General features: G+C 43.4%; 60 protein-coding genes, 5 tRNA genes and 2 pseudogenes (2 of these 67 running past the window's edge). 31 read left to right on the top strand and 36 right to left on the bottom strand.

Annotation, left to right across the window (positions count from 1 at the left end; genetic code table 11):
* Positions 1-135, top strand: the end of a protein-coding gene (locus C0J08_RS15435; RefSeq protein WP_212652814.1) for a LysE family translocator. Its footprint begins 486 nt before the window's first position; the window shows 135 of its 621 coding nt (coding positions 487-621); the start codon falls outside the window, past its left edge; the stop codon is at positions 133-135.
* A gap of 18 nt (positions 136-153) precedes the next feature.
* Here the strand turns inward: C0J08_RS15435 and C0J08_RS15430 are convergent, their stop codons facing one another.
* The 3 genes from C0J08_RS15430 to C0J08_RS15420 form a co-directional block, all read right to left on the bottom strand.
* Positions 154-2,142 (bottom strand): DNA topoisomerase III, encoded by a 1,989-nt coding sequence (locus tag C0J08_RS15430; protein ID WP_212652813.1) that lies wholly within the window; start codon positions 2,140-2,142, stop codon positions 154-156.
* A gap of 68 nt (positions 2,143-2,210) precedes the next feature.
* Positions 2,211-2,693: a universal stress protein gene (locus C0J08_RS15425; RefSeq protein WP_212652812.1), complete on the bottom strand. Its 483-nt coding sequence runs from the start codon at positions 2,691-2,693 to the stop codon at positions 2,211-2,213.
* A gap of 39 nt (positions 2,694-2,732) precedes the next feature.
* Positions 2,733-2,951 (bottom strand): hypothetical protein, encoded by a 219-nt coding sequence (locus C0J08_RS15420; protein WP_212652811.1) that lies wholly within the window; start codon positions 2,949-2,951, stop codon positions 2,733-2,735.
* 190 nt (positions 2,952-3,141) lie between these two features.
* Between C0J08_RS15420 and bamJ the strand changes: the two genes are divergently transcribed.
* Positions 3,142-3,762: a BamJ family beta-barrel-assembly machinery protein gene (bamJ, locus tag C0J08_RS15415; protein WP_212652810.1), complete on the top strand. Its 621-nt coding sequence runs from the start codon at positions 3,142-3,144 to the stop codon at positions 3,760-3,762.
* Positions 3,763-3,844: 82 nt separating this feature from the next.
* Here the strand turns inward: bamJ and C0J08_RS15410 are convergent, their stop codons facing one another.
* Positions 3,845-5,263, bottom strand: a complete 1,419-nt coding sequence (locus tag C0J08_RS15410) for a coniferyl aldehyde dehydrogenase (RefSeq protein ID WP_212652809.1) — start codon at positions 5,261-5,263, stop codon at positions 3,845-3,847.
* Positions 5,264-5,420: 157 nt separating this feature from the next.
* On the opposite strand from C0J08_RS15410, the gene C0J08_RS15405 reads away from it, so the two are divergent.
* Positions 5,421-6,320: a LysR family transcriptional regulator gene (locus tag C0J08_RS15405; RefSeq protein ID WP_212652808.1), complete on the top strand. Its 900-nt coding sequence runs from the start codon at positions 5,421-5,423 to the stop codon at positions 6,318-6,320.
* A 26-nt stretch (positions 6,321-6,346) separates the two neighbouring features.
* On the opposite strand, the gene C0J08_RS15400 is transcribed toward C0J08_RS15405, so the two are convergent.
* The 3 genes from C0J08_RS15400 to purB all read right to left on the bottom strand — a co-directional run bounded on the left by C0J08_RS15400 (position 6,347) and on the right by purB (position 9,462).
* Complete coding sequence (locus tag C0J08_RS15400) at positions 6,347-6,763, bottom strand: GNAT family N-acetyltransferase (protein ID WP_212652807.1); 417 nt, start codon at positions 6,761-6,763, stop codon at positions 6,347-6,349.
* A gap of 11 nt (positions 6,764-6,774) precedes the next feature.
* Positions 6,775-7,977, bottom strand: coding sequence for a cupin domain-containing protein (locus tag C0J08_RS15395; RefSeq protein WP_212652806.1), 1,203 nt, complete (start codon positions 7,975-7,977; stop codon positions 6,775-6,777).
* 111 nt (positions 7,978-8,088) lie between these two features.
* Complete coding sequence (gene purB / locus C0J08_RS15390) at positions 8,089-9,462, bottom strand: adenylosuccinate lyase (protein ID WP_212652805.1); 1,374 nt, start codon at positions 9,460-9,462, stop codon at positions 8,089-8,091.
* A 256-nt stretch (positions 9,463-9,718) separates the two neighbouring features.
* Here purB and C0J08_RS15385 point away from each other — a divergent pair, with 256 nt between their 5' ends.
* Positions 9,719-11,320 carry a methyl-accepting chemotaxis protein gene (locus C0J08_RS15385; protein WP_212652804.1) on the top strand — a complete coding sequence of 534 codons (1,602 nt, stop codon included), beginning with the start codon at positions 9,719-9,721 and terminating at the stop codon, positions 11,318-11,320.
* Positions 11,321-11,465: 145 nt separating this feature from the next.
* Here C0J08_RS15385 and C0J08_RS15380 read toward each other — a convergent pair whose 3' ends face one another.
* The 6 genes from C0J08_RS15380 to C0J08_RS15355 all read right to left on the bottom strand — a co-directional run bounded on the left by C0J08_RS15380 (position 11,466) and on the right by C0J08_RS15355 (position 17,237).
* Positions 11,466-13,688, bottom strand: coding sequence for an NADP-dependent isocitrate dehydrogenase (locus C0J08_RS15380; protein ID WP_212652803.1), 2,223 nt, complete (start codon positions 13,686-13,688; stop codon positions 11,466-11,468).
* Positions 13,689-13,940: 252 nt separating this feature from the next.
* Positions 13,941-14,570, bottom strand: coding sequence for a high frequency lysogenization protein HflD (gene hflD, locus C0J08_RS15375; protein WP_212652802.1), 630 nt, complete (start codon positions 14,568-14,570; stop codon positions 13,941-13,943).
* Between the two features lie 17 nt (positions 14,571-14,587).
* Positions 14,588-15,709 (bottom strand): tRNA 2-thiouridine(34) synthase MnmA, encoded by a 1,122-nt coding sequence (gene mnmA / locus C0J08_RS15370; protein ID WP_212652801.1) that lies wholly within the window; start codon positions 15,707-15,709, stop codon positions 14,588-14,590.
* Between the two features lie 69 nt (positions 15,710-15,778).
* Positions 15,779-16,180 carry an NUDIX domain-containing protein gene (locus C0J08_RS15365; RefSeq protein WP_212652800.1) on the bottom strand — a complete coding sequence of 134 codons (402 nt, stop codon included), beginning with the start codon at positions 16,178-16,180 and terminating at the stop codon, positions 15,779-15,781.
* Positions 16,116-16,844 (bottom strand): pseudouridine synthase, encoded by a 729-nt coding sequence (locus C0J08_RS15360; protein ID WP_212652799.1) that lies wholly within the window; start codon positions 16,842-16,844, stop codon positions 16,116-16,118. Before C0J08_RS15360 ends, C0J08_RS15365 begins: the two co-directional genes overlap by 65 nt.
* Before the next feature lie 126 nt (positions 16,845-16,970).
* On the bottom strand, positions 16,971-17,237 hold the full coding sequence (locus C0J08_RS15355) for a cold shock domain-containing protein (protein WP_212652798.1): 267 nt from the start codon (positions 17,235-17,237) through the stop codon (positions 16,971-16,973).
* Between the two features lie 306 nt (positions 17,238-17,543).
* Between C0J08_RS15355 and clpS the strand changes: the two genes are divergently transcribed.
* Positions 17,544-17,894, top strand: a complete 351-nt coding sequence (gene clpS / locus C0J08_RS15350) for an ATP-dependent Clp protease adapter ClpS (protein WP_212652797.1) — start codon at positions 17,544-17,546, stop codon at positions 17,892-17,894.
* A 20-nt stretch (positions 17,895-17,914) separates the two neighbouring features.
* A complete protein-coding gene (gene clpA, locus C0J08_RS15345; protein WP_212652796.1) occupies positions 17,915-20,170 on the top strand; it encodes an ATP-dependent Clp protease ATP-binding subunit ClpA in 2,256 nt (751 codons plus the stop codon).
* A 126-nt stretch (positions 20,171-20,296) separates the two neighbouring features.
* Here clpA and infA read toward each other — a convergent pair whose 3' ends face one another.
* Positions 20,297-20,515 carry a translation initiation factor IF-1 gene (infA, locus tag C0J08_RS15340; RefSeq protein WP_110571526.1) on the bottom strand — a complete coding sequence of 73 codons (219 nt, stop codon included), beginning with the start codon at positions 20,513-20,515 and terminating at the stop codon, positions 20,297-20,299.
* A 228-nt stretch (positions 20,516-20,743) separates the two neighbouring features.
* A complete protein-coding gene (gene aat, locus C0J08_RS15335) occupies positions 20,744-21,490 on the bottom strand; it encodes a leucyl/phenylalanyl-tRNA--protein transferase (protein ID WP_212652795.1) in 747 nt (248 codons plus the stop codon).
* 537 nt (positions 21,491-22,027) lie between these two features.
* Between aat and C0J08_RS15330 the strand changes: the two genes are divergently transcribed.
* The 7 genes from C0J08_RS15330 to cobA all read left to right on the top strand — a co-directional run bounded on the left by C0J08_RS15330 (position 22,028) and on the right by cobA (position 30,511).
* Entirely contained in the window at positions 22,028-22,951 is a 924-nt protein-coding gene (locus C0J08_RS15330; RefSeq protein ID WP_212652794.1) for a hypothetical protein, read from the top strand.
* Positions 22,952-23,114: 163 nt separating this feature from the next.
* Positions 23,115-25,856, top strand: a complete 2,742-nt coding sequence (locus tag C0J08_RS15325; RefSeq protein WP_502711618.1) for a DNA translocase FtsK — start codon at positions 23,115-23,117, stop codon at positions 25,854-25,856.
* Positions 25,857-25,924: 68 nt separating this feature from the next.
* The gene (lolA, locus tag C0J08_RS15320) at positions 25,925-26,551 is read left to right on the top strand and encodes an outer membrane lipoprotein periplasmic chaperone LolA (RefSeq protein WP_249344325.1); all 627 of its coding nucleotides are present in this window, start codon (positions 25,925-25,927) and stop codon (positions 26,549-26,551) included.
* Positions 26,551-27,915: a replication-associated recombination protein A gene (locus tag C0J08_RS15315; RefSeq protein ID WP_212652793.1), complete on the top strand. Its 1,365-nt coding sequence runs from the start codon at positions 26,551-26,553 to the stop codon at positions 27,913-27,915. The genes lolA and C0J08_RS15315 overlap by 1 nt, the downstream gene beginning before the upstream one ends.
* Positions 27,915-28,286: a fluoride efflux transporter CrcB gene (gene crcB / locus C0J08_RS15310; RefSeq protein ID WP_212652792.1), complete on the top strand. Its 372-nt coding sequence runs from the start codon at positions 27,915-27,917 to the stop codon at positions 28,284-28,286. The genes C0J08_RS15315 and crcB overlap by 1 nt, the downstream gene beginning before the upstream one ends.
* Before the next feature lie 64 nt (positions 28,287-28,350).
* On the top strand, positions 28,351-29,652 hold the full coding sequence (serS, locus tag C0J08_RS15305; protein ID WP_212652791.1) for a serine--tRNA ligase: 1,302 nt from the start codon (positions 28,351-28,353) through the stop codon (positions 29,650-29,652).
* Positions 29,653-29,770: 118 nt separating this feature from the next.
* Complete coding sequence (cobA, locus tag C0J08_RS15300) at positions 29,771-30,511, top strand: uroporphyrinogen-III C-methyltransferase (protein WP_212652790.1); 741 nt, start codon at positions 29,771-29,773, stop codon at positions 30,509-30,511.
* Positions 30,512-30,584: 73 nt separating this feature from the next.
* On the opposite strand, the gene C0J08_RS15295 is transcribed toward cobA, so the two are convergent.
* The 6 genes from C0J08_RS15295 to hpf all read right to left on the bottom strand — a co-directional run bounded on the left by C0J08_RS15295 (position 30,585) and on the right by hpf (position 33,163).
* Positions 30,585-30,905: a TusE/DsrC/DsvC family sulfur relay protein gene (locus tag C0J08_RS15295; protein WP_212652789.1), complete on the bottom strand. Its 321-nt coding sequence runs from the start codon at positions 30,903-30,905 to the stop codon at positions 30,585-30,587.
* A 5-nt stretch (positions 30,906-30,910) separates the two neighbouring features.
* Positions 30,911-31,198, bottom strand: coding sequence for a DsrH/TusB family sulfur metabolism protein (locus tag C0J08_RS15290; RefSeq protein WP_212652788.1), 288 nt, complete (start codon positions 31,196-31,198; stop codon positions 30,911-30,913).
* A gap of 2 nt (positions 31,199-31,200) precedes the next feature.
* Positions 31,201-31,548 (bottom strand): DsrE family protein, encoded by a 348-nt coding sequence (locus C0J08_RS15285; protein ID WP_212652787.1) that lies wholly within the window; start codon positions 31,546-31,548, stop codon positions 31,201-31,203.
* A gap of 4 nt (positions 31,549-31,552) precedes the next feature.
* On the bottom strand, positions 31,553-31,945 hold the full coding sequence (gene tusD / locus C0J08_RS15280) for a sulfurtransferase complex subunit TusD (RefSeq protein WP_212652786.1): 393 nt from the start codon (positions 31,943-31,945) through the stop codon (positions 31,553-31,555).
* 89 nt (positions 31,946-32,034) lie between these two features.
* Entirely contained in the window at positions 32,035-32,688 is a 654-nt protein-coding gene (locus C0J08_RS15275; protein WP_212652785.1) for a Bax inhibitor-1/YccA family protein, read from the bottom strand.
* A gap of 157 nt (positions 32,689-32,845) precedes the next feature.
* Entirely contained in the window at positions 32,846-33,163 is a 318-nt protein-coding gene (gene hpf, locus C0J08_RS15270; RefSeq protein WP_212652784.1) for a ribosome hibernation-promoting factor, HPF/YfiA family, read from the bottom strand.
* Between the two features lie 292 nt (positions 33,164-33,455).
* Between hpf and C0J08_RS15265 the strand changes: the two genes are divergently transcribed.
* From C0J08_RS15265 to C0J08_RS15225, 9 genes are all read left to right on the top strand, one after another.
* Positions 33,456-34,259: a DnaT-like ssDNA-binding domain-containing protein gene (locus tag C0J08_RS15265; protein WP_212652783.1), complete on the top strand. Its 804-nt coding sequence runs from the start codon at positions 33,456-33,458 to the stop codon at positions 34,257-34,259.
* Positions 34,168-34,995, top strand: a complete 828-nt coding sequence (locus C0J08_RS15260) for a replication protein P (RefSeq protein ID WP_249344324.1) — start codon at positions 34,168-34,170, stop codon at positions 34,993-34,995. The genes C0J08_RS15265 and C0J08_RS15260 overlap by 92 nt, the downstream gene beginning before the upstream one ends.
* 122 nt (positions 34,996-35,117) lie before the next feature.
* Positions 35,118-35,759, top strand: coding sequence for a response regulator (locus C0J08_RS15255; protein ID WP_212652782.1), 642 nt, complete (start codon positions 35,118-35,120; stop codon positions 35,757-35,759).
* An 18-nt stretch (positions 35,760-35,777) separates the two neighbouring features.
* Positions 35,778-37,601 (top strand): excinuclease ABC subunit UvrC, encoded by a 1,824-nt coding sequence (gene uvrC / locus C0J08_RS15250; RefSeq protein ID WP_212652781.1) that lies wholly within the window; start codon positions 35,778-35,780, stop codon positions 37,599-37,601.
* A 45-nt stretch (positions 37,602-37,646) separates the two neighbouring features.
* Positions 37,647-38,207 carry a CDP-diacylglycerol--glycerol-3-phosphate 3-phosphatidyltransferase gene (gene pgsA, locus C0J08_RS15245; RefSeq protein WP_212652780.1) on the top strand — a complete coding sequence of 187 codons (561 nt, stop codon included), beginning with the start codon at positions 37,647-37,649 and terminating at the stop codon, positions 38,205-38,207.
* 96 nt (positions 38,208-38,303) lie between these two features.
* Positions 38,304-38,378 (top strand) — tRNA-Gly (locus C0J08_RS15240).
* A gap of 20 nt (positions 38,379-38,398) precedes the next feature.
* Positions 38,399-38,472: transfer RNA gene (locus tag C0J08_RS15235), tRNA-Cys, on the top strand.
* Positions 38,473-38,483: 11 nt separating this feature from the next.
* A tRNA-Leu gene (locus C0J08_RS15230) sits at positions 38,484-38,570 on the top strand.
* 174 nt (positions 38,571-38,744) lie between these two features.
* Complete coding sequence (locus C0J08_RS15225; RefSeq protein WP_212652779.1) at positions 38,745-39,764, top strand: site-specific integrase; 1,020 nt, start codon at positions 38,745-38,747, stop codon at positions 39,762-39,764.
* A gap of 339 nt (positions 39,765-40,103) precedes the next feature.
* On the opposite strand, the gene C0J08_RS15220 is transcribed toward C0J08_RS15225, so the two are convergent.
* Positions 40,104-40,280: a hypothetical protein gene (locus C0J08_RS15220; RefSeq protein WP_198432074.1), complete on the bottom strand. Its 177-nt coding sequence runs from the start codon at positions 40,278-40,280 to the stop codon at positions 40,104-40,106.
* A gap of 227 nt (positions 40,281-40,507) precedes the next feature.
* Here C0J08_RS15220 and C0J08_RS15215 point away from each other — a divergent pair, with 227 nt between their 5' ends.
* From C0J08_RS15215 to C0J08_RS15205, 3 genes are all read left to right on the top strand, one after another.
* Positions 40,508-40,849, top strand: coding sequence for a helix-turn-helix domain-containing protein (locus C0J08_RS15215; RefSeq protein ID WP_100187049.1), 342 nt, complete (start codon positions 40,508-40,510; stop codon positions 40,847-40,849).
* An 8-nt stretch (positions 40,850-40,857) separates the two neighbouring features.
* Positions 40,858-41,703 carry an ImmA/IrrE family metallo-endopeptidase gene (locus C0J08_RS15210; protein ID WP_212652778.1) on the top strand — a complete coding sequence of 282 codons (846 nt, stop codon included), beginning with the start codon at positions 40,858-40,860 and terminating at the stop codon, positions 41,701-41,703.
* A 98-nt stretch (positions 41,704-41,801) separates the two neighbouring features.
* A complete protein-coding gene (locus tag C0J08_RS15205) occupies positions 41,802-42,338 on the top strand; it encodes a hypothetical protein (protein WP_212652777.1) in 537 nt (178 codons plus the stop codon).
* Positions 42,339-42,801: 463 nt separating this feature from the next.
* Here C0J08_RS15205 and C0J08_RS15200 read toward each other — a convergent pair whose 3' ends face one another.
* Positions 42,802-43,353 (bottom strand): YjaZ family protein, encoded by a 552-nt coding sequence (locus C0J08_RS15200; protein WP_212652776.1) that lies wholly within the window; start codon positions 43,351-43,353, stop codon positions 42,802-42,804.
* 278 nt (positions 43,354-43,631) lie between these two features.
* On the opposite strand from C0J08_RS15200, the gene C0J08_RS15195 reads away from it, so the two are divergent.
* Positions 43,632-43,868 carry a hypothetical protein gene (locus C0J08_RS15195; RefSeq protein ID WP_212652775.1) on the top strand — a complete coding sequence of 79 codons (237 nt, stop codon included), beginning with the start codon at positions 43,632-43,634 and terminating at the stop codon, positions 43,866-43,868.
* Between the two features lie 375 nt (positions 43,869-44,243).
* Complete coding sequence (locus C0J08_RS15190; protein ID WP_212652774.1) at positions 44,244-44,537, top strand: phage holin family protein; 294 nt, start codon at positions 44,244-44,246, stop codon at positions 44,535-44,537.
* Between the two features lie 167 nt (positions 44,538-44,704).
* Here the strand turns inward: C0J08_RS15190 and C0J08_RS15185 are convergent, their stop codons facing one another.
* Positions 44,705-44,902 (bottom strand): CPXCG motif-containing cysteine-rich protein, encoded by a 198-nt coding sequence (locus tag C0J08_RS15185; protein WP_212652773.1) that lies wholly within the window; start codon positions 44,900-44,902, stop codon positions 44,705-44,707.
* A 190-nt stretch (positions 44,903-45,092) separates the two neighbouring features.
* On the opposite strand from C0J08_RS15185, the gene C0J08_RS15180 reads away from it, so the two are divergent.
* A complete protein-coding gene (locus C0J08_RS15180) occupies positions 45,093-45,518 on the top strand; it encodes a YbjQ family protein (protein WP_212652772.1) in 426 nt (141 codons plus the stop codon).
* Positions 45,519-45,662: 144 nt separating this feature from the next.
* The gene (locus C0J08_RS15175; protein ID WP_212652771.1) at positions 45,663-46,097 is read left to right on the top strand and encodes an acyl-CoA thioesterase; all 435 of its coding nucleotides are present in this window, start codon (positions 45,663-45,665) and stop codon (positions 46,095-46,097) included.
* A gap of 80 nt (positions 46,098-46,177) precedes the next feature.
* On the opposite strand, the gene C0J08_RS15170 is transcribed toward C0J08_RS15175, so the two are convergent.
* Both C0J08_RS15170 and C0J08_RS15165 read right to left on the bottom strand, forming a co-directional pair.
* Positions 46,178-46,262 (bottom strand) — tRNA-Leu (locus tag C0J08_RS15170).
* A gap of 120 nt (positions 46,263-46,382) precedes the next feature.
* The gene (locus tag C0J08_RS15165) at positions 46,383-47,609 is read right to left on the bottom strand and encodes an EAL and HDOD domain-containing protein (RefSeq protein ID WP_212652770.1); all 1,227 of its coding nucleotides are present in this window, start codon (positions 47,607-47,609) and stop codon (positions 46,383-46,385) included.
* A 189-nt stretch (positions 47,610-47,798) separates the two neighbouring features.
* Here C0J08_RS15165 and C0J08_RS15160 point away from each other — a divergent pair.
* Together C0J08_RS15160 and C0J08_RS15155 are read left to right on the top strand one after the other, a co-directional pair.
* Positions 47,799-47,874: transfer RNA gene (locus C0J08_RS15160), tRNA-Ala, on the top strand.
* A 196-nt stretch (positions 47,875-48,070) separates the two neighbouring features.
* Complete coding sequence (locus C0J08_RS15155; RefSeq protein ID WP_212652769.1) at positions 48,071-49,291, top strand: tyrosine-type recombinase/integrase; 1,221 nt, start codon at positions 48,071-48,073, stop codon at positions 49,289-49,291.
* A 49-nt stretch (positions 49,292-49,340) separates the two neighbouring features.
* On the opposite strand, the gene C0J08_RS15150 is transcribed toward C0J08_RS15155, so the two are convergent.
* From C0J08_RS15150 to C0J08_RS15110, 10 genes and pseudogenes are all read right to left on the bottom strand, one after another.
* Positions 49,341-49,583, bottom strand: a complete 243-nt coding sequence (locus C0J08_RS15150) for a hypothetical protein (protein WP_212652768.1) — start codon at positions 49,581-49,583, stop codon at positions 49,341-49,343.
* A gap of 12 nt (positions 49,584-49,595) precedes the next feature.
* Positions 49,596-49,820, bottom strand: coding sequence for a hypothetical protein (locus tag C0J08_RS15145; protein ID WP_212652767.1), 225 nt, complete (start codon positions 49,818-49,820; stop codon positions 49,596-49,598).
* 278 nt (positions 49,821-50,098) lie between these two features.
* Positions 50,099-50,341 carry a hypothetical protein gene (locus C0J08_RS15140; protein WP_212652766.1) on the bottom strand — a complete coding sequence of 81 codons (243 nt, stop codon included), beginning with the start codon at positions 50,339-50,341 and terminating at the stop codon, positions 50,099-50,101.
* Between the two features lie 9 nt (positions 50,342-50,350).
* The gene (locus C0J08_RS15135) at positions 50,351-51,841 is read right to left on the bottom strand and encodes a DNA cytosine methyltransferase (RefSeq protein WP_212652765.1); all 1,491 of its coding nucleotides are present in this window, start codon (positions 51,839-51,841) and stop codon (positions 50,351-50,353) included.
* Between the two features lie 14 nt (positions 51,842-51,855).
* Entirely contained in the window at positions 51,856-52,560 is a 705-nt protein-coding gene (locus C0J08_RS15130) for an ASCH domain-containing protein (protein ID WP_212652764.1), read from the bottom strand.
* Positions 52,557-52,805 (bottom strand): hypothetical protein, encoded by a 249-nt coding sequence (locus C0J08_RS15125; RefSeq protein WP_212652763.1) that lies wholly within the window; start codon positions 52,803-52,805, stop codon positions 52,557-52,559. The genes C0J08_RS15130 and C0J08_RS15125 overlap by 4 nt, the downstream gene beginning before the upstream one ends.
* Before the next feature lie 104 nt (positions 52,806-52,909).
* A pseudogene (locus C0J08_RS22645) lies at positions 52,910-53,083 on the bottom strand (DNA translocase FtsK); the annotation flags it as partial.
* Between the two features lie 21 nt (positions 53,084-53,104).
* Positions 53,105-53,296, bottom strand: a pseudogene (gene csrA / locus C0J08_RS22640) (carbon storage regulator CsrA); the annotation flags it as partial.
* Positions 53,297-53,342: 46 nt separating this feature from the next.
* Positions 53,343-54,527: a DUF1351 domain-containing protein gene (locus tag C0J08_RS15115; protein ID WP_212652761.1), complete on the bottom strand. Its 1,185-nt coding sequence runs from the start codon at positions 54,525-54,527 to the stop codon at positions 53,343-53,345.
* A 21-nt stretch (positions 54,528-54,548) separates the two neighbouring features.
* Positions 54,549-55,015: the 3' portion of a hypothetical protein gene (locus tag C0J08_RS15110; RefSeq protein WP_212652760.1), read on the bottom strand. It continues 400 nt past the right edge of the window; only the last 467 of its 867 coding nucleotides appear in the window; its start codon lies beyond the right edge, outside the window; its stop codon occupies positions 54,549-54,551.

The raw sequence follows: 55,015 nt of genomic DNA, 5'->3' as shown, positions 1-55,015 counted from the left end.
AGCTGCTTACTTATTTATGCCGCTGGTGGAAGGACGTTGAAATCCCTTTTAATGCAAAGCGGAAATGTCCGTATTATGAATCGCATCGCAGGTACATTAATGGTTGGTGTTGGTGTATGGCTTGCTGTTGGGTGATGTGAAAAGACTCTCTTTTTAAGAAGACGCTTTCGAGCGTCTTTTTTTGTTTGAGCTGGCTGCTTTTGAGGTGGAGGTTCCTGCTGGTTTTCTGCGATTGCTTCCTTTTCTTTTGGCGAAGGGATTTTTTGAAGGTGGCGGAAGGTTTTGTAGTGCGGATGTTGGCATACTTCGAGAAGCGCTAAGCAGTTGAGATAAATTCTCTTCAAGGTTTGTCATAAACTCTTGGTAACTGGTTTCGCCGCGGCTAATATTGTTAAGGGCGGACTCCCATTTCGCTGTCATATCAGGGGTAACAAGCTGTGTAGGCAAACAATCTATAAATGCTCGACCTGTCTGGCTTGCGTGAATTTGCTTGCCTTGTCTTATTAAAAAACCACGTTTAAAAAGCAGTTCTAAAATACTGGCTCGAGTGGCTTCTGTGCCTAATCCGTCGGTTTCTTTTAATATTGCGCGAATGTCTTTATCAGACACAAAACGGCTGATGCCTGTCATAGCCGCCAATAAGGTTGCGTCGGTGAAAGCAGCGGGAGGCGTGGTTATTTTTTCTTGTACTTTTCCTTCTGTACACCACAGAGCATCGCTTTTACTTAGTTTTGGCAGCTCGTTTTGGTTTTCGTCTTCGGGGTCTTGGCTTTTATTTTTGCTTGATAAGAGTGCCTTCCAGCCCAGTGCAATCGGTGTATTGCCTTTCGCTTCAAAGACACCACCTTCAATGTCTAATTTAATATAAGAAGCCAGATAATCGTATTCTGGGTAAAATTGCATGAGGTACTGGCGAGCGATTAAATGAAAAACTAACGCTTCTGTTTTAGACAGAGAGGCGGCTTTATGGGCTTGTGTTGTTGGAATAATTGCATGGTGGGCGGTGACCTGTTTGTCATTCCATGCTTTGCTCTTTCGCGATGTGTCGGCATTCTCTGCTCCCTTCTGAATTTCCCCGCCAGAGTGAGTTAAAGCCGCAATAATGGCCGGTGCGTCTTTATGCTGTTGGTTGGGTAAATATCGACAATCGGATCGCGGGTAGGTAATCATTTGATGTCGTTCGTAAAGAGCTTGGCATGTATCTAGGACTTGTTGAGCAGACAAGGAGAAGGCTTTCGCAGCATCAATTTGAAGTGCCGATAAACTATAGGGTAAAGGTGCTGCTTGCTTCTTTTGCTTATAATTTGCTTCTAATACGGTCGCAGGTTTGTTGGTGATTCTGTTCGCAACGTTTTGCGCAAGAGGCAAGCTGAGCACTCTATTTTCATCATCCATATAAGGCTGGCAGGCTTCACTAGGTAACCACTTTGCTTGGAATAGCGCACCTTGCGGTGTTTGTATATTTGCCCAAACTTGATAAAAGTTTTTTGGCACAAAGGCGTCTCTTTCCTTATCTCTTGCGACAACAAGTCCTAACACTGGCGTCTGCACTCGACCGATGGATAAAACACCTTGGTAGCCGGCTTGACGGCCTCTGATAGTATAGGCGCGCGTTAGGTTTAAGCCGAATAGCCAGTCGGCGCGAGCTCGCCCTAGTGCGGAACGCGACAGTGCCGCGAACTCATTATTCGAGCGTAAGTTATTCAGCGCTTTTTTAATGGCAGAAGGGGTTAAATCATTGACGAGTAACCGTTGGGTGTTTTTCAGCTTTTGTGATGGAACCTTGGTGTAATGGAGCACCTCATCAACAAGCAGTTGACCCTCGCGGTCGGGATCTCCAGCATGAACCAAGACAGAGGCTTTTTTGATGAGTTTTTTTAAAATGCTTAGCTGTTTCTTGGTGTTGGTTTTTTCTTGCCATTGCCAGTCTGTTGGGATGATGGGTAAATGGTCTAAATTCCAAGATTTATAGGCGGGGTTGTATTGATGAGGTTCAGCTTGCTCGAGTAAGTGGCCGATACACCAGCTGATACAATCTCCATTGGGTAGCCAGATGCAGCCTTCTTCTTTCTTTTGTGGAGTAGGAAGCGCAGAAGCAATGGCTCGGGCAAGGCTGGGTTTTTCGGCGATATAAAGAATCATAAATACACTTACTGTTTATATATACAGTAAGTGTATCGAAGACAAAGAAATGTGGCTAGAGCCGCTTACTATTTAATTGGGACAACAAGCACTGGAATAGAGCTGGTATGGATCACTTTGTTGGCCGTTGAGCCAATGATCATTTGGCTTAATCGTCCATGTGTTCGGCTATTCATTACAATTAAGTCGGCATTCTTTTCTGCCGCGACACGTTGAATGGATTCAGATGGAACGCCATTGACAATAAGTGTTTCCGGAGTGTGTTCTAAGTCAGCCAGTTCTTCTGAATATTTTTCAATAAATTCAGAGAGTAATTTTTTCATGCGAGCATCAATTTCACTGATGGCCTCTTTGCGCATCGCCTCTCTAATGTCTTCGTTAACGTAATTGTTAATCATGTTTGATGCTTGTGTATTTAATGGCTCTATTGCATGCATCAATATAATTTTTGCGTCATGGGTTTTGGCTAAATTTAAAACCAGTTCCATAGCAGCTTGTGTTTTACCGTCTAGATCACAAGCGTAAACAATCGTCTTTATTTTAGGTAACATGGCAAGATCCTCTTTCAATGTACCTACAGCTTAATCCTTTTAGCGTTTACTGTTGTGATCTAGATCAATAGCTGTGGCGCTTATTTGATGAGAAGTAAGGGGGAGGCTATTGGGAGATCGTTCACTATGATTCGCAAATAGAAAACAGCTTATTGAGGATAAAAAGATAAAGCTAACAAACAGCATTCCCCAGTAGTCGGTTGGCTTTTTATCATTCGTATATCGCTGGGAAGGTTGGATAAAGCTTTTAGTTTTCATAACGCACTCCAAGATGAATCACTATTATTTAGATGATAATGAATATCATTTTAATAATCTATGGCGCTAATTAATTTATTTTTTGTGAAGACTTTAGCAGAGGTTGGTGCTTGAAAAAGAAGCTCATAAGATTTGCCTATGTTATGATACGCACTCAAATTTTTAGTTAACGAAAAAAGAGAGTGTAAACATGTCAGAACTGTCGTTCGACTCTAACGAAGCAAAAATCGCATACGGCATTGGTCGTCAAATTGGTGATCAGCTACGTGGTAGTGATCTTGGTGAACTGTCTCTAACGCACCTTTTTGCTGCAATCGAAGACGCACTAAACGGTGCAGAAATGCGTGTTCCTGGTGCAGAGTTAGAAGCTGCTTTTGCTGAACTACAGCAAAAAATGGAAGAGAAGAGCCGTGCAGCATCTGAAGAAACAGTGAAAGCGGGTGAAGCATTTCTAGCTGAGAATAAAGCTAAAGAAGGCGTTCAAACGACAGAAAGTGGTTTGCAATTTGAAGTACTTGAAGAAGGTACAGGCGCAACGCCAAGCCGTGAAGCGACGGTTCGTGTACATTACGAAGGTCGTTTGACCGATGGACAAGTGTTTGATAGCTCGATTGCTCGTGGCGAGCCAATTGAATTTCCTCTAACTGGTGTTATTGCTGGCTGGACTGAAGGTCTTCAGTTGATGAAAGAAGGCGCGAAATACCGTCTAACTATCCCAGCTGAATTGGCTTACGGCGCGCAAGGTGCTGGTGCCATGATTCAACCTTTCTCTGTATTACAGTTTGACGTTGAACTGATTGCGGTTGTTTAATTAAGCAACGCGATAGTATTTATAAAAAGCGAGTCATTCGTAATGACTCGCTTTTTTGTTGCCTGAAGTTCAGGCCTTACGCTTAACTATCTAGCATTTCTTCTAGCGCTGCCTGCTTATCTTTATAAGGTGCACGCAGACGCTTACCTGATGCTCCATCTTTACTTTGTAGTACAACTGCTTTTTCGTGAGTAAATCGTTTAAAGCCATGTATGCCATGGTAGGCTCCCATTCCTGAGGGTCCAACCCCACCAAAAGGAAGCGTTTCCACAGAAACATGTGTCATGGCGTCATTGATGACTAAACCACCTGAAATAGTGTTACGAGCAAAGGCTTGCTGGCGCTCTGTATTGTCACCAAAATAATAAGCGGCTAATGGGCGCGGATTATTGTTGATGTAAGCAACCGCTTCCTCTGGTTTAGCGTAGGTTTTGACGGGAAGCAGAGGACCAAAAATTTCTTCTTGCATGATCGCCATGTCGTCGTTGACATTGAATATCAGGAAAGGAGCAATTTTGCGGCTACTGTCGTCATAATCCACTTCGCCTTCAGCGGCTAGGCTGATGACATTCGCACCTTTTTCTTTTGCATCTTCAAGCAACCCGATAAGACGTTTATAGTGATTATCACTGATAATAGACGTGTAATCAGGGTTCTCTTGCATGGTTGGAAAGCTATTTTGCACAAAGGTTTTGGCCGCATCGACTAGGGCTTCGACTTTGTTTTCAGGAATGATCATGTAGTCAGGCGAGATACAGATTTGCCCAACATTGAATGTCTTCACTGTTAATATCCGTTCGGCGGCCTGAGTGATATCTGCATCTTCATCTACCATAGCTGGAGATTTACCGCCAAGTTCTAGTGTAACAGGCACAAGGTTCTCTGCCGCGGCACGCATGATGTGTTTACCAACGGCAGTGCTGCCCGTAAATATTAGGTGATCGAAAGGTAGGGAGCTGAATGCTTTACCTACTTCTGCGTCACCCAGTACAACAGTGAGTTCTTCTGGTGAGAAATAGCGTGCAACCAGCTCTGCTAATAATGCCGAAGTCTTAGGCGTTAACTCAGAAGGCTTTAACATTGCTGTGTTACCAGCCGCAAACACGCTAGCTAATGGCCCAAAAGACAGGTTAATAGGAAAATTCCATGGGCTGATAATACCGATAACACCTAGAGGTTGTTGCTGAATCCAGGCTTTCATCCCTGGTTCTGGTGTTTCAACTGGTTGATCTTGCATCCAAGTAGATACGTTTTCTATGGCGTCTTTTAATAACTTAATGGTCGTGGCGATATCTGCTGTGGAAGATTGGTACACACTGCGGTGTCCAAAATCCTTGCTCATGGCATCACTTAGGTCGCGGTGATTTTCTTTAATGAGTTTAATGGCACGCTGCAATCTGTCTTGGCGAAGCTCTGGGCTGGCTAGACCTTCAGCCATATTGTGCTGCTTCATTTGATTCAATGTGTTTAGTAAATCTGAATATGCGTTTGTCGGTGTCATAATACTATCCTCCTCCAAAAAATTTATTTAGGTGGCTTCGATGGTTTTCAAGCCGTCCTTACTTTCTTACTCATTATGTTCATATAGTAATGGTTGCTAGTGGTTGGCCGCCAACAATGCTATTTTTGTAGGGGTATAAATATATTTATGGGGTGCTATGTCTCTTTCTCGTTTGCGTACTTTTGTTGAGGTTTATCGTCAGCGATCTATTAGTGGCGCAGCCCGTGCTCTTAATTTGACTCAACCTGCTGTGTCCCAACACATTGCTGGTTTGGAGGTTGCGATTGGTCGGCCTTTGTTTGAGCGACAGCCTGCTGGGGTGATTCCGACATCGGCGGCAGACGAGTTGGCCGCTGATATTGGTGATAAGCTTGATGTCGCTGAAGCGGCTTTGTCTTCTGCTCGATTCCGCTCAGTGGGGGTTGCTGGGGCTTTGCAAATTATTGGGCATGCCGATTTTATGGCGGAAGTGTTAACCGCCGAGTTGCTTCCTCTGATAGAAGATGGCATTCGTGTCAGAATGCACACAGGTGATGGGCCAATGATCACCAGTATGTTATTAGAAGGGCATTGTGATCTGGGGATTTCAGCGCATCCCGTCATAGATAGTCGATTGCAAAGTGAAACCGTTTTAACCTGTAAAGTGGTCGCCGTGGCGGCTCCATCAGTGGTTCAGGCCTTGATGGCCGATCAGGATTTTAATCAAGCAATATGTCAGGTGCCATTGTTGGCTTATAACCTTGAATTGTCTTTGATTGATAAATGGCTTCTAAAAAACCATATTAAAACAGAGCACATAGTTCCAACAGTGGTGAGCCAAGATCTGAGGGCACTGCGAAACTTACTTGTTAGAGGTGTGGGTTGGTCTGTGATGCCTGAGTTCTTGTGCCGTGAGCAGATAAAAAATGGCGATTTGATGGAAATTCCGCCGCCGGTAGGGGCTTATAGCATGCAATATTATTTGATATGGGCATCGAGCGCCTTACGACAAGCAAGGGTCGCCCATGCCAAAGAAGTGTTGACGCAAAGATTAACGACAAGATTTGCTCAATCGTGACGTCTGCTTTGCAATAGTGGTTCTGATTAAATGTCTCGTTCCATGCGGATGTGCATTTTTCCTGCTTCTAAAAAGACTTTGCCATCGGTGTGAAAGTTTTGTTTTTCATAGAAGGTTTGCACATCAACTTGAGCATGTAGGAAAACTTTGCGAATGCCCATTTCTCGTGCGACTTTGACGGCACGGTTTAAGAGTATTTCACCATAACCTTGGTGCCGATAAGCAGGCAAAACGGCTAATCGACTAATTTGGCCACTATCCGTTAAGCGACAAACCCCAGTAGGAACGGCGGTGGTGCCAAAAGAAACAAAGTGAACAGCGTCTTCATCTAAAGTGTCCCATTCATCTTGTGGGTCAATGCCTTGTTCGATGATAAAGACTTGTTTGCGAACAAAGGTGAGTTGATCTTTGCTGCTGTTCCAGTCTGATGTTAATACCTTCATCTTTTGTCCTTCTACTCTTCTGGGGCAACCAACTCAATGAGTCCTTGCTGATGGATCAAGAAGCGCACAAGAGGTTCTAGATCCTTGTTCTGGGTTAAATCAAGTCCGGAAAAGTCGAACTCAACTTGGTGGCAAACGGCTTCGACAAAACCAGTTAGTTCCGCATCAACCTGTAGGTTTTCACCATTACAAAAGACTCGGATTTTGTCACTATTCTCTTTGTTCAGTTGATTATAATAGCAAATTCGCGCATCACCTGGACGAAGAAACGTCTGACCCTTAATCGCGTTGTCAAACGCCTCGTTCAGCTCTTCTTGATTTAACGGTGCCAGATATTCAGGGTATTTGCTTTCACTCATCGTCTCTCCTAGCCACTCAGCGAGTAGGTCTGGTTGATTAATGAGACGAGCGAGTTCAGTTTGTAAATATTGAATGTCATCTTTGCTAATATGCGCGCTGTGCTGGCGGTTAGCTGTTTCTGGTGCAGCAAAGCGATCTTTCACGTTCTCTGTTTCGCACAGTTTATCACGAACGCCAGTGAGCACGTCTTGCATGCTAGGGGCGCGAAAACCGATAGAGTAAGTCATGCATTCATCATCTAGTGCTCGGCCATTATGGGCAAAGTTAGGTGGCAAATACAGAATATCACCGGCATCAAGCGCCCAATCCATATCAGGATTAACAGGAAAGTTATCGAGAATATGGAGTTTGATGTTAGGGATTGCTGAATCTTGATATTCATCGGGTGATAAGACTTGCCAGCGGCGCTTGCCAGCAGCTTGTACTAAGAATACATCATACTGGTCGTAATGGGGGCCAACACTACCGCCTTCTGTCGCATAGCTCACCATAACATCATCTAAACGCCAACTAGGTAAAAACTCAAACTGTTCTTTTAAGGCTTGAACTTCCGGTACCCAATGATCAACCGCTTGAACTAATAGGGTCCATTCTTTTTCTGGCAAGGTGGCAAAGGTGTCCTCGGTGAAAGGGCCTTGGCGCATTTCCCATGGTCTTAGTCCATTCTCAATCACAATGCGAGATTCAATCTCTTCTTCCATCGCCATGCCTGCCAATTCATCGGCTTCTAATGGTAGAGTAAAATTAACCAGACCGCCGCGAATCAGCAAAGGCTTCTTTTGCCAGTATTCGTCGATAAAAGTTTGGGCTGTCATGCCGCCAAGAATGGTCAACGGTGTATTTAGGTCTGTCATAAATCGCTCATTAAAAAGAACAAAAGAAGTGGCTGTGTTGATAGAAAATTATGATTTATAAGACAAAAAGAGCCGATAAATCGGCTCTTTTTGTTTTTTTAAGCATGGATCTTAGTTACGGATCGCTTTTGCTTGTGCAACGGCATTACCGATGTAAGTGCTTGGCGTTAGCGCTTTCAATTCAGCTTTAGCTTGCTCTGGCATATCTAGAGTATCGACGAATGCTTCAATGGTTGCTTGGTCGATAGTGCGGCCACGAGTCAGTTCTTTTAGCTTCTCATAAGGCGATTCAATACCATAGCGACGCATCACGGTTTGAATGGGCTCAGCCAATACTTCCCAAGCATTGTTAAGGTCTTCTTCAAGGCGTGGCGCATTAATTTCTAACTTGCTGATACCTTTAAGCGTTGCTTGGTAGGCGATCAAACTGTGTGCCAGACCAACACCTAGGTTACGAAGAACCGTAGAGTCGGTTAGGTCGCGCTGCCAGCGAGAAATCGGAAGTTTAGCGCTCAAGTGGCCCATGATGGCATTCGCAATGCCCAAGTTACCTTCGGAGTTTTCGAAGTCAATTGGGTTAACTTTATGTGGCATGGTAGAAGAGCCAATTTCCCCAGCAATGGTTTTTTGCTTGAAGAAGCCCATGGAAATGTAGCCCCAAACATCGCGGTCAAAGTCGATCAAGATAGTGTTGAAGCGAGCAATAGCGTCATATAGTTCAGCGATGTAGTCGTGTGGCTCGATTTGAGTTGTGTAAGGGTTCCAAGTCAAACCTAAAGAAGTAACAAAGGCTTCTGCGTGTGCTTGCCAATCCACGTCTGGGTAAGCAGAAAGGTGAGCGTTGTAGTTACCAACGGCACCGTTGATTTTGCCTAAAAATTCAACGTTCTCTATTTGCTTAAGCTGACGGCTAAGACGAGCGGCAACGTTTGCCATTTCTTTACCAACCGTGGTCGGTGATGCGGTTTGGCCATGGGTACGAGACAGCATAGATTGATCTGCGTGCTCAATGGCTAGGTCTTGAATGGCTTTGATGACGTTTTTTAACTCTGGAGCAATGCCTTCTTCCAAAGCTTCACGCAACATCAATGCATGAGATAAATTGTTAATGTCTTCAGATGTACAAGCGAAGTGAACAAATTCAGAGATAGCGGCTAATTCAGCGTTATCTGCCATTTTGTTTTTTATGAAATATTCAACGGCTTTGACATCGTGGTTAGTAGTCTTCTCAATGTCTTTAATGGCTTGAGCATCGGCTTCGCTAAAGTTATTAGCAAGTTGATCCAATAAAGCGTTGGCTTCATTGCTCAAAGCAGGAACTTCAACAATTTGTGGGTGTTTGGCAAGTGCCTGTAGCCAGCGAACTTCGACTATGACTCGCATACGCAGCAAACCGTACTCGCTCACAGAGCGACGTAAAACGTTTGTTTTCGATCCGTAACGACCGTCGATAGGGGAAATTGCATTTAAGCTAGTTAATTCCATTGAGATAACGCCTCGAACATGGTTTTCAGGGAGCCGCTATTATAGGCAAAAGCGTCTTGTACTGCTATGGCGGTCTGAAGATTTGCGCTTATTAGGATGATTTTATTGATGGCGTTATTGTTTTGCTTTGCCCTCTGGTTCTTTAGTAATACCTTTGGTGTCTTTTTGTTACTTGTCAGTGTTTTTTTAACTTGGCCGCTTGTATGATGTTTTGTCTTTAACCTCCTTTTATCATTCTCTCAGGAAAGTATTAAGCATGAAGATTAGTCGTATCATGAACCTAGTAATCATTATTGTATTGATCGCTTTGTCCGCATTGTATTTTATTACTCAGAATAGCTTGTCTCACAATAAAGACGTTATAAAACATCAAGCCGTTTTGTCCGATGCGGTGTCGGTCATGAAAGATGCTCGTTATCATGTTGTTCAAGTACAGCAATTTTTAACGGATATGGGGGCGACGCGAAGTGATGAGGCTCTGCCTGAGGCTGATGAAAGCTTAAATGGCGCGATGAAAAACCTGCAAGATTTGGCCAATATTATGCCTGCTTATGCAAATCGAGTTGGTGATTTAGAAAAGCAGTTGCAGTTGGTTTATAAAGTTGGCCGAGAGATGGCCGTGTCATATATCAATGATGGCACCGAGGCGGGTAATGCGTTAATGAAAGGAGCGGGTGGCCTAGATGAAGAATCGGCTAATTTGGCTGCATCATTGGAAAAAATAGCGGATGAGTTATCAGCAAAGCTTGATAAAAGTTCAGTTAGTTCAATTGAAACATTGGAAGAGTCAGAGTTTCTGTCTCTGATTAGTAGTTTGATCTCTGGTCTGGTAATCGTTGGGGTGATCATCATTTTGCGTCGCCGTGTACTTCCAGATTTAAATTCGCTTGAGTCTTCTTTGCATAACATTTCTGTTGGTGCTCGTGATTTAACTGTGCGCCTTGATGATAAAGGAAAAGATGAGCTCGCCTCTGTGGCACATAGTTTCAACGTTTTTATTAAGAGCATTCAGTCTCTTGTTGTGACCCAGCAAGGGCAATCTGCGCAGTTATCCGTAGCGGGTGAGCAAATGTTGGTGTCGGCCGATAAAACCCGTAATGGAATGCAGGGACTGCAAAAAGAAACAACAGGCATCGCAGGTGTGGTTGCTGATATGCAGAATACGGTGCGCCATGTTGCCAGCAGTGCAGAGGCCGCAGCAAAAGCGGCAAAAGAGTCAGATACTGTCACCAAAGAAGTGGAGGCAGTAGTGAATAACAGTGTTATATCTATTCAACAATTGTCTGAAGGCGTTGAGAAAGCATCACTGGTTCTTCAGGCATTAGAAAAAGAAACTTCTGATGTTGGTAGTATTTTAGATTCAATTCGCGGTATTGCTGATCAAACTAATTTGCTTGCGTTAAATGCGGCGATTGAAGCGGCTCGTGCCGGAGAGCAAGGGCGTGGCTTTGCCGTAGTTGCTGATGAGGTGCGAACACTTGCTCAACGTACTCAAGACTCAACAGAACAGATTCAAACCATGATTACTCAGTTGCAAAAAGGCTCACAAGACGCTGTACTGGTCATGAATGAAAGTAAACAGCAAGCGGAGCAAAGTGTGGCCCAGTCATTAAAAGCCAAAGAAGCTCTTCAAACCATTACGTCTTCGATGGGGAATATTTCTACTATGGCGATTGAAATTGCCTCAGCCATGGAGGAGCAGACTGCTGCATCAGAAAATATCGATGGTCGAATTCGTTTGATTCGTGATGAAGCTGAGCTGACTAATGAAAATGCAGAACAGTCAAGTGTGGCGGCTAAGCAAGTGTTAGGGCAATCAAAAGCGTTGTCTGATCTGATTTCTAGCTTCAAGGTTTAGCCTAATCGCTAATCCGGACAGGAAGCATGACGGCTGATAAATTAATCGTTAAGTCGTCATAGAAGAAGGTAAGTATAAATTAATGAATCAAAAAAAGCCCGAGTAACCAAAGTTACTCGGGCTTTTTTATATCAGTTTAACAGGCTTAAAGTGTTGCTAGAGCCGAGTTGAATGTTTCGCTAGGACGCATGATCTTAGCGACTTCATTTAGATCCATGTGGTAGTAACCAGATAGACCAGAAGGTTGACCTTGTACTTTAGCAAGCTCGTCAACGATCTTATCTTCGTTATCTGCAAGTTGTTTCGCTAGTGGTGCGAATTTCGCCGCTAGGTCAGCATCTTGTGTTTGCGCAGCAAGCTCTTGAGCCCAGTAAAGTGCTAAGTAGAAGTGGCTACCACGGTTATCGATTTCACCCACTTTACGAGAAGGAGACTTGTTGGTATCCAACAATTTGCCTGTCGCTTTATCTAGGCACTTAGCAAGTACTTTGGCTTTTTCGTTATTGTGCTTGATGCCAAGCTCTTCGAAAGATACGGCCACGGCAAGGAATTCACCTAGAGAATCCCAACGAAGGTGGTTTTCGTTAACTAGTTGCTGAACGTGCTTAGGAGCAGAACCGCCCGCGCCAGTTTCATACATGCCACCACCGTTTAGCATAGGGACGATGGACAACATTTTAGCCGACGTGCCCAGTTCCAAGATTGGGAACAAGTCCGTCAAGTAGTCACGTAGAATGTTACCAGTTACTGAAATAGTGTCTTGACCACGAATAATGCGTTCCATAGAGAAACGGATCGCTTCGTTGTAAGGCATGATACGAATGTCTAGGCCGTTAGTGTCGTGATCTTGTAGGTAAGTTTCTACTTTCTTACGAAGCTCGTAGTCGTGTGGACGCTCGTTTTCTAGCCAGAACACAGCAGGCGTGTCGGATTGGCGAGCACGAGTAACACCAAGTTTAACCCAGTCGCGGATCGCAGCGTCTTTAGTTTGACAAGCGCGCCAGATGTCGCCTTTCTCAACGTCGTGTTGCATTAGGACATTGCCGTTTGCATCAACAACGCGCATAACGCCGTCAGCTTTCATTTCAAATGTTTTGTCATGAGAACCGTATTCTTCTGCTTTTTGTGCCATTAAGCCAACGTTTGGCACTGTGCCCATGGTTACTGGGTCAAAGGCGCCATTTGTTTTGCAAAAGTTGATTGTTTCTTGGTAAATACGAGCGTAAGTGCTGTCAGGGATAACGGCTTTAGCATCATGTGCTTTACCATCACGGCCCCACATTTTACCTGAGTTACGGATCATGGCAGGCATAGAAGCATCAACAATTACGTCACTTGGGACGTGTAAGTTAGTGATACCTTTGTCAGAATCAACCATTGCTAGTTCAGGACGTGTTTTGTAAACGTCTTGGATTGCTTGTTTGATTTCTTCTTGTTTTGCTTCTGGAAGGCTTTGGATCTTGTCGTATACGCTACCTAAACCATTGTTTGGGTTAACGCCGATTTCTTTGAAAAGTTCACCATATTTCTCGAAAACGTCTTTGTAGAAAACAGTAACAGCGTGACCAAAAACGATCGGGTGAGAGACTTTCATCATGGTTGCTTTTAGATGCACTGACCACATGATGTTTTCTTCTTTCGCTTCTTGTAGAGTCTGTTCAAAGAAAGCGCGAAGTTTTTTAGTGCTGATGTTCATGCTATCGATGATTTCGCCAGCGAGAAGAGGAAGAGATTTTTTCTCTTCAACAGAGCCGTCTTTTGCAACGAATTCAATTTTAACTGTTTGAGCAGAATCCATAGTGACAGATTGCTCAGAAGAGTAAAAATCGCCACCACGCATGTAATCAACGTGTGAAATAGAGGTTTTTTTCCATTTGCCCATTGAGTGTGGGTTCTTGCGAGCGAAGCCTTTTACGGCTGCTGGTGCGCGGCGGTCAGAGTTACCTTGACGTAGAACAGGGTTTACGGCGCTACCCAATACTTTCGCGTAGCGAGACTGAACGTCTTTTTCTTCGTTTGTTTGAGGATTTTCTGGGTATTCAGGAAGGCCGTAGCCTTCTGCATTTAGCTCTTTAATAGTAGCGTAAAGCTGAGGCAAAGAGGCACTGATGTTTGGCAGCTTAACAATATTCGCTTCAGGATCAGCGGTTAAGTCGCCTAGGAATTTTAGTCCGTCTTCAGCTTGTTTGTCAGCTGGAAGTTGGTCAGAGAAAGCGGCAATAACACGACTAGCCAAAGATATGTCAGTCAGTTTCAGTTCGATGTCTGCTTCTTTAGCAAAAGCGCCAAAGATAGGAAGTAACGATGCAGTAGCCAGAGCTGGCGCCTCATCAGTAAATGTATAGTAAATGGTTTGTTTTGTTGACATGTAATTCCCCTAACATTTTAGGCGTTAGCCTATTGAATCGAAGATGACTTTTAGCTGCCATTCCCTAATTTAAACTGTTCTTACCAGTTCACCCGCACAGGTTAAAATTTTGCACAATATACTACCTAAAAAAACAAGGTAGAGATATTGGCTCTCAGATATAGTGGGAATTGATTTCAATTATTGTATCTGTGTTGCGTCTCTTTCTAGATCTAGAAACGGTAAAAAAAGACCCTCATGGGTCTTCTTAAGTTAGTTGCGTGATTCTAGAGCGCTCAATAATGCTTTTCTTTTAAAAATTAGGTGCCAGCGTTTTCCGCCAAGCTGTCGCCACAGCATAGCCGCGCGAATCCCCGCCATTAATATAGCGCGAACTTGGTTAGCGACTTGAGGTTGCTGCAAAAAGCGACTGTCACCATGCACTTGAATGCGAAAGGGTAGTTTGCTCAGTGTGTCTTGATACATACCAGAAATAGAAGCCAGCATGTTTTCGTGCAATATATTTTCATAGTGGGCTTTTTTCTGCTCGATCTGAGAGATCCTTTGGCCAATAGTAGAGAGCATTTCTGGCGCTTTAGACAGTTTGTTTTCAAGATGAATCAAACTAAGAGCATACCTAAGCGTATCAGGATTCACACTGCTTCTTTCTTTACCTAGGGCTTGGCGTGAGATTTTTCTTCCCAACGCTAAGTTGGTTGAATAGTCCCATTTGCCACCGTAAATATCTTCAGTTGAGTCCGCATTTACCATTAATAAACTGTCTAGTAGTGGTTGCAGACTAGCATTATCTACCTGACCTGTTTTGGCGACAACTGATACTAATTCCGCGGCTTGGAAAATGGCGGATAAAGCGATAGTTTGCTCTTTCTCTCTGCTACTCACGTTTTCTCTCTTAATCATTACTTGTTAAAAGCGACGTTTATGATGCCGCCACCGAGACAGACTTCATCTAGATAAAACACAACCGATTGTCCCGGTGTGACAGCGCGTTGAGGTTCTACAAATGAAACTTCAATGCGCCCATCAGCGAGCTCATGAATGGTGCACTCCTGATCCGGTTGACGGTAGCGACATTTCGCTTTACATGTCAGTGGGAGAGTCGGTTTCTCTCTCGCGACCCAGTCAAAGTTATCGGCAATTAAATGGGTTTTAAATAGCGATTCATGTTGCCCGCCTTGCGTGACGATCAGCACATTCCGCTCTAAATCTTTTTCAACCACATACCAAGGGTCATCTGAGTATTTGGCTAATCCGCCGATCCCTAGGCCTTGGCGTTGGCCAATGGTGTGATACATCAAACCATGGTGACGGGCAATTTTATCTCCTTCGAGGGTTTCAATATCACCAGGTTGGGCCGGTAAATATTGTTCTAAGAAATCTTTGAAGCGGCGTTCACCAATAAAACAAATACCTGTGCTGTCTTTTTTGTTGTGAGTGACTAAGCCGAACTCTTCTGCCAAACGGCGTACTTCTGGCTTTTCAAGCTCGCCCACAGGGAAGAGTGTTTTGGCTATTTCATCTTTACCCACAGCGTATAAAAAGTAACTTTGATCTTTGTTGCCATCTAGGCCTTTTAAGAGAAGTGGTTCTCCATCTTTTTCGCCTCGACGAACATAATGACCTGTCGCGATGTAATCGGCATTGAGTGCTAATGCGTATTCTAAAAAGGCTTTAAACTTGATCTCTTTATTACACAAAATATCAGGGTTGGGCGTGCGCCCAGCTTTGTATTCGGCAAGAAAGTGTTCAAATACATTGTCCCAATATTCTACGGCAAAGTTCGCGGTATGAAGTTTAATTCCCAATTTGTCGCATACAGCTTGTGCATCCGCTAAATCATCTTTGGCAGTGCAATATTCGGTACCATCATCTTCGTCCCAGTTTTTCATGAAAAGGCCTTCAACTTGGTAACCCTGTTGTATCAAGATAAGAGCAGATACAGAGGAGTCGACACCACCGGACATACCGACAATGACTTTTTTTGAGCTGTTTGCGTTATTCGCAATAGGGCTTTCTTTCATGTGCTGTTAGTTCTCGACTTCGATTTTAGTAAAGTGCAGAGGCTTAGCCTCAGGTGAATGTAATGCTTGCTATTGTACCACTTTCTTTGGGTGAAGAAATTGATCCGATAAAAAGGATAAGGAGATAATGGGGTTATTAAATGAATCTTCAATGCAGGTTTTAATTAATGGGCTTCGATGGGGTAAAACCATTATTTCGTCGTAGGTCATCCAGTGACTCGAAACAATATCGTCGTCCAGAGGTTCATGTGTTTCACTCAGTGCTTCGCACAAGAAGCATAAGCGATGATAGGTATCTGCTCCTTCGAAAGGCGTGAAAGAATACATGCCAAGTAGGCCGATAGGGTTGACTATCCAACCAGATTCTTCTTTTGTTTCTCGAATAATGGCTTGTACAGCACTTTCATTATTTTCTATGTGGCCGGCTGGCTGGTTTAGCACGAGTACTCCGTTTTGCCACTCTTTCACCATGAGGTATTCTGCTTTCTTTGTCTCTGGGTTGTCTTTTTTGACCAGTGCTGCGACGGTTAGGTGGGGGAGACTTTCTCTTTCTTTGTTCTTCAAACTGCGAAACCTCTTTTGCTAAATTGTCTGTGGGGTCTACATAGTTCCATTGCCCGACATCGGTGTCTTTGATTGTATAAGGGCCGATGGCATAGCGAATTAATCTGAGGGTTGGAAAGCCAACCGCCGCTGTCATTCGGCGAACTTGCCGGTTTTTACCTTCACGAATTTGCAGGGATAGCCAGCTGGTGGGGATGCTTTCTCTGTATCGAACGGGTGGGTTTCTTTCCCACAGTTCTGGTTCGAGCATGCGTTCGGCTTGTGCTGGTTTGGTAAGGCCATCTTTTAACTCAACACCTTGTCTTAGTTTCGCAAGCGCTTCTTCCGAAATATGGCCTTCAACTTGTACCCAGTATGTTTTAGGAAGCTTAAAATCTGGAGAGGCGATAATATGCTGTAACGCGCCATGATTTGTTAGAAGTAACAGTCCTTCCGAGTCAAAATCCAATCGACCTGCTGGGTAAAAGTCAGGGATTTCAATGTATTGGGCAAGCGTCGTTTTATCCCCTTCTGCGGAGAATTGACTTAGCACTCTAAAGGGCTTGTTAAATAAAATTAGATTTGAAGGCATGAACTCGATCGTACAATTTGTAATAAGGTGAGGGCGTTTTTTCGGCACGAGATAGCGTATATCTTACCCCTCATGATGAGGAGTAAGATAACAAATCTGCTTGAGGATAGCGATGATAATACGGTTTTATGCTGGCTGAGTTTTTTTATCTTCTGAGTTGGTGTCCTCTTGTTTGGCTGTGTTTTTAGCTTCTGTTGGGGTGATCTCAATAGCGTGAAGACCTCGCTCACCTGGTTCAACGTCAAAGGTCACCGTTTGACCTGCTTTTAACGTCTTATAGCCTTCCACATTTATCGCTGAATAATGAATAAATAAATCTTCATTAAAATCTTCCGACACAATAAAGCCGTAGCCTTTTGCATTGTTAAACCACTTCACTGATCCGTGATGCATGAGTCACTCCTTATCCACTCAGTCGATATTTGCTTATGTCATTCATAATGAGTGATGATGACGTTAAGCGGGTTAAAAAAACATAGCTCGGATAGCGCAGATTGCTAAATAGGTGCAAATTCTATTTGGTGGATCAATGCTAAAATTTCTCCAATAAACATTGATTGCACATTTGCTTACCCCCATAAAGAGCGTAGAAGCCCTTTTGGAATTTGTAAAATCCAAATGGTAATCTGTAACGTATATAAGTGGTAATTCGTCATATTTGGCAAATTACGTTAAAAATTGTAGCCTCAGAGGCATGGGATGATTACAGATCAACAAATTAGACTAGTATCAGAAGATGAGGAGCAGCATGGACATTCCAGTATTGCAATTGCTCCAGAAGAAACAGAGTTAAAACCGCCTTCCATGTATCAGGTGGTACTGTTTAATGATGACTATACGCCAATGGATTTTGTCGTATTTGTATTACAGAGGTTTTTTTCAATGGATGGGGAAAAGGCTAATCAGGTAATGTTAGAAGTGCATACGAAAGGGAAAGGTGTTTGTGGTATTTACCCTTTTGATATTGCTGAAACTAAAGTAGCAATGGTACAACAGTTCGTGGAACAAAATGAGCACCCCTTAATGTGCGACCTACAAAAGGTCGACTGATTCAGAGTGAGGGAATAGCAATGTTAGATAAAGAACTAGAACAAACCCTGAATACGGCTTTTAAAGCGGCGCGTGACAAACGCCATGAATTCATGACAGTTGAGCATTTATTATTAGCTCTTATCGAAAATGGCGCTGCCTCAAGCGTCCTCAAAGCATGTGGTGTGAATTTAGAGACCTTAAGTAGGGAGCTTGAGGAATTTGTTGATAGTACAACACCGCTTATTCCAGAAGATGACGAAGAGCGTGAAGTTCAGCCAACATTGGGCTTCCAACGAGTATTACAGCGTGCTGTATTTCACGTCCAGTCTTCTGGAAAGCGTGAAGTGACAGGCGCAAATGTGCTGGTGGCCATTTTTAGTGAGCAAGAATCGCAAACTGTTTATCTCTTGAAGCGTCATGGTGTGGCACGCATTGATGTAGTCAATTACGTGGCTCATGGTATCTCCAAAACCGGTGATGCTTCTTCGCAAGATATGGATCAAGATGATGAATCGGAAGATTCAACAACGGCGCCGTTACAAAAGTTCGCTACCAACCTTAATGAAGAAGCCAAAGCGGGCAAAATAGACAAACTTATTGGTCGTGAGTACGAAGTAGAGCGAGTTATACAAACGCTTTCTCGCCGTCGTAAAAACAACCCTTTGCTTGTTGGTGAGTCTGGTGTTGGTAAAACGGCGATTGCTGAGGGCTTGGCGAGACGCATTGTGGATGGTCAGGTACCTGAAGTTATCTCTGATGGCGTTGTTTACTCTTTGGATTTGGGGGCATTGTTAGCGGGAACAAAATACCGCGGAGATTTTGAGAAGCGCCTCAAGCAATTATTAGGCGAGCTTAAGAAACTCCCCAATGCCATCCTTTTTATCGACGAAATCCATACCATTATTGGTGCTGGCGCCGCATCTGGCGGGGTGATGGATGCCTCTAATTTGCTTAAGCCTGTGCTGAGCTCTGGTGGGTTGCGTTGTATCGGTTCGACCACGTTCCAAGAATTCCGAGGCGTGTTTGAAAAGGACCATGCATTGGCGCGTCGCTTCCAGAAAATTGATGTAAATGAACCAAGTGTGGATGACACTTATCAAATTCTGAAAGGCATTATTAATGTCTTTGAGGAGCATCATGAGCTTAAGTATGAGGAGTCTGCTTTATTGGCCGCTGCGGAACTTGCTCAGCGTTACGTTCCTGATAGGCACATGCCAGATAAGGCCATTGATGTTGTCGATGAGGCTGGGGCTTACCAGCGCCTTCAACCAGAAGATAGGCGCAAAAAAGTGATTACGGTAGAAGATATCGAGGATATTGTTTCTAAGATCGCTAGAGTTCCTGTAAGAGCTGTTAACTCCGATGATAGGCAGGTATTGTCCAACCTTGACCGTAACTTGAAAATGGTGGTGTTCGGACAAGATGGTGCTATCGATACCTTGTCAGCCGCGATTAAGCTTTCTCGTGCAGGCTTGAAAGCGGAGCAGAAGCCTATTGGTTCATTCTTGATGGCAGGTCCAACGGGTGTCGGTAAAACAGAGGTTACTAAGCAGCTTGCTAAGCAACTAGGCTTAGAGTTGATTCGTTTCGATATGTCTGAGTACATGGAGCGTCACGCTGTATCTCGTCTGATCGGTGCTCCTCCTGGGTATGTAGGATTTGATCAAGGTGGGTTACTGACAGAAGCTGTGACTAAGAACCCTCATAGTGTTGTCTTATTGGACGAGATTGAAAAAGCTCACCCTGAGGTCTTTAACTTGTTGTTGCAAGTCATGGATCACGGTACTTTGACGGATAACAATGGGCGCAAAGCGGATTTTCGTAATGTGATTCTTGTTATGACATCGAATGCCGGTGCCGAAGAGCTTGCTCGCCGTTCCATCGGTTTCTCAAGTCAGGATAATTCAACAGACGGAATGGAAGTGATTAACCGAACTTTCACTCCTGAATTTAGAAACCGCCTAGATGCCGTTATTCAATTCCAGCAATTGGATGAACGTATTATATTTAATGTGGTGGACAAATTCCTTGTAGAGCTCCAGGCTCAACTTGATCCAAAAGGGGTTTTGCTCGAAGTTTCTGATACCGCCAGAGGGTGGTTGGCTAACAAGGGTTATGATCGCCAGATGGGGGCACGTCCAATGGCTCGAGTAATACAAGAGCACTTGAAGAAACCCTTAGCGGATCATATTCTCTTTGGTGATCTTCATGATGGCGGTCATGTAAAAGTAGCTTTGGATGAGAAAAGTGATGAATTGAAATTTGAAGTCATTAAAGAGGCTGTGGTTCATTAGCTCTTTTAGGTTTTAGTCACCTATTTTTTGAAAAAGAGGTGACTCTTCAGATATCAGACATAAAAAAACCGGACAAATGTCCGGTTTTTTTATGTCATGTATTTAACCTCTCTTAGAGTGGTTAAATTAACGTGCGCGGTAAACGATACGGCCTTTTGAAAGGTCGTAAGGTGTTAATTCAACTTTTACCTTGTCGCCAGTTAAAATACGAATGTAATTTTTACGCATCTTACCAGAGATATGTGCAATCACTATGTGTCCGTTTTCTAACTCGACACGGAACATGGTATTAGGCAACGTATCAATGATAGTGCCTTCCATTTCTAAGCCTTCTTCTTTTGCCACAATATGTGTCCTATGGTGTTAACTTACTATTATTTAGTAGACGCCGACCATGCCCAAAAGGAGGTCTGCAGACGAAGAGGAAAGATGTTCCTCTTTGGTCAATTGAGCGCTAAATAGCTTAATCAGGATTGTGTATTTAGCGACGTCTGAATTTTGATCGAGCGTATTTTGCCTAAAAATGCAGCGTAAGGCAAACCTAGTTGTGTTTTCGAAGGGGCTATTTTTCGTCTAAACGGGGAGTTTTGCCGCTTTTTGGCCAATATTTATCAGAAAAGAGTTTTTTTCTACCTGTGGAATGAGTTGCTCTAAAAGGTGGCAGAAGTTATCTCTTGGGGTTTTGTTCGCCCCTAAAGACAGTAAATGATCTGATTCAACTTGGCAGTCTATTAATTCTATCTGGCAATCTTTGGCTAATTCGCAGAAGGTTTTTAGTGCGACTTTTGACGCATTGGATACAAGTGAAAACATGGATTCACCAAAAAATATCTTCCCCATGGCTACGCCATAGAAGCCGCCTACCAGCTTCCCATTAAGCCAAACCTCAATTGAGTGGGCATAACCAAGTTTATGCAGCTCTACATAAGCATTTTTAATATCCTTAGATATCCACGTACCTTCCTTATCGGCTCGTAAGGCAGAGCAGTAGTCTATTACAGACTCAAAGTTTTGATTAACAGAAAACAGCCATTGTTCTTTTTTTATGGCTTTTAATAGGGATTTCGAAGTGTGAAAGTCTGCTGGGTTAAGAGTGCATCTTTGCTCTGGATGCCACCACAAAATCGGGTCTGGATCGCTATACCAAGGAAAAAAACCTTTACTGTAGAGATGGACTAGGCGAGTAGAAGAAAGGTCGCCACCAATAGCGGAAAGGCCCTCAGGATCTTCTAACGCCTTGCTCGGATCCGGAGTGTCGTAGGGGGATTCTGCAAGTAAAACGAGTTCATGTTTTTTATTGTGGTTATCTGGAGCTGGCATTGGATAAGTGTCATCCTAATTCAAATGGTGTTTTGTAATACGGTTGCGATTTAAAATTTAACGTTATTTTTGAATATTTTTATAAAAAAAGCTAAAGAAAAGAAAATGATTACCGATATTGGCAAGTAAGGAAAAAAGAATGTTCGGCTTGCTTTTTTTTGACACAAAGCAGTGCTTTATTTTGTGAAATGTGTATAAATATGTGAATGAATAAATTCTTTACTTTCTTATTTGTATGTTTTTTACACAAAATGACGGTTAAAACGAAAAAAAAAAGAAAAAAAGTGCAAGGAGTGCTTGACCCATAAGGGAAAACTTGGTTTTAATCAGTGCAGTGCTAGACGGTAGTTCGAAATCATAATCGGATACGGTGTTAGGAACTGAAAGCTATTTCGTTTTTTTGGCTAATGTCACAAAAGTGAAACTGATAGGTTTTAGAATGCCCGAATCGTTGGTTTAACAACGTTTCTAGGTTGATAAGAAAATCGATCGATAGGTCTACAAGACCATATTATATAATATAAAGGGGAATCTTGAATGAAAGCGATTAAACTTGCTTCTGTGTTTGCAGTATCTGCTGTTGCGGCTGCTGTTTCTACAACTACTTTTGCTGCTGAGCCAGTTGTTACTGGTACTGCTGGTCTTGAGTATGTCACTTATGGTGAAAATGCCAATGGGTCAAGCCTAAGTGGTAACAAAAATGGTGAATTAAACATAGTAGTTGATACTGGTGTTGTTTTTGCTCAGTTGGAGTTTAAAACTGATGGTGGCGATGAGAAGAACGACGATAACGATGAAAAAGTTACTATAGGTCTAGAAAAAATCTATGTGACTCAGGGTGCGGTTCAATTCGGTCGTTTTGATGGCTCTGTATCTACTGGTGCTTTCATGGGTAACGATGAGATCTACGGTGGTGTAGACCTTAATACTGGGCAAGGTACGAAAGGTGATACGGATGATACTGGTATTCGTTACCATGTAACTCCAGAATTGACTGTTGCTATTGAAGCTACAGAAGCCGTTTCTAAAGCGAGTAGCGCTACTGGTAAAGCGCTAGATTCTCAAATTGGTTTTGCTGTATCTTATGTTAAAGATTTTGGTGCATTTAAAGCGGGTGTGTCTGGTGGTAAAGTAGAAGATGCTCAATCCGCTAACATTGGTGCTCAGACTGTTGTAGGCCCTGCAACGTTGTCTCTTAACTATGGTGTAGGTAAAACTGGTACAGATACTACAACTGATGTTAAACAGCTTGCAGCTTCTGTTGCTGTAGCTGCTACTGACGCTTTAACATTGACTCTTCAGTTTAACCAAGACCAAGAAGGTGATGATAAAGATAGCGGTACTTACTTCATTGGTGAATACGAAGCTGGTGATTTGACATACTATGTTAAAAACTACGCAGGTGACTTAGTAGGTAAAGCTGCAGAGCGTACAATTGTAGGTGTTAAAGCTACTTTCTAAGGGTTTTTCCCCAAAGATAAACTCAATTAAAGAGAATATCTTTACTTGTTAAAGCGAAAGCCAACCCTTTGGGTTGGCTTTTTTTATGGTAAGCTTAGCAAACTTGTGACTCCGTAACATGGAGTGGGTTTTGTTTTGATTAGCATAAAATAGGAAATACATTTTGTCAGAAAAAATGAGTGAGTCGGTACGATCACCAATTTGGGATATGTTTGCTAAACAGGCTGCGTTTATTGCGGCTTTATTATTTTTATTCTTTTTTGGTTTAGCGACCTATACTTATAACCCGTCGGATGCTGGCTGGTTTTACTCAGGCAGTGGTGCTGCGATCCAGAACTCTATGGGACCAATTGGCGCCGTTATTGCTGATTTAGCGTCAGGTTTTTTTGGGTCTCTTTTTTATTCTTTACCTCCTTTGTTTTTTTGGGTCGCAATTATTATATGGCGAAACCCACATTCTTTATTGCCTCTCAATAATGCTTTACTCTGTACGATTGGTAGTATCCTGTATTTATCATTTGGCTCTGTTTTGTGCTTCCTGCACACCGTTGGAGAACCTTCTCTTCAATATGGTACTGGCGGAATTTTAGGACGTGGTCTTGGTGTCCTACTGTATGAATTTATTGGGTATGATGGAGCAACGCTTGTAAGCTTAGCCTTGGTTATTTTGGCCTTTACTTTATTGTCTCAAGTCCATTGGTTGAGCCTGATGGATAGATTAGGGGAGCGAGCTTACACCTTTGTAATGTTTGTTCGCCAGAAGTGGGCGGCTAAGCGTGAAGCTAAAGCAATTAAAAAGGCTGAGTTCGCCGATATTGTTTCAGATGAAGCGGAAGAGCCCGCCATTGTCAGAAAGAGAAGAAAGGCGTCCGTTGAGAAAACGAAAGTTAAGCCTGTAGTGGAAGAACAATCGCATTCTGCCGATGTTTTACTTGAAGAGCCTGCTCTGGATGAGTCATCTCAGGAAGAAAGTAAAAAATCTAAATTTAGCTTCTCTTCACTGTTTTCAAAATCCAAGAAGGCAAAAGACGAGGAGTCAATCACGGAAACTCCATCTGTTCATGAAGAGCCTGTATTCGATGGTTTAGATGATTTATCTATCAATGATAGTGATGTAAGTTTTGGCGATACTTTATACATTGAAGAGTCTTGGTCGGCAAACAAAGAGGAGCCTGTAAAGAAACAAGCTCCAGAGTCAAAGCGAGCGACTGAGACGGTGCCTGTTGATTTGGATGAGCGAATTGACTCAGCTCCAAAGGGGATTTCTAAAGAGCAAGCTGACGCGATCTTGTTTGATAATGATAAACCGTCACAGACTATACCTCCTGCTCACAAACCTGCTTTCCGCACTTTGTCTGAAGCGAAGCAGCTAGACTCACTTGGTGGCCCTTACTCTGATGAAGTAGAAGGCAATAAAAAAGTAGAGGCTTATTCGTTACCTGATCGTTCAGTGCTCACTAAGCCAAAACCTAAACAAGGCGGCTATTCAGAAGATGAATTGTTGGCTTTATCAGAATTATTAGAGCAGCGTTTACAGGATTTTGGAGTGAAAGCGGAAGTGGTTGAGGTTAATCCCGGACCAGTCATAACGCGTTTTGAGATCCAGCCAGCGCCAGGCGTTAAAGTATCAAGGATTACCAATTTGGCAAAAGACCTTGCACGTTCTTTGAGTGTTATGAGTGTGCGTGTGGTGGAAGTGATTGCTGGTAAATCCACAATCGGTATCGAGATACCTAATCAGGTTCGAGATACCGTGTATTTTTCTGAAATTATAAATTGTGATGAGTATGACCGTTCCTCTTCACCACTCACCTTGTCATTAGGTCATGATATTTCTGGTGAACCCGTGGTGGTCGATCTAGCCAAAATGCCTCACGTATTGGTAGCGGGTACAACCGGCTCTGGTAAGTCGGTTGGTGTTAACGCCATGATCTTAAGTATGTTGCTGAAATCGACGCCGGATGAAGTGCGCATGATCATGGTTGACCCAAAAATGCTTGAATTGTCGATTTATGAAGGCATCCCGCACCTTTTAACGCCTGTGATTACCGATATGAAAGATGCTGCCAATGGTTTGCGTTGGTCGGTTGATGAAATGGAGCGTCGCTATAAACTCATGTCCAAGCTTGGGGTGAGAAATATAGCGGGCTATAACAAAAAAGTTCGCGACGCGATCGAATCGGGTAACCCAATTGAAGACCCATTATGGCAGCCTGAAATGGCTATGTTCTCAGAAGATGGTGTGGCTAGAACCGTGCCCTATCTAGAGCCATTGCCTTACATTGTTATCATAGTGGACGAATTCGCAGATATGATGATGATTGTTGGTAAAAAAGTGGAAGAGCTGATTGCCCGTATCGCTCAAAAGGCAAGGGCGGCCGGTATTCACTTAATTCTCGCGACTCAGCGTCCATCTGTTGATGTTATTACAGGCTTAATCAAGGCCAACATTCCAACTCGTATGGCATTCCAAGTGTCTTCTAAAATTGACTCTCGAACGATTCTTGATCAAGGTGGTGCCGATCAGCTTTTGGGTATGGGGGATATGCTGTATTTGCCAGCTGGTTTGCCAACGCCCATTCGTGTTCACGGTGCCTTTGTTTCGGATGATGAGGTGCATGCGGTTGTAGAAGAGTGGAAACAACGTGGTGAGCCAGATTACATAGAAGATGTGGTGGTGAATCCTGAAGACTTAATGACGGATGGTGGTGAAGATAAAGATGCACTTTATGATGAAGCTGTGAAAATTGTCATTGAAACGCGTAAAGCTTCTATCTCATCTATTCAGCGTCGTTTGAAAATAGGTTACAACAGAGCGGCTAACTTAGTTGAATCAATGGAAGCGGCGGGTCTGGTTGGTCCTATGGGAACCAACGGACAGCGTGATATCTTGATTCCTGAATAAATATGACGGCTTGGGGAAGTGCTTGCTATAAAAAGTGCTTCTAGTTCAATTTTTTGTGGAGAGATATTTTGTTGAATAAATTAGTCACTATGGTGATGCTTACTGTCGTAATGGTTCTGCAAAGTGCGGTGGTGCAAGCGGCTGACTCCACAAGCTCAATAGAGAGTTTGCTGGAGCGAAATCGTAATATTGAAGGTGAATTTCGTCAGGTTACTTACGACGAAAAAGGTAAACAACTACAGGTGAGTGAAGGTGTTTTTCTACTTGCTAAACCTAATCAATTTGTTTGGGATAGTGTGACGCCTTTTGCGCAGCGCATTATTTCAAATGGCAAATACATTACGGTTTGGGATGTGGATTTGGAGCAAGCGACGAAAAAACCTTTGTCTGGCGCAGTGGGAAATTCTCCCGCGGCACTATTAGGACAACCTGCGGCGCAAGTGCTTCCTCATTATGATGTGACCAAACTTGGTGATGAAAAATTCCGTTTAAAGCCAAAAGAAGACCAAGATTTATTTCAAACCTTGACCTTGTCTTTCCGTAATAAAGTCATTAGTGCAATGAGCATTCTAGATGCGCTAGGACAAACAACGGTGATTGAGTTTAAAAATGTTGAGACACATGATGGCGTGGCGAAAGAAAATTTTGCTCTAGATTTGCCTGAGAATGTAGATGTGATTGTAGAAGGGCAGTAATGAAGGATCTGTTTTCGGACATTCCGGCAGGCGGGTATCAGCCGTTAGCAGCCAGAATGCGTCCCACTAGTCTCGATGAATATATTGGGCAGTCGCATTTGGTTGGTCCGGGAAAACCATTGCGCAGAATGGTAGAAACAGGCCACTGTCATTCATTCATACTTTGGGGGCCGCCGGGAGTGGGTAAAACTACTTTTGCGCAACTTCTTTCTCACGCCCTTGATGCCCAATTTATTGAAATATCTGCCGTTATGTCTGGTGTTAAAGAAATTCGTGCGGCGGTTGAGCAGGCAAAAAATCTGCGTCAGATGAACGGTGCTCAAACTGTGCTTTTTGTCGATGAGGTTCATCGTTTTAATAAGTCTCAGCAAGATGCCTTTTTGCCATTTATTGAAGATGGCACCTTCTTATTTATTGGTGCCACCACAGAAAATCCCGCCTTTGAACTCAATTCTGCATTGTTATCAAGAGCACGTGTTTATCGTTTGAAAACACCAAGTGTAGAAGATGTTAAGCAAGTGTTGATTCGGGCTTTGCAGGATCACGACAAGGGTATTGCGGCGGATTCACAAGGAAATGCATTTCAAATAGACGATTATTTCTTATCTGTTCTTGCGCAAGCGGCGGATGGTGATATTCGACGAGGTCTCAACTTTTTAGAGATATTGTCTGATCTTGTTGAGCCTGGTAGTCAGGTTGCACAAGAGCAGTTAGAGGACGTACTCGGTGGCAGTGTTCGCCGTTTTGATCGCCAAGGTGATGTGTTTTACGACCAAATATCCGCTTTTCACAAATCGGTTCGCGGATCCTCCCCAGACGGTGCTCTCTATTGGATGGCTCGTATGCTGGATGGCGGTTGCGATCCTTTATATATCGCACGTCGTCTTTTGGCGATTGCGTCCGAAGATATTGGTAATGCCGACCCACGTGCTTTGCAAATTGGCCTAAATGCTTGGGATATTTTTGAGCGTGTTGGGCCAGGTGAAGGGAATCGCGCCATTGCCCAAGCGGCGGTTTATATGGCCTGTGCACCAAAAAGTAATGCTGTTTATAAAGCGTTTAATCAAGCGATGTCGGATGTGGCGGCACAGCCTAGTTATGAAGTGCCTGTGCACTTGCGTAATGCGCCCACTTCCTTAGCAAAAAGTATGGGCCACGGTGATGAATACCGTTATGCCCATAACGAAGAACATGCTTACGCTGCGGGTGAAAATTATATGCCAGAAGAGTTGGCTAACATGCGCTACTACCAGCCAACAGATCGTGGTTTAGAGAAAAAAATTAATGACAAGCTGGCATGGCTATCTGATTTAGACGATCAGAGCCCTCTGCAACGTTATGATTTATCTGAAGGGTATGAGTAATGATGTATTTTATGATTGCAGTGGGTGGCGCGTTTGGTGCATTGAGTCGTTATGGTATGACAAAGTGGATAAACACATACTGGCATCATCATTTCCCCTTTGCCACCATGTTGATTAATGTACTTGGTTGCGTATTAATGGGGATTGCGTTTGTTGTGATAAGTGAGCGCATGCCGTCTCTTGAACCGTATCGCCCTTTGATAATGGTGGGCTTTTTAGGGGCATTTACCACTTTTTCGACTTTTTCTTTAGAAATTGTCTCTCTTATTAACATGCAGGCTTGGCTAAGTGCAGTAAGCTATTTATTATTGAGCTGTGTTTTGGGGATTGCCGGCTTAGCGGCTGGTATGGCTGTTGCTCGTTTTTTATAATCCCTTTGTTTTTTCAAAACACGCAAATTTTTATACACACTGATTGAAGGATATTGTTGCACAGATGTTAGACATTAAAGCATTACGCGCTGACCCGGAAGCCATTGCGGCTCAACTTAAAAAGAAAGGCTATGAGTTGGATGTGGCGACTTTTTCTTCCTTAGAAGAGCGTCGTAAAGCCATTCAAGTAGAAACCGAGCAGCTGCAACAAGCCCGTAATTCAGTGTCCAAAGAAATCGGTCAGGCGATGAAGTCTGGCGATAAAGACAAAGCGGCTGAACTTAAAGCACAAACCGCAACACTAGGTGATGATCTAGAAGCAGCCAAAGCCCAACTTGCACAAGTTCAAGATGAACTTGAAGGCTTGTTAGAAGGCATTCCAAATATCCCGCATACCTCTGTTCCAGAAGGCAAAACGGAAGACGACAACGTAGAGATTCGTCGTTGGGGTGAGCCTAAGCAATTCGATTTTGAGCCAAAAGATCATGTGGATCTTGGTGAAGCGATGGAAATGTTAGACTTCGAAGCAGCAGTGAAAATTACTGGTTCTCGCTTTGCTGTTATGCATTCTGACCTAGCGCGTTTACACCGTGCGCTTACTCAGTTCATGATCAATACACATGTTGATGTGCATGGTTACTCTGAAGTCTATGTGCCTTACTTGGTGAACGCTCATTCTCTAAAAGGCACAGGCCAGCTACCTAAATTTGAAGCCGATCTATTTAAAGTGCCAGTGGACAAAGACAGTGGCAATAATGATTTCTACTTGATACCAACCGCCGAAGTGCCAGTGACGAACTTGGTGCGTGATGAAATTTTGAATGATGCCGATTTGCATAAGAAGTTTGTCGCTCATACGCCTTGTTTCCGTAGTGAAGCGGGCAGTTACGGTCGTGATACACGTGGCATGATTCGTCAGCACCAGTTTGAAAAAGTGGAACTGGTTCATGTTTGTCGCCCAGATATTTCTGAGCAAGTGCTTGAAGAGTTGGTTGGTCATGCAGAAGTAATTTTGCAGAAGCTAGGGCTTCCATACCGTACTGTGATTCTGTGTGGCGGTGATCTTGGTTTCTCTGCTCATAAAACTTATGACATTGAAGTGTGGTTGCCTGGACAAGGCAAATACCGCGAAATTTCTTCTTGTTCTAATATGTGGGATTTCCAAGCTCGTCGTATGCAAGCGCGCTGGCGTAACCCAGAAACAGGGCGTCCAGAACTGGCACACACTTTGAATGGATCCGGTTTGGCTGTAGGTCGTACTTTGGTTGCCGTACTAGAAAACTACCAAAATGCTGATGGTAGTGTCCGTGTTCCTGACGTACTTGTGTCATACATGGGTGGCAAGACCGTATTGCAAAAAGCATAAGCAGATGCCTTGGCGCGATTACATGGCTTGTAATAAAGTGTAGTGGACTCAGCATTGATTGTTTTAAAGTGAAAAGCCTCTTTGTGAGGCTTTTTTATGTGACTGGAAATTGAAAATTATGACGGGCAAGGTCTATTTAATTGGTGCGGGTCCAGGTGATCCAGAGTTATTGACATTAAAAGCACATCGTTTGTTAAAAATGGCCGATGTGGTTTTGTACGATCGTTTAGTTGGTAAAGAAATTATTGAGCTAATTCCTGAGTCAGCGGAAAAAATGTATGTGGGTAAAGCCAAATCTTTACACAGCCTTCCGCAAGAAGAGATTAACAGTCTGCTTGCTGCTAAAGCGAAAGAAGGCCACATGGTCGTTCGCTTAAAAGGTGGAGATCCTTTTATTTTTGGACGCGGTGGCGAAGAGCTTGAGGAGCTGATTGAAGAAGGTGTGCCTTTTGAGGTGGTCCCAGGTGTCACTGCGGCGGCAGGTTGTGCTGCCTACGCTGGCATTCCACTAACACATCGAGATTACGCTCAATCTGTGCGTTTCTTAACAGGGCATTTAAAAGACGGTACAACAGAGTTGCCTTGGGAGGAATTGGTTCATCCAGCACAGACCTTGGTTATTTATATGGGGTTGACGGGCCTGAAGGACATTACTCAATCCTTAATTCGTTTTGGTATGAGTCCATCTATGCCAGTTGCCATTGTGGAAAAGGGCACAACCAGTGAACAGCGTGTTTTCACATCCACGATTCAAGATGTGTACGATGTTTCAGTGGCGAATGAGGCCAAATCTCCTGCGTTACTCATTATTGGGGAAGTGGTTACCTTGCAGGAAAAGTTACAATGGTACGGTAAATAATAAGCGCCTGTTTAATCTGATCCAAATAAAAGCGGAGCCTAAACGGCTCCGTTTTTATTTGGATTTTTTATGGTTACAAGCAATTGGCGGGTTTTGGAAGCCCAGCAATTTTGGCGGCTAATTTAGGTGGGCTGCCAGGGAAGAGTGTCATCAAATAAATACTGCGGCCTTTTTCTGCACCGAGTTTTTTGGTTACGGCTTTGACTAGTGGGCGCATAGCGGGAGAAACTTCAAATTCAGTGTAGAAGTCGCGCAATAAATAAATAATCTCCCAGTGAGCATCAGTGAGCTCTATGTCTACATCTTTGGCTAGTTGATTGGCAAGTTCAGGGGTCCAATCTTGTAGGTTCAGTAAATAACCTTCTTCATCTAAAATTGCTGTGCAGTTTGTCATTTTAATTACCAACTAATGTTTGCTTCAGCAGAAAAGGTGAGTTCGACCCATTCTTCATCTGATAAAGCCTGGCCAAATTGTGGCGATAAACCATAAGCCGTGGCGTCACTCTGTAAATAATACACTTCGGCCGTTTTTTCTTTGGTCAGCTGTTGCAAGGCATTGGCATGGTGAACCAGCCTCAAGAAGCCTTCTTCAATCAATAATATTTGGTCGCCAGCTTGTACGCTATTTTGCCACGTTGTTTCAAATGTGGCAGGGTATTCGAGCTGATTTATTTGGTGAAGTCGCATAATTAAAACCGAAAAACTTGTTGGTATTGTGAAAACATCGTTTGCCATTCAGCTTCATCAAGTTGCTGAACACCTTGCCAAGTTGGCTGGTCGCTAAGCCAAGACTGGTGCTTCTCTATGAAGATGTTTTCAATGTCGTAAAACTCTAACCCTGCAAGTAGCTTGTGTAGATTCTTACCTTGTTCTGTGGTTGGGTTTTGATTATCAGTCAATAGCGCCATAGCTGCGCCAGAAAGGCATAGATCAACAGGTTGCTCAAAGGTCGCAAGCACAAGAGCAAGGTCCAGACCTTCTTTACAGGCTAAGCTGGCATAAGGGCTAGAGTTTAGGTGAATGAGTGTGTTTTTCATGACTTTACCTAAACTGAATGATTTTATTGCTGCTGTTCATTAAGTCCACAAGCGTTCCTAAGCCTTCAAGTTGAAAATGTTCTGCAAGCGTATGTTGTTCTAACTCATACCGGCGACTTTCACTTTCATTGATGATGCCGCGTCGTACCGCAGCGGCAATACATAAGTACAAAGGTATGCTGTGTTGTTTTGCAATGTCTTGCCACGCTTGTGCTAAGTCGATTTCATCTCGTGGAGGCTGTGCGGCTTGGTTACCAATGAGTACAGCATCTTCGTAAAAAAATACGCCTTTTATGCTGTCAGGGTGTTTGTTGAGAGCAGCGCGAATAAAGCGAAGGGCGGTGTGGCAAGCCTTGCTTTGGTATGGCGACCCTGTAATGAGCAAAGTGTATTGCATTAAAAAAGAACCTTGGAAAGTGATATCGCAAATTTTACACATAAAAAAGACCGCAGTCAGCGGCCTTTTCGTATTGGTTTGCTGGATTGTTAATCGCGAGCCATACCTAGAAGTGACAATACACTTAAGAACATGTTGTATAGAGAAACATACAAGTTCACAGTTGCCATAATGTAATTGGTTTCACCGCCACGTACGATTTCGCTTGTTTGCAGCAAAATGACCGCAGCAGAGAATAGCGCAAAACCTGCAGAAATAAAGATTTGCAGGGCAGGCATTTTAACAAAGATGCCAGCAATCACAGCAAACAATAGAACGAAGAAACCAACAGTGATGAATCCATTAAGGAAACTGAAGTCTTTCTTGGAAATTAGCGCATAAGCGGACAAACCAAGGAATGACAGGCCTGTGATGCCCAATGCGCTCATAATCAAGCTGGCGCCGTTAGACATGTTCAAGTAAGCGCTTAATATCGGCCCAAGGGTAAGACCCATGAAACCAGTCAAAGCAAACACACAAAGAATACCAGCTGAGCTGTTTTTAAATTTGTGCGTCAAAAAAAGCAGACCATAAAAACCTACTAAAGTAATAATTAGGCCAGGATGAGGTAAGTTGAAAGCCATGCTCAAGCCCGCAGTGAAGGCGCTGAACAATAGGGTAAGCGACAACAGTCCGTAAGTATTGCGGAGCGTTTTATTTGCCGCTTGTGACGTATGTGTCGAAAGGGCTTCTGTGTAACGCATGAGTTAACTCCTTTAAAGGTTTTAAGACTAACAATAGACTTAATATGCAGCCGAAAGTTCCAAACTTCAAGGAAGATTATTTTGAACCGATAAAAATATAGAAAAAAACCACCGAAGCAGCAGTGGTTTTCTTCTATCGGATGTATTAATTAGGTATTTAATGATGTGTGATTGGCTTGTGACCTGTGCTGGATTGCTTGGTTTTGTGTTTGTCTATTTGGCGCACCAATTTTTCAACCATGCCATCTATTGCGTGAAATAGTCTATCTTCTGAAGTGGCTGCGGCAAAAATTTCTTTACCTGGAAGGTGAAGTCGCGCTTCTGCTTTTTGTTGTTTGCTGTCTTTTAATAAAGTGATATTTACGGATGTGATTTCGTCACTGAGTTTGGATACTTTTGAGAGCTTCTCATGGATGTGATCTTTAATTGCTGGGGTTACATCGATATGGTGTCCAGAAATTTTAGTGGTATGCATACAACTTTCCTCCAGAGTAACGATCGCGGGGCAGGCAATGCAAAAATTAGCGGATGATTGGCTTTTTTATAATAGTATTGCCGTCTTATGAGCATAGGTATGTTTTTGGAGACTGTCAAAAATACCGAGAGAGCATTGTTTTAATAAAGAAAAAAACTTAAAACGAAAGTCTAATCACTATGGAGAAGCAAAGTGTGACATTTTGTCTAAATGGCAATGTTACTCTAAGGTTGTCGTGCTAATGGGAGCGGCTTTTGATAGACTATTATGCTAACTAAGTGAAGCGAGATTTATGTTGGATAACGACTATTCATTACCGATATCATTTTCAATGGCTGCCCAAATCGGGCTAGAAGAAACCGTTTTATTGACCTTTTTGAAGCAGCAAGCTTACCTTGTTGGTTCTAACGCTTTGCGAGTAGAGATGGGGCGATTGGGAGCTCAGCTTCCATTTTGGACAGTTCCTATGTTGATGCGCTTGCTTTCTAATCTACAGATTAGTCAATTGCTTAGTTTTCAGCGCCAAGAAGATATATTAGAAATTCACTTGTCAAAGTCTCAAAAGGTAGCGCCTGCCACTCAGCCTATAGCTGAAACTTCTAAAGACGATTCTTTGATGAGTAAAATGGATCGCTTGCATAAAGCGTCGCGAGAAAAGGCAGAAGAGTTCACGCCACAACCAAAAAGTTACACAACGAAACAGCCTGTTAGACAATATGACGCACCCACTCCACCTGTGGTAAATGATCGTAGAGGGGTGACAGATTTTGATTTGTACTTGGAGCAGAAAGAACGTGCTCGACAACCCGATCAGTGGCAGCCGGAAGAAGCAACCTTGGAGCAAATTGTCCAAGCCGGTATTGCTCGTGAATTTGCTTTGTCTTTGCAAACTGAGTTTTTGCTGAGAATCAAAGAGCAGCGCAAGAATGTAAGAACTTGGAACAGTGAATTTTTTAAATACGTAAAACGTCAGTGGCAATACAAACAATCGGATAGGTCTTCATATGAAGGAACCTCAGGCAGTACAAAATTTACTAAAACCTCTAGAGAGCAGGTTAGCGACGCCCTCAACAACATCCACGACACAGACTGGTGAGTACGGAGATACTGGACGCGGTAGCAACCAAGGTCGTGACTCTGGTCCTTCGGAAGCAGAGCAACAAACACGCGTCTTGGTTAATATGTTGTTTGCACGCTTTAAAGCCATTTATACGCATAAATTTGCCTCAGCTTACAGTACAACGGATGAAGTAAAACTGGCCAAGCGTGAGTGGGCAATTGCTTTAAAAGGTTTTCAAGAGCCATTGTTGGCTTATGCGGTAGAACGTACCAAAGAAATACATGCTTGGCCGCCAACCATTGCCGACTTCTTAAAACTGATTAATACCGCTTATAAAGCTTATGGCTTGCCTGATCCTCGTACTGCTTATCTTGAGGCCTGTGCTTGTCGAACAGACCCTTTGCAATATAAATGGAGTCACCCTGCGGTATTTTTTGCAGGGTCTGATGCCGGCTGGTACAAGCTAAAGTCTGAAGAGGAAAGAGTAACTTGGCCTTTATTTGAGCAAAGTTATTTAAAAATTGTCGATCGAGTTATTTCAGGCGAGCGTCTTGTTATCCCAAAAGTTATTATGATCGAAGATAAGCAAACTCTGAGCGTAAAAGATTTGGCAGGTAAGATTGCGAATGATTTATCTATTACAGAAGAAGAGGTTGCGCCCTTGCTTTATTACACGCAAAAAACTCACGGATCAGGCGTGCGAGCTCGTTATCGTGAAATTAGTCAGCAAAAGTTATTTGATATGGGGTATAAAGAAAAGCTTCCAGATTAAAAAGTGCTTGTTGCGTTTGTTTTTTATAAAATGATTTTATTTCAGCAGGAAGCTATTGACACGCTTTCATTCTAGGTAAGGTGAAATCAACACGAGACGTAGAGAAGTTTGGTGAGGTTGTTATGTTGAAAGTACTGATTGTTGACGACCATGATGTGGTTAGCCAAGGTATTAGTCGTGTATTACAGGATGTAAAAGGTGTTGAGGTGGTTGGTGTTGTTCATTCTGGCGAAGAGGCCATTACTCATTCTAAAACGTTATTGCCAGATATCGTTTTGATGGATGTGCATATGCCGGGAATTGGCGGATTAGGTGCAACGAAAGAAATAAAACGTATTCTACCGAAAACCAAGATTATTGCTTTGTCTGCATTGGATGACAATTTATATCCAGTTAAATTATTAGAAGTGGGGGCATCGGGTTATCTGACTAAAGGAACCAATACGTCAGAACTATTAGAAGCCATCCAGCAGGTATCGAAAGGCGAGCACTATATATCTAAGAGTATCGCTCAGAAAATGGCACTGTCTAAATTTTCTATAGATGGACAAGGTTCGCCATTGGGACAGTTATCAGATAGAGAGTTACAAGTCGCCCAAATGATCGTAGATTGTAAAAAATCCAGTGAAATTGCGGAGCATCTAAACGTTAGCCCTAAAACGGTTAGTACTTATCGTACTCGTATTTTTACAAAGTTGAGCATTGAAAGCGATGTTGAATTGATTCATTTAGCAGTACGTTATAATGTGCTTGGTATGGGCTAGGCGAAAAACGAGGTTTGTTTGAGCCATTCAGAATTTGATCCAAAGCATTTTGTTAGCAATTTAACCACACGTCCGGGCGTTTATCGCATGTACGATGAAAAAGGTGAATTGCTCTATGTCGGAAAAGCCAAAAACTTAAAGAATCGTGTCGCGAGTTATTTTCGTGTTACAGGATTAACGACTAAAACCATGGCCTTGGTGAGTCGTATACACTCCATTGAAATTGCTGTCACCAAGAGCGAAACAGAAGCATTGCTTCTAGAACAAACGCTGATTAAGCAGCATCGTCCGCCATTTAATATTTTATTACGAGACGATAAATCTTACCCATACATTTTATTATCCAATCATCATCACCCAGCTTTGTTATTCCGCCGTGGCGATAAAACGGATAAAGGGACTTTGTTTGGTCCTTTCCCAAGTGGCAGCGCGGTAAAAGAAAGTTTGAATACCATGCAGAAGGTGTTCAAAGTGCGTCAATGCGAAGACAGCACCTATTCAAATCGCTCTCGTCCATGTCTGCAATATCAAATTAAACGCTGTTCTGGCCCTTGTGTGAATTTAATCAGTGACGAGGAGTACGATCTGGATGTTCGTCATGCCCGCATGTTCTTACAAGGAAAAGACCAAGAGCTCACAGCTGAAATCACCTCACAAATGAGTTCTGCTGCCGCTGATATGGAATTCGAACGTGCGGCCGAATTGCGTGATCAAATTATTCAACTCAAGCACATCCAAGAACAACAGCATGTTTATGGACAAACTGGAGAGGCTGATGTGATTGCCTCCATTATCCAGCCTGGTGGCTTATGTGTTCATGTGATGATGGTGCGAAAAGGCAAAGTGGTTGGTAGCAAAAGTCACTATCCCAAAATGCCCATCGAGATCACAGAAGGTGAATTATTATCGTCTTTTATCGCTCAATTTTACCTTGGTGGTATTCAAGAGTTACCTAAGACGCTTATCATTAGCCATGAGTTAGAAGACAGTGAAGCGCTGGTGGAAGGTGTTTTTGAAACCACCCAGAAGAAAATTGAAGTACTCAGTAATGTAAGAGGGCAGCGTGCTCGCTGGTTGGAGCTCGCCAAACTCAACGCTGAACAAGGTCTACAAGCGCGATTATCTGATAAACGTAATCACTTTAGCCGTATAACCGCCTTGCAAAAATTGTTAGGCTTCTCTGAGCCGCCAACGCATATGGAGTGTTTTGATATCAGTCACTCCAGCGGTGAAGCAACGGTTGCTTCTTGTGTGGTGTTTGGTGCCGATGGGCCAGATAAAAAGCGCTATCGTTCATTCAACATCGAAGGTGTTGAACCGGGGGATGATTATGGCGCCATGAAGCAAGCGCTCACGCGACGTTATAAGCGCGTGAAAAGTGGCGAACTAGAAGCCCCTGACGTTTTGCTGATTGATGGCGGTAAAGGACAATTAACCCAAGCGGAAGCGGTATTAAAGGATTTGGGCTTGGTCAATATCTTCTTATTGGGTGTCGCAAAAGGCGATACGCGTAAGCCGGGGCTTGAAACTTTATATATCGGCTCCAAAGAAGATGAAGTCGTTCTTCCGCCGGATTCGGCGGCTTTGCATCTTATTCAGCATATTCGGGATGAAGCCCATAGGTTTGCGGTAAAGAGTCACCGTCGTAGAAGAGATAAGAAGCGTCGTCATTCGGTATTGGAAAATATTCCAGGTATTGGACCTAATCGACGCAAAGAGCTGCTAACCGCCTTTGGTGGCTATCAAGAGCTGCTCTCAGCAAGTCAGGAAGACATTTCTAAGGTAAAAGGCATTAGTGCGAAAAAGGCAGAAGAAATTTATCTGCATCTTCATAAAAGTTAAGTTTGGCTAAGTGTGGACGCATTTAGCTTAAGAATTGGGAATATAATGAACATACCGAATATACTGACTTCCGTGCGGATCTTCATGATTCCAATTTTAGTGATTGTTTACTATTTACCGTGGGAAGGGCGTTATTACACGTGCGCAATTATTTTTGCTTTGGCCGCTATCACTGATTGGCTAGATGGTTATTTGGCAAGAAAACTGAATCAAACCACAGCCTTTGGGGCTTTTTTTGATCCGGTGGCAGACAAGCTCATGGTGTCTATTGCTTTAGTGTTGTTGGTAGCCAGCTACTCAAATCCATTATTGACCTTAGCCAGTGCCGTTATTGTCGGTCGTGAAATCGTTATTTCGGCATTGCGTGAGTGGATGGCCGAAATGGGCAAGCGCGCCAGCGTAGCGGTTTCTTATATTGGTAAACTGAAAACCACGATGCAGATGTTGGCAATTTTCATCTTGTTAGGCAGTCGACCAGACACCATGATTGCTCACCTGGGAGAAATAGTACTCATTGCGGCGGCACTATTAACTCTTTGGTCTATGTATATTTATTTAAAAGCAGCTTGGCCGGAGTTAATGGCCAAAGATTCGAACAAAAACTAAACAGAATGAAAAAAAGTGCCTAAGTTAGCTATTTATTTGGATTTTTTCCTTGACGTGAAAGCTCAAATACATAGAATAGGCACCGTCTTTTGAGACGCGGGAATAGCTCAGTGGTAGAGCACAACCTTGCCAAGGTTGGGGTCGCGAGTTCGAGCCTCGTTTCCCGCTCCATTAAAAGATCTTCTGATAGAGGCCGGATGGCAGAGTGGTCATGCAGCGGACTGCAACTCCGTGAACGCCGGTTCGATTCCGACTCCGGCCTCCAAAATCAGATATGCCCGGGTGGTGAAATTGGTAGACACACAAGACTTAAAATCTTGCGATAGAAATATCGTACCGGTTCGATTCCGGTCCCGGGCACCATTTATGGTGCCTTTTTTTATGCCTGCACTTTCTTATCTTGCTCAATCCCTTTAAATATATACTCTCCAGCATTTTCTTAGTGTTGCTTCAAATTGTAAGCTTTTCCGCTTATATGCTATCTTTTCTGAAATTCTGCACCGAAACTGCACCGCACATTGCACCGGAGAATATTCAGTGGCGTCTATTTTTAAAACCGATGATGGATCATGGCGCGCTCAAGTGAGCGTGAAAGGTAAGCGTAAGACGAAGCGTGGCTTCTCTACAAAGCGCGACGCACAAGCGTGGGCGTCTGATTTAGAACGCGAAGCAAAAGAAAGTACTTCCTCTGATATTCCAGATCGTCCCTTTAGTGAAGCGCTAGAACGCTACCGTGATACGGTCAGTGTGACCAAGCGTGGTCAAAAATTCGAAATCCGAAGAATTGAGCGTTGGTTAGGTAAAAGCGCCGATGAACCAGCAGACCCACTTTGTTTTATATCCCTCCAAGATATCCAATCAAAACATTTTGCCGAATGGCGAGACAGACGCCTACAAAAAGTAGCTGTTGGTACTGTGCTTCGTGAATGGACCGTGTTGTCTTCTATTTGCAGTCAGTGTTCGAAGGAATGGGGCTGGTTGAAAGAAAACCCAATGACAAGGGTGAAGCGTCCCAAAGAACCAGAAGCAAGGACAAGACGGCTGTTGCCTGGTGAATTTGAACAGCTGATGATCGCCACACAATACGACATAGACATACCGCCAGAATCCAAGAGCGAACGTATCGGCGCGGCCATCGTCTTTGCCATAGAAACCGCCATGCGTGCCGGTGAAATTTGCGGCATAACATGGGAAGACGTTAATTTAGAAAGACGAACCGTTCATCTACCCAAAACAAAGAACGGTAACCCTCGTACCGTGCCGCTATCCACCACAGCGGTGAAAGTATTGGAAAAGCTTAAAACCTTAGATGACTGCAGGTTAAAAGCCTTTAACCTGAAATCAGATTCGCTTGATGTGAATTTCAGAAAGATACGCAACAAGTGTCTAATAGACGATCTGCACTTTCATGACCTGAGACGGGAAGCTCTCACGCGACTAGCCACCAAAGTGGACGTACTTAACCTAGCCAAGATATCAGGCCATACTGATCTAAGAATCTTGCAGCGGGTTTACTACGCACCAGATATGGGTGACATAGCCTTGATGTTGGATTAGTGAGATGAAAAAAAGGGCATAGATTGCTCTATGCCCTTTGTATTTATCTAGGAGAAGAGCGCCAATGAGAGATTACATGTTCCCATTGACCATTCTTGAACCTAGCGTAAGCTGAAACATGAACGTCTTTTACCGTTTTCATGATCAATACCTCCACTAAAAAAGGAAGAGGAGGGATCTCTATTGAATTATGAGTTGACTACGGCTATGATCAATATTGTTAGATATATCGCATTGCCTGCAGGAGAGACCTCCGGTATATGCCTGAAAGTAAAAATTTGGCGATTCTTACTTTTCAACTCAAATAGAAAAATAGGCTTTCATTGTAGTGATGAAAGCCTATTTTTTTTCCTTTCTCACTCCTTTGAATGGTGTTTTATCTGACGTCTTCACATCCATGAACTGTCCTGTTTCTGCGTCTCTTTTAACCCAATGCCCACTTGGGGTTTGAGTTTGGGAGCGTTGTTTTACTGCTCCATGTCGTCGGTTGTCGCCTGATTTTCCGTTAGTAGCCATGCTACCTCCTATTTTGTTAGATTTAGTTTAACGAATAGATGATTTCTCATCTAACATAGATGATATGATCAATATTGAATAACGTCAACTAAAAATGTACGAATTTGTTAGATTTATCTAACAGTGTGTTCTAGTATGTTATGTATAGACATACAAATATGTTTGCTATATACATACGAAAAGTGTTGTAGTAATATCCGCGACCAATTAAACCATGGAGGTGTAAAATGACATTAGCTGAACGACTAACAGAATTACGGGTAGGCAAAAAAGCCTCACTTCAGGCTGTTGCTGATGCTGTTGGTGTATCTAAGCCTCATATATGGGAGCTAGAGAAGGGGAAAACAAAGAACCCCTCACTAGAATTGCTAAAGGAACTTAGCATATACTACAGCGTAACACTGGACTCCCTTGTTGGCTTAGAAAGCAAAGATGAACAAAATGAACTGAGTTTGATGTTTCGTGAGTTTGATACTTCAGATCTCACCGATTCAGACAAGGCGACGATTAAACAAGCCGTAAACATGGCAATGGCTCTAATCAAGCAGGGGAAACAACAAACAAAATAAGGAAATGAATGTACAAGCTTGATCCGATGGAGTGGGCCGACTGCTATACACCTGAAGAACTTATAAAAGAGCTCTTCAGGCAGCTTCCAAAACTATCATTTCCGATTCCTCTTCACAAAATAGCGAAATCCTGTGGAATAGAAGCAATAGTAGATATTGCGACTCTTCCAGACGTTGAAGAAGAGCCATCTGCAAAATTCCCTCCGGGTTTTCTAATTGATGAAAACAAGGAGCGTGGCTTTATATTTTATAAAGATTTCCCAGATGCTCCCTATCGTAAGCGTTTTACTATCGCCCATGAGCTCGCGCATTTTCTTTTCCCTCACCATCGAAACCACCTAGCTCACGCAGACTTAGAAGCGGGATCTGTTGGTAAAAATGCATCGACTCCGGAGAGAGAAAGAGAAGCCAACGACTTTGCTAATGAACTGTTGCTACCAAAGCATTTGTTTATGAAAGCAATAGAAGGTAAAGAAATAACACTGCAATTCATCAAAGAACTGTCTGAACTAACTGAGTTTAGTGTCGCTCCTCTTGCAAATAATTGTGTCAAAAGCCTGCCTGAAAAAGCACTTGCTGTCGTGCACAGCTATAATTTTGGACAATGTAGTTATATCTGGGCTAATTGGGATGCTCTACCTGGCGAATTTAGTTTTTGGAAAGAAGAGCCACTGCCTGAAGAAAGCATCTTCAGCTCTTTTACAGAATTTCCGGAAGAACTTGTCACTGAGAAACAACTAACCAATGATAGCTGGTTTAAGTCTTTACCCGATGACTTTGATGGAAAAATCTATGAGCAGACCTACTTCCAAAAAAATGGCTACGCTATCACGTTGATCAGCGTAGATTGTTAATCATTCTCTACAACTAGCAAGAATCCGTAAAAAATATTAAAGTATCTGTAAAGATGCGCTACCAATGGGGCGCCAAGTAGCACCTCAAAGGATCGAACATGGAAAAGTTCAAAAGCATCGAAGAGCTTACCCAAATAGATAGAAAGCATTTGCTGATGTCGAGCATTACCGGCTTAAGCCTCGACTTAGCGTTATTGCACGAGAATCTATCCAAAGAAACTCTAAACGAAGAAGTCCCCGACGAGCTGAAAAGCCAGTTCAACATCGCTAAAAACATGGCGTTGTACACCTACTACTTTTACGCGCTCGCACCAGAAGTTCACCTCAAAACCTACACCGTCATTGAGCACGCGCTGCGCGTAAAAGCCGATACGCAAAAACACTTAGGTCTAAGGAAGCTACTGGAAATTGCAGTTAAAAAAGGCTGGATATGTGATGCAGGTTTTAGGCATCTCGATACCAATGAGCCTGGCAATAAATGGTGTACCGATATGATTGATGTCATCCCACAAATGAGAAATTTAAAAGCCCATGGTTCCAATATGCTGGTATGGGATTTTCTGAATAGTGTCGCAATATGTTCTGACTTCCTAAATCAACTCTTCCCTAAACAAGCGGACAAAGACTCTGTATGACAACTAAAGCCTACGCTAAGTTCATTAAAACTATTCGCCGTTGTGAAATTTTGGTTGGATCATATAAGAAACTTCAAATTATAGATGAAGCAAATGAAGTTGATGTTCCAATAATATTTAGGGTCAGATGAAAAACTCTCTTTGACCCTCTCAGATCCCGCCTCATTTTTGGTCGTAAAATCGGAAATCGACAAGCCAACCCCGCATTGGTCGACCAAACCATCGAACGTATCAAAAGGCCACAGCCCGACACTTCGGAGAAGGTAGTTGATAAATCAAGTTTACATGTATAAACTACAGATATTGACAGAGATGTCATATATGGATGCAGCAGAGTGAGTAACATCACACATCCGGCTACCGTAAAAGGTCGAGGGCAACCCGGTAAAGGCTTTCTGAATATCGGGCAAAGGCTCAAAATTTGAATCAATGCTCGACGGAACCCGCTTTTAGGCGGGTTTTGTTATTTCTGGGGTTTGGGAAGAGGCTTTCCTAGCCTAAGATTCTTCGCAATGTTGAAAAAATTCACCTTATCCAGCTTGGGCATCACGTCCTCAGGATAAGCACTGGTAATGTGTATCCTCATTAACTTTTTCTCTCGATACATTTTAAAGGGCACGAAATAGATTATTTGTCCTTCTTCCACTGTGTTGATGGTGACAGAGGCATAGCTTCCATAACCTGCGTGTCCTATGCGGGTTTTCTTGTCTCCAAAGGCATCAACAATTTGTCTCAAATACTTTTTTGAGAGTTCATATCTTTCAAAGCAAAACGGTCTGCTTTCTTTTAGTGTGTGGTACATCAGATCCGCTTTTTCCGCTTCTGTTTGATGAGGGTAGTCTTTTGCGAAGCAATGGAATGAGTAGGAGACAATGAAAGTGTAGGTTTCTTTTTTCCCGTTTCTGATATCGGAGTAAGTCGCTTCATGAGCGTCTAGGTGGCTAAGATCGTATTCTTGGCCGTTTGCATCGATAAACGGTCTCCATTTAGCTACCTCGTCAATCTTTCTCCGCATTCCTCGTCCCAATTTATCAAGAGTAAAGCCAGCTAATATACCTTTGAACGGCTAAAAGTGCCATGTTGGTGAAAGAGGTCTGGGGGGCATTCCGCCTCATTTCTGGTCGAAAAATCGGAAACGACAAACCACCGAACGCGTGAAAGTGCCATTGGTCGGCACTTTGTAGAGGGTTGAAATAAAAATTAATATTTAGACTTGAAGAATATTGTGCTGGCTATATATACAGTTACTGTATGAATAACTATACATTTTAATGAGTTGAAAAAGGATTGTTTATGTCAAAAAAACTCTTGCTAGTCATTGCAGCGCTGTCTTCTTTTAGTGTGTTAGCTGATACTCCTGATCAGTCTAATATTGGACAGTTTGATAAAATGTCATTTTGCACCTACGAAGGTAAACCTTACAGTATTGGGTCTCCGCTTCCAGTTGGAAAAGATTTAGTGAAATGTATTGCGCCGGGCATTAATAAAGATGGCTACGCGAATAAGTCTAGTACAGCGCACTGGGAATGATAGCCTGTAAGTGACTTTGCAAACTTCTAAACCACCTTCGGGTGGTTTTTTTGTGCATGAACAAAACATATTCATCAAAAAACACCTGTGATTTGCCGCCAACATGCCGCCATTGCGTTGTTAAGGCGCTTTGCTTTAGCCCAATATCTATAAGGGTTTAGGTGTAAAATGTCGCTTTCATAAGAAGAGAACGACATTTTGTTTTTGCGCGCGCAAGGCTTGCAAGGTCGGGAATTAGGCGCTAAATTATCTCCATGCTGTTAGTTTTGTATCTGACGGCAACACAACATATCAAGCCTCGCCAAGTGCGGGGCTTTGTCATTTCTGGGCCTCGCATTTTGCGGGGCTTTTTCGTTTCTGGACTGGACGCACCTTATGAAATTCCTACCGGATGAGCTCCTACAAACAGCGGCATTCGTAATGGTCGGTGTGTTAGGTGGGGCTGTGAAATATCTTCGTGACTTTCAACAAAATTCTAAAAAATTCTCATTAATTGATATGCTTATCGCGGTTTTTACTGGCGGTTTCTTGGGCATGCAGATGTTCTTTCTATGCACGTCGATGAATATGTCGTCAGCAATGACGTACTTTATGTCTGGTGTAGTGGGGCTAATGGGTGATGAAGCGATCAAACTATTTGTCAATCGATTCAAGCTGAGCTGGTCATGAGTTTAGCGTTTGTATTAGCTCAAACCTATGATGACTAAAACTCTTCCAAGTCATTAAGACTAAAATCACTAACCAGCACAGCGCTAAGTTCTGGTTATGATAATCTTATCAAAAAAGGCCTAACATATGAGTCATCTATAAGCGCGGAAGCTTTTAATTTCTTCCAATCAATACGTCTCATTTTCAGAGTGTACGGAAACAGAGGTGGAGCCGTCGAAAGCGGTGTCTATGTTAAAGACAATAGGGCGGCAGCAGACTTGGCAATCTTCTATGTATTCTTGGCTTTCATCCAGCACTTCTATGACCACTTCGATGCTTTCGCCGCAGTAGGGGCAGAAGATGTCTTTTTCTAGCAGTTCGCTCATTTGTACCTCTTATTTCTTTTTAATGCGGGTTGTGTTTTTTCTTAATCATAGTAAATATTAGTCTAGTAGTTTGCAGGTTACTTTGTTTGTTTTACCGCTATGATAAAAGTCCACACTTTTATCAATCTGCTTTCGTAGTGTTTATGCAACACTACTATGATTTGGTCGTCGAAGATGAGGTCTTACAATAATGAATACTATTAAATATCTATTTGTACTCGCATTACCTGTGTTGTTGTTTGGCTGTGCCTCGGGCTCGCATGTAGTTACTGGTCAGCAGATGCCAGAGCTTGATCCTGATCAGGTGACAGTGTTTGAAAAGGCGCCAGAGTTTGATTACAGGGTCATTGGTACCGTTCGAGCGTCAAGCGACAACGGTTTTACAGAAGATTCAAGAAGAGAAAAGGCTACTCAAGAGTTGAAAGAGCAAGCGGCAGAAATAGGCGCAAATGGTGTGATTTTAGATGATGTTACTCAGTTATCTTTTCGACGTTTGGGAACTGGGATTGGTATTAGTGCGAGTAGCAGCGGTGGAGTAGGAACGTCAATTGGCTCGAGCTTCTCGTTTCCAACGGCAGAAGCCAAAGGCACGGCTATTTTTTACGAGTCTGAGTAGTTTAGTCGAGTTGGTATTTAACTTACTCCGGTGAATATTGTGCCGCTTGTGTTATTATTTTTTTGTCGGTTTGAAGTGAATTAGTCGACAAAAAAACTATAAAAAACATGTAACAATAATAGATAAACCGATTGAGAGAGCGTTATGGCAGAGTTTGAAGAAAAGGCAAAAGGTCGTCTTACGACTAGAACGGTTGCAATGCCGTCAGATACGAACCCTGCAGGCGATATTTTTGGTGGTTGGGTGGTATCTCAGATGGATATCGCCGCGGGTATTTGTGCCGGACAGCGTGCTCAATCTCGTGTAGTGACCGTTGCTTTGGATGGCATGAGCTTTATTCGCCCAGTTAAGGTGGGAGATATATTAGGAGTGTATACCAGAGTGGAGTCGGTTGGCCGTACCTCGATGAACATTTTAGTGGAAGCTTGGGTGCGTCGTGGTCGTATTGGTCATCGTGAAAAAGTGACTGAGGGAATGTTTAAGTTTGTGGCGATTGATGAGCATGGGAAGTCGACACCGATACCTAAAGAAGAAGACTTGCCTGATTACGTGACCCATGGATTTGACGCTGATTACTGATTGTTATTGATTTGTTTTATACTGATGTGATCGTCGAGAGCAAAAAAAAGCGCTTACCGAAGTAAGCGCTTTTTTTATGTTGGTACCAGTAGGCGGACTCGAACCGCCACACCCGAAGGCAACGGATTTTGAATCCGTCGTGTCTACCAATTCCACCACACTGGCCTTGAAAAAGGTGAAACGCATTCTATATTTTTTTCTATAACTGTCAATCGTTTAACGAAAAAAAAAGGATTTATTTTAGTTTTCGCAAAAATTGGCGAGCGTAGTCGCTGTACCAAAGCTTCAATTGATTGACAGCATCACTTCCTCTGACCACAGCATAGCGTCTAAAAAGGCTCTATTTAATACTGTTCTTTGTGCTGGGCTCATTGCTTGAATACTGTCCCACTTTTGTTCTTCACAATTTAATGTTTGAGTCAGATAAGATCCGAGTTCTCCAGTTTGTTTCATGATGGCGTTTAAAGCATTTTTATCTAACGCAATTTGCTCTAACACCACGGATTTTTCGACGTTGAACACCGCGTCTATCCCAGACATTAATCCGACCATAAAAGCCGAATCGGCAAGAGAGGATTTTTGGTTCTCGGCCAGAAGTTGGCAACAGCGGCCACGCGTTAATAAGACTTTTAACAAAGAGCTGGGTTGTTTAGTGGACGATGTTAGGGTGATTAATAGGGCCCATTTTTTTAATTGCACTAAGCCTAGGAATATCACCGCTTCTTTTATTGAGGTAACGGTTTTGGCGACACCGCAGACAGGACTATTGAGAATTCTCAGTAGTTGATAGGATAATTTGGGATTTTTGGTGACCAATTCTGTGATGGCATCAATAGAGATGTCTTTATTTTGTAGTGCATTCACAAGCTCGATGGCGCCATGGGTTGCAGAGTCTATTTTTTTACCTTTAATAAGCTCGGGACGTTGTAGAAAATAGCCTTGGAATAAGTCAAAGCCGAGCTTTTTACAAAGTTCAAACATGGCTAGATCTTCTACCTTCTCGGCAAGTAAAATCAAACCACGGGCTTTTAGTTTGGCTATTTGTGAAGCATATTGATCGGGTGGTGTGGCTAACACGTCGACTTTGACAATCGAAACCCAAGGCAAGAGTGCTTGATAAGCAGCATCAAACTGATAGTCGTCTAATGCGAATCGGTAGCCAGCAGAACGCCACTTCTTTAGTGCTTCAAAAAATTCAGGTGTCAGCTTTTGGCTTTCGAGAATTTCGATATAAACAGTATCAGGATCGATCGGGAAGAACGCATCAGACAACATAAGCTCTGTTGTCATGTTAATAAAAAAAGGCTTTCTTAATTGGGATTCTAATTTGGTAATCCCGATGCATAAATTCACCAATACTTGGCTAGTGGCAGCCTCGCCATCAGAAAAACTAGCATTTAGGGCGTCTTGTCCACGAAATAGAAGCTCATAACCAAAAATGTCTTTTGATTTTTTGAGTATGGGCTGTTGAGCCATCATCAGATCATCTAATACCGTTGGAAATTCAATCATTGAACTTTTCTCATGTTATTAAGGCTTTTCTATAAAAACAAAGCAGGCTTCTATCAGAACATGCTTACATTTATCAAAACAATATTCAAAGTGTTAGATTTTGTTGTTTTAGTTACTTAAAAAATACGGTCTTGGTTTCAAAAAGGTTGACACGCTAGGGAAGCGCTCATAGAATTCTTGCCAGTTTTTGGGGCCTTAGCTCAGCTGGGAGAGCGGTTCGCTGGCAGCGAACAGGTCAGCGGTTCGATCCCGCTAGGCTCCACCAAATTCACGTCCCATACGTTCCCATATAGTCCCGAAAGCCTTGAGTTTTCAAGCTTTCGAATTTACTATCTTTCCCATACAGTCCCATACAGTCCCACCTAAACCCCCAACAAAGAGGGGTATATTCGGGGGTATATCGGGTTTTTCATGGATTGATACCCCCAATGGGGGTACCAAATGATGCGATAAATTGACTTATGCCACTAACCGACAGGGCCATTAAATCGGCTGAATTGCGCGAAAAACAATATAAATTATTTGATGAGAAGGGACTTTATCTGCTCATTAACCCCAACGGGTCTAAATATTGGCGGTTGAAATACCGAATTTCTGGTAAAGAAAAAACATTGTCTATTGGTGTTTATCCAGAAATATCACTCAAAGAGGCAAGAGAAGAGCGAGAAAACGCCAGAAAGCAGTTAAAGGAAGGTGTTGATCCTAGCGCAGATAAGCAGGTTCAGAAGGTCTTACAGGGCGTTAGCCGAGAAAACAGCTTTGAGTCTATTGCTCGTGAATGGTTAACAGTTCCAATGAGTGACAGGTCAGAGGGGTATCTTGAAAAGATCAGACGGGGGTTAGAGCGCAATGTTTTCCCCTTCATTGGTCGTCGACCTATATCAGAGATTACCGCTCAAGAGATTTTGTCCATGCTAAGAAAGGTTGAGGACAGAGGGACGATTGATACCGCTCACCGGTTACGCTGGCAGATTGGCTCTATTTTTAGATATGCCATTGTTACTAGCCGCGCATCTTATAATCCTGCTGGTGATTTAAGAGGTGCTTTACGGCCGCACCAAACCCAACATTTTTCGGCAATTACAGAACCTGAAGAGCTGGGGCGCTTAATGCTGGCGATTTATCGATATGCTGGCACACCTGTCGTTGTTGCTGCTCTTAAATGCACAGCGCTTTGGCTTTGTCGCCAAGTGGAGCTAAGGCACTTAGAATGGTCGCAAGTAGATTGGAAGAAAAAAAGAATAGAGCTGGTATCTGCTAAGAAGCACTATGACCACATTATTCCGCTAAGCACTCAAAGTATTGAAATACTTACAGAGCTTTACGCTATCACTGGGCGAGGCAAGTATGTCTTTCCTAGTGCTCGTGGCGGAAGTCGGCCTTTATCAGAAAATGGTACAAGGGTAGCTTTGAGAACGATGGGGTATGAGAACGATGATCAGACGCCACATGGATTTCGGGCGACGGCCAGAACGATACTCGATGAAGTGTTGGAATATCCACAACACCTCATCGAGCACCAGCTAGCACATAGAGTAAAAGACGAGAATGGGCGAGCATACAATCGAACCAAGCACTTAGATAAGCGCGAAAAGATGCTTCAGCACTGGGCTGATTACCTTGATGATTTGCGGCTTGCTGCGAGTGGTGGGGGTATTGATGAAAGGGAAGTTGGGGGTTAGTTTTTAATAGCAGGGTGCTGGATTATTTTTTGGTATGCGTATCTTCAATTTAGGGAGCTATTGACGCATCAATGCGACGACATAGTTCGTCGTATTCGCGCCTATTTCTATCAAGCATAGAATGGCAAAGTTGCTCGGCATAGATACGACGCTTAAATAAGCGTCCAGCCTTTAAACTTCTCATATCGGCTTTCCTTCTAGGATTAAATGTCATTTCTCGAATATGATGTAGGTTGATTACTTCGTAAAGGATATCGCCTTCGTTTGCGTTTTTTACGGAATGATTAGGCATTATCTTCTCTTGTTAGTTTTTATAGCAGTATGCGGCAACCACTGTGTCATGGTTGCAAAAGCCATCATGCCAGTGGTCTGTCGATACTGAGCGAAGAACTACACCATTTCTAAGCAAAACAGCATGATGCGCTGGAACATCAGGCCTATTCAAAAATAAAGACGGTGTTAGGGGAGTTGGGTTCCAAGTGCGCCAGTATTGCTTTTGAGGTATGTCGACTTGTTTAGATGTGCTCATAAACCACCTATAAGCTTCTTATAGCAATCGGTACATAGAAGCTTATTGACTTGGCCTTTAAAACAAACCAAATTCATCACCTCTCCTGTTTCATCTGTGCCTATTTGAAATGGCCAGTCACAAATAAAGCAACGGTTGTAATCATTTAATATCAATCTAGCTGATGCATTTAAGTTCTTTGTAAATCGGCAATAGTCAGCTTTATGGAAATCAACAATTAAAGTGTCTACCCTAGTAACAACCACCGTTCCTTTCTTTATCTTTGCGGTTCTCATAAATCACCATTCATTTTCTTTAAAGAAATTATCTAAAGGTTCGAGTTCGCCATTTAGGTGCCAATTGGCGACCTGTAAACCTTTCCCGTACAGTGAGTCTTTTATATCAGCAAGCTTTGCTGCGTTTTCTGCTATCTCTGCCTGATAGAGATTGTCTGCTAAAGAAACAATCTCTTCTATGCTGAGAGGTGAGCCCTTGTGATAGGCTTCGCGGCATAGCCTGCCTAATTGCTCTTTGGTGCTCATGCTGGCTCCTTATGCGACTTTCGCGCGTTTGGCGATTTGCGTGGTGCGCGTGTTGGCTTTGATCAGCGCAGCGGCGAGCGGTGGACAGACTGAGTTGCCGCACATACGCACTTGAGCCGCTTTCGAAAGCTTAGTGTCGTCGCTTATTTGGTCGATGATGTACGAATCTGGGAAGCCTTGACCGCGGTAAAGCTCGCGTGGTGACAGCATGCGCATGCCGATATCAACAATCTGGTAATCTTCTCCGTGAATAGTGACAAGCCCAAATCGGTCTTTTGTTGTTACTGTGTGCAATGGCTCATCGATGGCGCAGCCTTCGCCCGTTCCGTAGTACTTCACTAGGAAGGCGCGAACCTCGCCTATGTGATTGCCGCCAGCGGTGATGGTTGGCACTGGATCGGTGACAGGTGAGCCGTAATTGTTGTTGCGTAGCTTGATTAGATGGCTTGTTACTATTCCATATCTGTTTTCTGTCGTGAGCGTGTGTACAGGCTCATTTGGAAGATGGCCGCGCACTTCGTTTGGTGATTTCATGCCGTAGTATTTGACTAGAAATGCAGTAACCAGCCCAAAATGACCGCCTTTTACTTGTGCGCAAATTGTGCGCAGCGGCTCGTCTATCGGCATATTGCGTTGATTGCTGGCGTTAGCATGCTCAGTGATAAATGATGGAACAATAAAAGGCTTATCAGATTCAATCACAAAACGTTGCAAGCCTTTAGCAATTCGCTTTAATGTGTTTTCAGCAAGAGGACGCTTGCGTTCAAAAATACTAGGGCATGGCAATGACCAATCGATAATATCCGCTGCGGTTCTCCACGGCTTTAAAAGCCCGGACTGAACCTCTAATAATTTAGGATCTCCGTGGGTTGGTGTTGGCCAGCAAATCGGATTGCCATCGCAGCGAGCTATTAGAAAGAAGCGCTTGCGGGTTGTCGGTACGCCAAACTCAAACGCTTTTAATTCTTTCCACTCCACCTGGTAACCTAACTTGATCAGCTCTTTGACGAAGTTTTTAAAGGTTTTGCCTTTTTGGCTTTCGCCTTTTTGATTTAAAGCCGGTTCACCGTCTTTTACTGGTCCCCACGTTTTGAACTCTTCGACATTTTCCAGCATGATTACTTTAGGGCGAACTGTTGCTGCCCAACGAACCGCAACCCAAGCAAGGCCGCGAATATTTTTTTCTACTGGCTTTCCGCCTTTGGCTTTTGAAAAGTGCTTGCAGTCAGGGCTAAACCACGCAATCGCAACAGGGCGACCATTACAAGCTTCAACAGGATTGATATCCCATACAGATTCGCAGTAATGCACTGTGTCTGGATGGTTTTCTGAGTGAGTTTTAATGGCAATTTCATCATGGTTGATGGCGATATCAACTGGACGGCCTAACGCCATTTCTAAACCTGTAGAAGCACCGCCACCGCCTGCAAAATTGTCGACGATCAATTCTTGTGGTAGGTGCAAATCTAATTGACCGTGTTGCGCGTTGAAAAAATGCATGGTTACTCTCCTTGTTAGGCTGTTTTTAGCTCGACGATTTTGAATTCAATTACCCACACCCATTCGTTGTTTTTCCATGAGTTCGGATAAACTTTGTCCCACATATCTTTAAATTGGCGACGATCACCAAAGCGCCAGCTTAGGCCTGCATCTGCTGCCATTTGCTCCGTGATCGTGCCTTCTTTCTTGGCGTCTTCTTCGCTGATGTCTTGGACTTGCTCAAGGCGTACGTTGGTGATTTCCAGAACAAGACGGCAAGCCCAACGAGGCATATGGATTGATGGTTTCCATCGATAAACAAGCTCTTCCAGCTCGATGTCGTAGAATTCGCATGAGTCGCCAGATGCTTCGTAAGAGCAGTATTTCGGATTTTGAAATCTTTCTTTGTTGGCGATGATTGCACCTTCATCTTCCTGATTTACTAGCGGACCCTGCCACGTCTCGCGCACCCATAGACGGTCGCCTGGCATGCCGTAAGGTGAAACTTCGATGTCAGCTTCAGGGAAGTCGGTGCCTACACCGCGTCGAATCATTGCTCCCCACTTGCCTTTCTTTGGGTGGCTAGATGTGATGCGGAAAAATGCTCCACCTTTTTCTGCGTCTTCAAATGCCCAGCCATTGGACGGTTGGTTTTTCACTGGTCGACGCGTTTGGGTTTTGCGGCCATCAAGAATGGCTTTCACCATGGCTGCGTTGAATAGGATAGGGCGTGATTTCATGCTGCTTGCTCCAAGGCTGTGCTATACGAATAACGTCGTCCGTTTTTCATAAGCTGTTTGAGGGTTTCACGAGCGCGAGCGTGGTCTTCTGGATTCATGCCGTTATCTATAGCTGCATAGATAAGCGCTATTTCAGCTTCAACAGCATCGGCATAAACGTCTTTTAGGCGCTTGTTGTCTGGTTTGTAGTTTGAGCAACGAAGTGCAGCATTAACCGCCTCGCTGGCTAGTTGGCGAGTGTTCATGGTGTTTACCTTTGGATATGGTTTGAAGTGAGAGGCTTTTTGGGGTGATGTCTTCCGGTGGACACCACTCAAAAAAGCCCACCAGTGTGTCGGTGGGCTGTTTGCTACTTTAGTACTTCTCGGTGCCCGTTATGCGCCATGGCTGAGACAACGCCTTTTCTTTCCATTTCTTCCATGAGTTGTGCGGCCCGGTTGTATCCAATTTTAAGACGGCGCTGTAGAAAGGAAATTGACGCTTTTCTTGCTTCAACAACGATTTTCACTGCTTCTTGATAAAGGTGGTCTTGGTGTGCCTCGTACTCGGCTTTAGGGGCTTCTGCTTGCTGTTTTTGAATGCGACGGTAGATTTCTTCGCGGTGAACAGAAATTTGCATAGGGGCGGTGACGCCAAGGCGAACTTGGTTTCCTTTGACACCCAAGACAGTGACTTGGATCTCTGCGTTATCGCCAATCATTAGTGATTCGCCTGAATTACGAGTAAGTACCAACATAGTTAAATTCCTTCTTTAAAATGGATAGAGTAGAGCGGGGGGAGTTTTAGAACTGGTTCCAAACGTAAACGCGACCTGTTGAGCCGTCAGCAATAGCAACGCGCCCTTGTTCTTTTGTCCAAACATCAACTAGGGTGCCTTGGTTGGCGCTAGCAGAAAGCGCGGCCTGAAAAGCTTCCTCTCTCGATGTATCAACTCGATTTAACATTTCCATTGAGCCGTTTGGTGTAAATATTACGTCCAACTGTTCGGCTTGGTGTTGCACTGGCGCTGGTTGTTGCATCGCTCTTAGCTGCTGCTCCATTTCGCTAATCTTGCGCTGTTCTTCGCTGTGATTTCCCTCAGCATACGGTAATGCTTCTTTAGCTTGCTTGATTCGCACCTCTAGCTGCTCTTGCTGTGTTGGTGGTGAGAATCTTTGCGGCACTGGCTCAGCTTGTTGTACGGGGTCTGGTGTGGCCTCTTGCTGTGTGCGTTGTTGCTCTTCTGCCACTTGGCGACGTGTCGCTTCTTCGGTTGCTGCTTGGCGCTTTAACTCTGAAGTCATCATATGAGCGAGCTTTCCAGCATAAGAGGCTTCAGCGTCAAATAGGAAGCTTTCAACGTGTTCGCGGGTGAGCGGTGCTTTCAGGCCTTCTCTGTAGGATTGGTTTTCTAGTAATAAAAGGCGCTTTTCAGTCTGGTCTTGCAGGCGTCGGTTTTCATCGATCAGCGCTTGAAGGTCCCGCAAGGTGGCGGCTGTTAGATTGTCCTTATCTGTTAATGCGGTTAGCTTAACCAGCTTATCAATAGGTGCATTGCGGAACTCTTCTTGCACTTTGAGCTTGTCCCATAGCTCTAGGCGTTTTGCTTCAATCGCATTGCGGACAACAATCTTGCGTTCGTCTTCAAACTTTTTGATCTGAGCTGTTAGCTTTTCGCGAGAATCCAGAATCTCAGCTGCGATGTCGGCAATCTCTAAACCAAGGTCGTCGACAGGTTTGGTAACTAATGCGGCCGCTTCCTTGAAGTTATCCTTTAGTGATTTTGCTTGCCCATTTAAGTTTGCAGCCAAAGTTTTGGCGTCTTTCACTGTGTCAACGGTAACAACGAGGTCGTATTTCTTTAGCTCGTTGCGAATGTTTTGACGGAACTCTTTCAGGTTGAATTTGATTTTTGCAGGGGTAGAGGAAAGTAAAACCAACTCGGTAATTGGTGCTTGAGTTTCTGTTTGTAAGGCTGCATTTGACATGGTGGTTGCTCCTGATGTTTTTTAATTGGCTTTCAAGCTGCTTTTAAGGCTTGTGCTTTTGGGTTGGCTTTCTTCTTTACCGCCAAAGTACTCGTTAACTCTGGCGCCTTCTTTGATGGCATTAAATACGCCAAAAAGGTCGGTTAGATCTTCAACGCTGCATTCGTCAACGCTGTGGCCTATGTAATTGGTTATCTGATCAGGCCGCACACCAAATTCGGCAAACTCAACAACCATTTGGCTTATTTTTGAGCTGATTGACTGAGTGTTGTTGCCCGTCAGGGTTTTTCGACATTCGGCTATTCCAGTTTCAATCAGTGTTTTTGGAACGATAGCTAGGATGCGACCGCGCATCTGTTTGCTGGCGACATTAGCAATACGATTATCAATGTCCGCTTGGTCGCGTAGTGGCTTAGGACCGTTCCTAGTGTCGCGAACATGCTCAACAGTGATTTGCCGCTTGCTGTAGTTGTTTTTCTCCTTGTCCC

Origin of the sequence: Marinomonas sp. CT5 (assembly GCF_018336975.1) — a bacterium.
GTDB lineage: Bacteria > Pseudomonadota > Gammaproteobacteria > Pseudomonadales > Marinomonadaceae > Marinomonas.
Note: the sequence above shows the minus strand (reverse complement) of the source record. Positions and strands in the feature narration are given on the sequence as shown.

Excerpts from the sequence above, each read along its gene's own strand:
- C0J08_RS15140 (WP_212652766.1), bottom strand. The coding sequence starts at position 50,341 with ATGAGCACCAAAGAGCAATTAGGCAGGCTATGCCGCGAAGCCTATCAC.
- C0J08_RS15265 (WP_212652783.1), top strand. The coding sequence starts at position 33,456 with ATGTTGGATAACGACTATTCATTACCGATATCATTTTCAATGGCTGCC.
- C0J08_RS15115 (WP_212652761.1), bottom strand. The coding sequence starts at position 54,527 with ATGTCAAATGCAGCCTTACAAACAGAAACTCAAGCACCAATTACCGAG.
- bamJ (WP_212652810.1), top strand. The coding sequence starts at position 3,142 with ATGTCAGAACTGTCGTTCGACTCTAACGAAGCAAAAATCGCATACGGC.
- tusD (WP_212652786.1), bottom strand. The coding sequence starts at position 31,945 with ATGCAATACACTTTGCTCATTACAGGGTCGCCATACCAAAGCAAGGCT.
- C0J08_RS15215 (WP_100187049.1), top strand. The coding sequence starts at position 40,508 with ATGACATTAGCTGAACGACTAACAGAATTACGGGTAGGCAAAAAAGCC.
- C0J08_RS15255 (WP_212652782.1), top strand. The coding sequence starts at position 35,118 with ATGTTGAAAGTACTGATTGTTGACGACCATGATGTGGTTAGCCAAGGT.
- clpS (WP_212652797.1), top strand. The coding sequence starts at position 17,544 with ATGATTACAGATCAACAAATTAGACTAGTATCAGAAGATGAGGAGCAG.
- C0J08_RS15295 (WP_212652789.1), bottom strand. The coding sequence starts at position 30,905 with ATGACAAACTGCACAGCAATTTTAGATGAAGAAGGTTATTTACTGAAC.
- C0J08_RS15195 (WP_212652775.1), top strand. The coding sequence starts at position 43,632 with ATGTCAAAAAAACTCTTGCTAGTCATTGCAGCGCTGTCTTCTTTTAGT.
- clpA (WP_212652796.1), top strand. The coding sequence starts at position 17,915 with ATGTTAGATAAAGAACTAGAACAAACCCTGAATACGGCTTTTAAAGCG.
- C0J08_RS15385 (WP_212652804.1), top strand. The coding sequence starts at position 9,719 with ATGAAGATTAGTCGTATCATGAACCTAGTAATCATTATTGTATTGATC.
- C0J08_RS15155 (WP_212652769.1), top strand. The coding sequence starts at position 48,071 with ATGCCACTAACCGACAGGGCCATTAAATCGGCTGAATTGCGCGAAAAA.
- C0J08_RS15125 (WP_212652763.1), bottom strand. The coding sequence starts at position 52,805 with ATGAACACTCGCCAACTAGCCAGCGAGGCGGTTAATGCTGCACTTCGT.
- C0J08_RS15290 (WP_212652788.1), bottom strand. The coding sequence starts at position 31,198 with ATGCGACTTCACCAAATAAATCAGCTCGAATACCCTGCCACATTTGAA.
- C0J08_RS15330 (WP_212652794.1), top strand. The coding sequence starts at position 22,028 with ATGAAAGCGATTAAACTTGCTTCTGTGTTTGCAGTATCTGCTGTTGCG.
- purB (WP_212652805.1), bottom strand. The coding sequence starts at position 9,462 with ATGGAATTAACTAGCTTAAATGCAATTTCCCCTATCGACGGTCGTTAC.
- C0J08_RS15380 (WP_212652803.1), bottom strand. The coding sequence starts at position 13,688 with ATGTCAACAAAACAAACCATTTACTATACATTTACTGATGAGGCGCCA.
- C0J08_RS15430 (WP_212652813.1), bottom strand. The coding sequence starts at position 2,142 with ATGATTCTTTATATCGCCGAAAAACCCAGCCTTGCCCGAGCCATTGCT.
- C0J08_RS15395 (WP_212652806.1), bottom strand. The coding sequence starts at position 7,977 with ATGACAGACCTAAATACACCGTTGACCATTCTTGGCGGCATGACAGCC.
- aat (WP_212652795.1), bottom strand. The coding sequence starts at position 21,490 with ATGCCAGCTCCAGATAACCACAATAAAAAACATGAACTCGTTTTACTT.
- C0J08_RS15410 (WP_212652809.1), bottom strand. The coding sequence starts at position 5,263 with ATGACACCGACAAACGCATATTCAGATTTACTAAACACATTGAATCAA.
- C0J08_RS15420 (WP_212652811.1), bottom strand. The coding sequence starts at position 2,951 with ATGAAAACTAAAAGCTTTATCCAACCTTCCCAGCGATATACGAATGAT.
- C0J08_RS15135 (WP_212652765.1), bottom strand. The coding sequence starts at position 51,841 with ATGCATTTTTTCAACGCGCAACACGGTCAATTAGATTTGCACCTACCA.
- cobA (WP_212652790.1), top strand. The coding sequence starts at position 29,771 with ATGACGGGCAAGGTCTATTTAATTGGTGCGGGTCCAGGTGATCCAGAG.
- C0J08_RS15190 (WP_212652774.1), top strand. The coding sequence starts at position 44,244 with ATGAAATTCCTACCGGATGAGCTCCTACAAACAGCGGCATTCGTAATG.
- C0J08_RS15205 (WP_212652777.1), top strand. The coding sequence starts at position 41,802 with ATGGAAAAGTTCAAAAGCATCGAAGAGCTTACCCAAATAGATAGAAAG.
- mnmA (WP_212652801.1), bottom strand. The coding sequence starts at position 15,709 with ATGAAAGAAAGCCCTATTGCGAATAACGCAAACAGCTCAAAAAAAGTC.
- C0J08_RS15285 (WP_212652787.1), bottom strand. The coding sequence starts at position 31,548 with ATGAAAAACACACTCATTCACCTAAACTCTAGCCCTTATGCCAGCTTA.
- C0J08_RS15210 (WP_212652778.1), top strand. The coding sequence starts at position 40,858 with ATGTACAAGCTTGATCCGATGGAGTGGGCCGACTGCTATACACCTGAA.
- C0J08_RS15315 (WP_212652793.1), top strand. The coding sequence starts at position 26,551 with ATGAAGGATCTGTTTTCGGACATTCCGGCAGGCGGGTATCAGCCGTTA.
- serS (WP_212652791.1), top strand. The coding sequence starts at position 28,351 with ATGTTAGACATTAAAGCATTACGCGCTGACCCGGAAGCCATTGCGGCT.
- C0J08_RS15275 (WP_212652785.1), bottom strand. The coding sequence starts at position 32,688 with ATGCGTTACACAGAAGCCCTTTCGACACATACGTCACAAGCGGCAAAT.
- C0J08_RS15150 (WP_212652768.1), bottom strand. The coding sequence starts at position 49,583 with ATGCCTAATCATTCCGTAAAAAACGCAAACGAAGGCGATATCCTTTAC.
- C0J08_RS15185 (WP_212652773.1), bottom strand. The coding sequence starts at position 44,902 with ATGAGCGAACTGCTAGAAAAAGACATCTTCTGCCCCTACTGCGGCGAA.
- C0J08_RS15180 (WP_212652772.1), top strand. The coding sequence starts at position 45,093 with ATGAATACTATTAAATATCTATTTGTACTCGCATTACCTGTGTTGTTG.
- C0J08_RS15200 (WP_212652776.1), bottom strand. The coding sequence starts at position 43,353 with ATGCGGAGAAAGATTGACGAGGTAGCTAAATGGAGACCGTTTATCGAT.
- C0J08_RS15400 (WP_212652807.1), bottom strand. The coding sequence starts at position 6,763 with ATGAAGGTATTAACATCAGACTGGAACAGCAGCAAAGATCAACTCACC.
- hpf (WP_212652784.1), bottom strand. The coding sequence starts at position 33,163 with ATGCATACCACTAAAATTTCTGGACACCATATCGATGTAACCCCAGCA.
- pgsA (WP_212652780.1), top strand. The coding sequence starts at position 37,647 with ATGAACATACCGAATATACTGACTTCCGTGCGGATCTTCATGATTCCA.
- C0J08_RS15130 (WP_212652764.1), bottom strand. The coding sequence starts at position 52,560 with ATGAAATCACGCCCTATCCTATTCAACGCAGCCATGGTGAAAGCCATT.
- C0J08_RS15425 (WP_212652812.1), bottom strand. The coding sequence starts at position 2,693 with ATGTTACCTAAAATAAAGACGATTGTTTACGCTTGTGATCTAGACGGT.
- C0J08_RS15145 (WP_212652767.1), bottom strand. The coding sequence starts at position 49,820 with ATGAGCACATCTAAACAAGTCGACATACCTCAAAAGCAATACTGGCGC.
- C0J08_RS15260 (WP_249344324.1), top strand. The coding sequence starts at position 34,168 with ATGAAGGAACCTCAGGCAGTACAAAATTTACTAAAACCTCTAGAGAGC.
- C0J08_RS15360 (WP_212652799.1), bottom strand. The coding sequence starts at position 16,844 with ATGCCTTCAAATCTAATTTTATTTAACAAGCCCTTTAGAGTGCTAAGT.
- C0J08_RS15175 (WP_212652771.1), top strand. The coding sequence starts at position 45,663 with ATGGCAGAGTTTGAAGAAAAGGCAAAAGGTCGTCTTACGACTAGAACG.
- C0J08_RS15365 (WP_212652800.1), bottom strand. The coding sequence starts at position 16,180 with ATGGTGAAAGAGTGGCAAAACGGAGTACTCGTGCTAAACCAGCCAGCC.
- C0J08_RS15405 (WP_212652808.1), top strand. The coding sequence starts at position 5,421 with ATGTCTCTTTCTCGTTTGCGTACTTTTGTTGAGGTTTATCGTCAGCGA.
- C0J08_RS15220 (WP_198432074.1), bottom strand. The coding sequence starts at position 40,280 with ATGGCTACTAACGGAAAATCAGGCGACAACCGACGACATGGAGCAGTA.
- crcB (WP_212652792.1), top strand. The coding sequence starts at position 27,915 with ATGATGTATTTTATGATTGCAGTGGGTGGCGCGTTTGGTGCATTGAGT.
- C0J08_RS15165 (WP_212652770.1), bottom strand. The coding sequence starts at position 47,609 with ATGATTGAATTTCCAACGGTATTAGATGATCTGATGATGGCTCAACAG.
- C0J08_RS15355 (WP_212652798.1), bottom strand. The coding sequence starts at position 17,237 with ATGCATCACGGATCAGTGAAGTGGTTTAACAATGCAAAAGGCTACGGC.